Source organism: Stenotrophomonas bentonitica (genome assembly GCF_013185915.1).
GTDB lineage: Bacteria > Pseudomonadota > Gammaproteobacteria > Xanthomonadales > Xanthomonadaceae > Stenotrophomonas > Stenotrophomonas bentonitica.
Genome location: NZ_JAAZUH010000001.1, coordinates 1432582 through 1490133 on the forward strand (window position 1 = coordinate 1432582; position 57552 = coordinate 1490133).

General features: G+C 67.4%; 50 protein-coding genes and 1 tRNA gene (1 of these 51 only partly in view). 21 read left to right on the forward strand and 30 right to left on the reverse strand.

The genetic code is table 11. From position 1 onward, the window contains the following. Positions 1-24: 24 nt before the first annotated feature. The 6 genes from HGB51_RS06330 (at position 25) to HGB51_RS06355 (ending at position 6574) form a co-directional block, all read left to right on the forward strand. Complete coding sequence (locus tag HGB51_RS06330; RefSeq protein ID WP_070206970.1) at positions 25-582, forward strand: Dps family protein; 558 nt, start codon at positions 25-27, stop codon at positions 580-582. A 209-nt stretch (positions 583-791) separates the two neighbouring features. Next, positions 792-2594, forward strand: a complete 1803-nt coding sequence (gene recQ / locus HGB51_RS06335; protein ID WP_070206971.1) for a DNA helicase RecQ — start codon at positions 792-794, stop codon at positions 2592-2594. A gap of 92 nt (positions 2595-2686) precedes the next feature. After that, positions 2687-3073 carry a CopL family metal-binding regulatory protein gene (locus tag HGB51_RS06340; RefSeq protein ID WP_070206972.1) on the forward strand — a complete coding sequence of 129 codons (387 nt, stop codon included), beginning with the start codon at positions 2687-2689 and terminating at the stop codon, positions 3071-3073. Positions 3074-3170: 97 nt separating this feature from the next. Further along, positions 3171-4967 (forward strand): copper resistance system multicopper oxidase, encoded by a 1797-nt coding sequence (locus tag HGB51_RS06345; protein WP_070206973.1) that lies wholly within the window; start codon positions 3171-3173, stop codon positions 4965-4967. Continuing rightward, entirely contained in the window at positions 4964-5950 is a 987-nt protein-coding gene (locus tag HGB51_RS06350; protein WP_070206974.1) for a copper resistance protein B, read from the forward strand. The genes HGB51_RS06345 and HGB51_RS06350 overlap by 4 nt, the downstream gene beginning before the upstream one ends. Positions 5951-6061: 111 nt before the next feature. Further along, positions 6062-6574, forward strand: coding sequence for a GNAT family N-acetyltransferase (locus tag HGB51_RS06355; protein ID WP_070206975.1), 513 nt, complete (start codon positions 6062-6064; stop codon positions 6572-6574). 30 nt (positions 6575-6604) lie between these two features. Here the strand turns inward: HGB51_RS06355 and HGB51_RS06360 are convergent, their stop codons facing one another. After that, positions 6605-6904 (reverse strand): TFIIB-type zinc ribbon-containing protein, encoded by a 300-nt coding sequence (locus HGB51_RS06360; RefSeq protein WP_070206976.1) that lies wholly within the window; start codon positions 6902-6904, stop codon positions 6605-6607. Positions 6905-7066: 162 nt separating this feature from the next. On the opposite strand from HGB51_RS06360, the gene HGB51_RS06365 reads away from it, so the two are divergent. Together HGB51_RS06365 and HGB51_RS06370 are read left to right on the forward strand one after the other, a co-directional pair. Further along, positions 7067-7468 (forward strand): response regulator, encoded by a 402-nt coding sequence (locus tag HGB51_RS06365; protein ID WP_070206977.1) that lies wholly within the window; start codon positions 7067-7069, stop codon positions 7466-7468. 469 nt (positions 7469-7937) lie between these two features. Beyond that, positions 7938-8600 carry a DUF3011 domain-containing protein gene (locus tag HGB51_RS06370; protein WP_070206978.1) on the forward strand — a complete coding sequence of 221 codons (663 nt, stop codon included), beginning with the start codon at positions 7938-7940 and terminating at the stop codon, positions 8598-8600. 52 nt (positions 8601-8652) lie between these two features. Here HGB51_RS06370 and HGB51_RS06375 read toward each other — a convergent pair whose 3' ends face one another. From HGB51_RS06375 to aspS, 22 genes are all read right to left on the reverse strand, one after another. After that, the gene (locus HGB51_RS06375; protein WP_070206979.1) at positions 8653-9321 is read right to left on the reverse strand and encodes an MliC family protein; all 669 of its coding nucleotides are present in this window, start codon (positions 9319-9321) and stop codon (positions 8653-8655) included. A 119-nt stretch (positions 9322-9440) separates the two neighbouring features. After that, complete coding sequence (locus HGB51_RS06380; protein ID WP_070206980.1) at positions 9441-9632, reverse strand: hypothetical protein; 192 nt, start codon at positions 9630-9632, stop codon at positions 9441-9443. Positions 9633-9835: 203 nt separating this feature from the next. Further along, positions 9836-9911 (reverse strand) — tRNA-Lys (locus tag HGB51_RS06385). A gap of 78 nt (positions 9912-9989) precedes the next feature. Continuing rightward, complete coding sequence (queC, locus tag HGB51_RS06390; protein WP_070206981.1) at positions 9990-10655, reverse strand: 7-cyano-7-deazaguanine synthase QueC; 666 nt, start codon at positions 10653-10655, stop codon at positions 9990-9992. Positions 10656-10730: 75 nt separating this feature from the next. Next, positions 10731-11429: a 7-carboxy-7-deazaguanine synthase QueE gene (gene queE / locus HGB51_RS06395; RefSeq protein WP_070206982.1), complete on the reverse strand. Its 699-nt coding sequence runs from the start codon at positions 11427-11429 to the stop codon at positions 10731-10733. 121 nt (positions 11430-11550) lie between these two features. Then, on the reverse strand, positions 11551-12363 hold the full coding sequence (ybgF, locus tag HGB51_RS06400; RefSeq protein ID WP_425505372.1) for a tol-pal system protein YbgF: 813 nt from the start codon (positions 12361-12363) through the stop codon (positions 11551-11553). A 9-nt stretch (positions 12364-12372) separates the two neighbouring features. Further along, positions 12373-12888, reverse strand: coding sequence for a peptidoglycan-associated lipoprotein Pal (gene pal / locus HGB51_RS06405; RefSeq protein ID WP_070206984.1), 516 nt, complete (start codon positions 12886-12888; stop codon positions 12373-12375). 63 nt (positions 12889-12951) lie between these two features. Continuing rightward, positions 12952-14274 carry a Tol-Pal system beta propeller repeat protein TolB gene (tolB, locus tag HGB51_RS06410; RefSeq protein WP_070206985.1) on the reverse strand — a complete coding sequence of 441 codons (1323 nt, stop codon included), beginning with the start codon at positions 14272-14274 and terminating at the stop codon, positions 12952-12954. 121 nt (positions 14275-14395) lie between these two features. Then, entirely contained in the window at positions 14396-14890 is a 495-nt protein-coding gene (locus tag HGB51_RS06415) for a cell envelope integrity TolA family protein (RefSeq protein WP_070206986.1), read from the reverse strand. Between the two features lie 39 nt (positions 14891-14929). Beyond that, positions 14930-15988, reverse strand: a complete 1059-nt coding sequence (gene tolA / locus HGB51_RS06420; protein WP_070206987.1) for a cell envelope integrity protein TolA — start codon at positions 15986-15988, stop codon at positions 14930-14932. Further along, positions 15978-16406: a protein TolR gene (gene tolR, locus HGB51_RS06425; protein WP_070206988.1), complete on the reverse strand. Its 429-nt coding sequence runs from the start codon at positions 16404-16406 to the stop codon at positions 15978-15980. The genes tolA and tolR overlap by 11 nt, the downstream gene beginning before the upstream one ends. A gap of 23 nt (positions 16407-16429) precedes the next feature. After that, entirely contained in the window at positions 16430-17209 is a 780-nt protein-coding gene (gene tolQ, locus HGB51_RS06430) for a protein TolQ (RefSeq protein WP_070206989.1), read from the reverse strand. Positions 17210-17219: 10 nt separating this feature from the next. Then, the gene (gene ybgC / locus HGB51_RS06435; RefSeq protein ID WP_070206990.1) at positions 17220-17651 is read right to left on the reverse strand and encodes a tol-pal system-associated acyl-CoA thioesterase; all 432 of its coding nucleotides are present in this window, start codon (positions 17649-17651) and stop codon (positions 17220-17222) included. Then, positions 17641-18681, reverse strand: a complete 1041-nt coding sequence (gene ruvB / locus HGB51_RS06440) for a Holliday junction branch migration DNA helicase RuvB (RefSeq protein WP_070206991.1) — start codon at positions 18679-18681, stop codon at positions 17641-17643. Before ruvB ends, ybgC begins: the two co-directional genes overlap by 11 nt. Positions 18682-18744: 63 nt before the next feature. Continuing rightward, positions 18745-20664, reverse strand: a complete 1920-nt coding sequence (locus tag HGB51_RS06445) for a potassium transporter Kup (RefSeq protein WP_070206992.1) — start codon at positions 20662-20664, stop codon at positions 18745-18747. A 47-nt stretch (positions 20665-20711) separates the two neighbouring features. Next, on the reverse strand, positions 20712-21299 hold the full coding sequence (gene ruvA / locus HGB51_RS06450; protein ID WP_070206993.1) for a Holliday junction branch migration protein RuvA: 588 nt from the start codon (positions 21297-21299) through the stop codon (positions 20712-20714). Positions 21300-21309: 10 nt separating this feature from the next. Next, the gene (ruvC, locus tag HGB51_RS06455) at positions 21310-21831 is read right to left on the reverse strand and encodes a crossover junction endodeoxyribonuclease RuvC (protein WP_070206994.1); all 522 of its coding nucleotides are present in this window, start codon (positions 21829-21831) and stop codon (positions 21310-21312) included. Between the two features lie 14 nt (positions 21832-21845). After that, entirely contained in the window at positions 21846-22577 is a 732-nt protein-coding gene (locus HGB51_RS06460) for a YebC/PmpR family DNA-binding transcriptional regulator (protein ID WP_070206995.1), read from the reverse strand. Positions 22578-22631: 54 nt separating this feature from the next. Next, complete coding sequence (locus tag HGB51_RS06465) at positions 22632-23264, reverse strand: esterase/lipase family protein (RefSeq protein ID WP_070206996.1); 633 nt, start codon at positions 23262-23264, stop codon at positions 22632-22634. A gap of 97 nt (positions 23265-23361) precedes the next feature. Continuing rightward, positions 23362-23883, reverse strand: coding sequence for a GNAT family N-acetyltransferase (locus tag HGB51_RS06470; RefSeq protein ID WP_070206997.1), 522 nt, complete (start codon positions 23881-23883; stop codon positions 23362-23364). 20 nt (positions 23884-23903) lie between these two features. After that, positions 23904-24239 carry a DNA primase gene (locus HGB51_RS06475; protein ID WP_070206998.1) on the reverse strand — a complete coding sequence of 112 codons (336 nt, stop codon included), beginning with the start codon at positions 24237-24239 and terminating at the stop codon, positions 23904-23906. Between the two features lie 85 nt (positions 24240-24324). Then, complete coding sequence (gene aspS / locus HGB51_RS06480) at positions 24325-26073, reverse strand: aspartate--tRNA ligase (RefSeq protein ID WP_070206999.1); 1749 nt, start codon at positions 26071-26073, stop codon at positions 24325-24327. 157 nt (positions 26074-26230) lie between these two features. On the opposite strand from aspS, the gene HGB51_RS06485 reads away from it, so the two are divergent. After that, on the forward strand, positions 26231-26965 hold the full coding sequence (locus HGB51_RS06485; RefSeq protein ID WP_070207000.1) for a DUF3011 domain-containing protein: 735 nt from the start codon (positions 26231-26233) through the stop codon (positions 26963-26965). 86 nt (positions 26966-27051) lie between these two features. On the opposite strand, the gene HGB51_RS06490 is transcribed toward HGB51_RS06485, so the two are convergent. Next, positions 27052-27684 (reverse strand): hypothetical protein, encoded by a 633-nt coding sequence (locus HGB51_RS06490; protein WP_070207001.1) that lies wholly within the window; start codon positions 27682-27684, stop codon positions 27052-27054. A 128-nt stretch (positions 27685-27812) separates the two neighbouring features. Here HGB51_RS06490 and HGB51_RS06495 point away from each other — a divergent pair, with 128 nt between their 5' ends. Both HGB51_RS06495 and ggpS read left to right on the forward strand, forming a co-directional pair. After that, complete coding sequence (locus tag HGB51_RS06495; protein WP_070207002.1) at positions 27813-29075, forward strand: MFS transporter; 1263 nt, start codon at positions 27813-27815, stop codon at positions 29073-29075. Between the two features lie 62 nt (positions 29076-29137). Beyond that, complete coding sequence (ggpS, locus tag HGB51_RS06500; protein WP_070207010.1) at positions 29138-31375, forward strand: glucosylglycerol-phosphate synthase; 2238 nt, start codon at positions 29138-29140, stop codon at positions 31373-31375. A 1-nt stretch (position 31376) separates the two neighbouring features. Here the strand turns inward: ggpS and bla are convergent, their stop codons facing one another. After that, positions 31377-32276 (reverse strand): class A beta-lactamase, encoded by a 900-nt coding sequence (gene bla / locus HGB51_RS06505; protein ID WP_070207003.1) that lies wholly within the window; start codon positions 32274-32276, stop codon positions 31377-31379. 176 nt (positions 32277-32452) lie between these two features. Here bla and HGB51_RS06510 point away from each other — a divergent pair, with 176 nt between their 5' ends. Further along, entirely contained in the window at positions 32453-33319 is an 867-nt protein-coding gene (locus tag HGB51_RS06510) for a LysR family transcriptional regulator (protein ID WP_070207004.1), read from the forward strand. A 25-nt stretch (positions 33320-33344) separates the two neighbouring features. On the opposite strand, the gene HGB51_RS06515 is transcribed toward HGB51_RS06510, so the two are convergent. Further along, complete coding sequence (locus tag HGB51_RS06515) at positions 33345-35198, reverse strand: ABC-F family ATP-binding cassette domain-containing protein (protein ID WP_070207005.1); 1854 nt, start codon at positions 35196-35198, stop codon at positions 33345-33347. A 219-nt stretch (positions 35199-35417) separates the two neighbouring features. On the opposite strand from HGB51_RS06515, the gene HGB51_RS06520 reads away from it, so the two are divergent. The 4 genes from HGB51_RS06520 to HGB51_RS06535 all read left to right on the forward strand — a co-directional run bounded on the left by HGB51_RS06520 (position 35418) and on the right by HGB51_RS06535 (position 44192). After that, positions 35418-37823: a TonB-dependent receptor plug domain-containing protein gene (locus HGB51_RS06520; RefSeq protein ID WP_070207006.1), complete on the forward strand. Its 2406-nt coding sequence runs from the start codon at positions 35418-35420 to the stop codon at positions 37821-37823. A 128-nt stretch (positions 37824-37951) separates the two neighbouring features. Then, entirely contained in the window at positions 37952-39652 is a 1701-nt protein-coding gene (gene ybaL, locus HGB51_RS06525; protein ID WP_070207007.1) for a YbaL family putative K(+) efflux transporter, read from the forward strand. A 97-nt stretch (positions 39653-39749) separates the two neighbouring features. Continuing rightward, a complete protein-coding gene (locus HGB51_RS06530; RefSeq protein ID WP_171966761.1) occupies positions 39750-41633 on the forward strand; it encodes a M28 family metallopeptidase in 1884 nt (627 codons plus the stop codon). A gap of 90 nt (positions 41634-41723) precedes the next feature. Further along, positions 41724-44192: a M13 family metallopeptidase gene (locus tag HGB51_RS06535; RefSeq protein WP_070208756.1), complete on the forward strand. Its 2469-nt coding sequence runs from the start codon at positions 41724-41726 to the stop codon at positions 44190-44192. A 52-nt stretch (positions 44193-44244) separates the two neighbouring features. Here HGB51_RS06535 and clpB read toward each other — a convergent pair whose 3' ends face one another. Then, positions 44245-46830 (reverse strand): ATP-dependent chaperone ClpB, encoded by a 2586-nt coding sequence (gene clpB, locus HGB51_RS06540; RefSeq protein ID WP_070208755.1) that lies wholly within the window; start codon positions 46828-46830, stop codon positions 44245-44247. A 164-nt stretch (positions 46831-46994) separates the two neighbouring features. On the opposite strand from clpB, the gene HGB51_RS06545 reads away from it, so the two are divergent. Beyond that, positions 46995-47705, forward strand: coding sequence for a glutathione S-transferase (locus HGB51_RS06545; RefSeq protein ID WP_070208754.1), 711 nt, complete (start codon positions 46995-46997; stop codon positions 47703-47705). Between the two features lie 115 nt (positions 47706-47820). Here the strand turns inward: HGB51_RS06545 and HGB51_RS06550 are convergent, their stop codons facing one another. The 3 genes from HGB51_RS06550 to HGB51_RS06560 all read right to left on the reverse strand — a co-directional run bounded on the left by HGB51_RS06550 (position 47821) and on the right by HGB51_RS06560 (position 51890). Then, a complete protein-coding gene (locus tag HGB51_RS06550; RefSeq protein ID WP_070208753.1) occupies positions 47821-49422 on the reverse strand; it encodes a SulP family inorganic anion transporter in 1602 nt (533 codons plus the stop codon). Positions 49423-49573: 151 nt separating this feature from the next. Next, positions 49574-51295: a thiamine pyrophosphate-dependent enzyme gene (locus tag HGB51_RS06555; protein WP_070208752.1), complete on the reverse strand. Its 1722-nt coding sequence runs from the start codon at positions 51293-51295 to the stop codon at positions 49574-49576. A gap of 109 nt (positions 51296-51404) precedes the next feature. After that, complete coding sequence (locus tag HGB51_RS06560) at positions 51405-51890, reverse strand: DUF3574 domain-containing protein (protein WP_070208751.1); 486 nt, start codon at positions 51888-51890, stop codon at positions 51405-51407. Positions 51891-52059: 169 nt separating this feature from the next. Here HGB51_RS06560 and HGB51_RS06565 point away from each other — a divergent pair, with 169 nt between their 5' ends. From HGB51_RS06565 to otsA, 4 genes are all read left to right on the forward strand, one after another. Then, positions 52060-54507, forward strand: a complete 2448-nt coding sequence (locus HGB51_RS06565) for a TonB-dependent receptor plug domain-containing protein (RefSeq protein ID WP_070208750.1) — start codon at positions 52060-52062, stop codon at positions 54505-54507. A gap of 73 nt (positions 54508-54580) precedes the next feature. Next, positions 54581-55345, forward strand: coding sequence for a trehalose-phosphatase (otsB, locus tag HGB51_RS06570; protein WP_070208757.1), 765 nt, complete (start codon positions 54581-54583; stop codon positions 55343-55345). Between the two features lie 26 nt (positions 55346-55371). After that, positions 55372-57153: a glycoside hydrolase family 15 protein gene (locus HGB51_RS06575; RefSeq protein ID WP_070208749.1), complete on the forward strand. Its 1782-nt coding sequence runs from the start codon at positions 55372-55374 to the stop codon at positions 57151-57153. Further along, positions 57150-57552: the 5' end (the start) of an alpha,alpha-trehalose-phosphate synthase (UDP-forming) gene (gene otsA, locus HGB51_RS06580; RefSeq protein WP_070208748.1), read on the forward strand. 965 nt of this gene lie beyond the right edge of the window; the window shows 403 of its 1368 coding nt (coding positions 1-403); its start codon is at positions 57150-57152; its stop codon lies off the right edge, out of view. Before HGB51_RS06575 ends, otsA begins: the two co-directional genes overlap by 4 nt.

A 57552-nucleotide genomic window follows, 5' to 3' on the forward strand; every position in this document is an offset into this window, starting at 1 on the left:
CACTCCACGAAGAGGAACTCCCCCATGGCGAAGACCAAATCCCCGGCCAAGCCCAAGGCCACCAAGCAGAAGCTGGCTGCCTCGACCCCGTCCCTGCCGGCGGCGCCCTCGGCCCCGAACATCGATATCGGGATCAAGGTGGGCGATCGCAAGAAGATTGCCGACGGGCTGGCGGCCTTCCAGGCGGACGCGTTCACGCTCTACCTGAAGACCCACAATTTCCACTGGAACGTGACCGGCTCGATGTTCAACTCGCTGCATGTCATGTTCGAAACCCAGTACACCGAGCAGTGGGCGGCCCTGGACGACGTGGCCGAGCGCATCCGCGCCCTGGGCTTCAACGCCCCCGGCTCGTACCGCGAGTTCGCCGCCCTGACCTCGATCGCCGAGGAACCGGGCCTGACCAACAGCGCCGACTGGCGTGAAATGGTACGCCAGTTGGTGGTTGCCAACGAGGCCGTGTGCCGGACCGCCCGCAAAGTGCTCGACGTGGCCGACGACGCCCCGACCGAGGACCTGATGACCCAGCGCCTGCAGACGCATGAGAAGTACGCCTGGATGTTGCGCTCCCTGCTGCAGTAATCCCTCTGGGGCTTTGCCCCTGCGGGATTTCCAAGGTTCCGCTCCGCGAAACCTTGGACCCTGCACAAGTCGCCGGCCACAGCCCCCGCGCCTGTCGGCGCGCCCCCCTTGACTCAAGGGGGGCTCCTCGGCCGAATGGTCTCCCACCCACGTTCAGATCCGGCATTGGATGACCCGCGTCCAGTCGCGCTGGCCTGTAAACTAGCGCGATGTCTTCCCGCCCCGCGCACGAACTGCTGCACCGCATCTTTGGCTACGACGATTTCCGCGGTCCGCAGCAGGCGATCGTCGAGCATGTCGCGGCCGGTAACGACGCGCTTGTCCTGATGCCCACAGGCGGCGGCAAGTCGCTGTGCTACCAGGTCCCTTCCCTGCTCCGCGACGGCACCGGCATCGTCATTTCGCCGCTGATCGCGCTGATGCAGGACCAGGTCGAAGCCCTGCGCCAGCTCGGCGTGCGTGCCGAGTACCTGAATTCGACCCTGGACGCCGAAACCGCCGCCCGGGTCGAGCGCGAACTGGCCGCCGGCGAGCTGGAACTGCTGTACGTCGCGCCCGAGCGGCTGCTGACCGGCCGCTTCCTGTCGCTGCTGGCGCGCAGCCGGATCGCCCTGTTCGCCATCGACGAAGCCCATTGCGTTTCGCAGTGGGGTCACGATTTCCGCCCCGAGTACCGCCAGCTCACCGTGCTCCACGAGCGTTGGCCGGACGTGCCGCGCATCGCGCTGACCGCCACCGCCGACCCGCCGACCCAGCGCGAGATCGCCGAGCGGCTGGACCTGACCAACGCCCAGCACTTCGTCAGCTCGTTCGACCGCCCCAACATCCGCTACACCGTGGTCCAGAAGGACAACGCCAAGCGCCAGCTGCTGGACTTCCTGCGCGGGCACCGCGACGAGGCCGGCATCGTCTACTGCATGTCGCGCCGGAAGGTCGAGGAAACCGCCGAGTTCCTGTGCAAGGAGGGCATGAACGCCCTGCCCTACCACGCCGGCCTGCCGGCCGAAGTGCGCGCCGCCAACCAGCGCCGCTTCCTGCGCGAGGACGGCATCGTCATGTGCGCCACCATCGCCTTCGGCATGGGCATCGACAAACCCGACGTGCGCTTCGTCGCGCACACCGACCTGCCCAAGTCGATGGAAGGCTACTACCAGGAAACCGGCCGCGCAGGCCGCGACGGCGAGCCGGCCGAGGCCTGGCTCTGCTACGGGCTGGGCGACGTGGTGCTGCTCAAGCAGATGATCGAGCAGTCCGAAGCCGGCGAAGAGCGCAAGGCGCTGGAGCGCTCCAAGCTCGACCACCTGCTGGGCTACTGCGAATCCATGCAGTGCCGGCGGCAGGTGCTGCTGGCGGGGTTCGGTGAAACCTACCCGCAGCCCTGCGGCAACTGCGACAACTGCCTGCTGCCCCCGGACGCCTGGGATGCCAGCGTGGCCGCGCAGAAGGCACTGAGCTGCGTGTACCGCAGCGGCCAGCGCTTCGGCGTGGGCCACCTTATCGACATCCTGCGCGGCGGCGAGAACGACAAGATTCGCCAGTTCGGGCATACCGAGCTGAGCACCTACGGCATCGGCAAGGATCTCGATTCGCGCACCTGGCGCAGCGTGTTCCGCCAGCTGGTCGCCGCCGGCCTGCTGGAAGTGGACAGCGACGCCTACGGCGGCCTGCGCCTCACCGACGGCAGCCGCCAGGTGCTGAAGGGCCAGCGCAAGGTGATGATGCGCCGCGAAAGCCCCAAGACCCGCGAGCGCGAGCGCAGCGGCCAGCGCACCGGGCTGTCCGTGCTGCCGCAGGACCTGGCCCTGTTCAACGCATTGCGCGGACTGCGCGCCGAGCTGGCCCGCGAGCAGAACGTGCCGGCCTTCGTGATCTTCCACGACAGCACCCTGCGCAACATTGCCGAACAGCGCCCGACCAGCATCGACGCGCTGGGCCGGGTCGGTGGCATCGGCGGCACCAAGCTGTCCCGTTACGGCGAGCGGCTGGTCGAGATCGTCCGCGAAGAAGGCTGATGCCGCTGCGCCCTGCCAGACCCACGTCCAGACTTGAACCTGCCGTTCAGGCAGGGGTGCGCACACACCGCGTTGCCGGTAAGGTGGCGCCCATGTCTGCCGGTGGCCTGCTCCTGCGCGTGGTCTTGATGCTCAGCCTGTTGCTCAACGGGCTGAACGCGGCCATGGCCGGGCCCATGGTGCTGGAAATGGCGCAGGCGCCCGCCGTGCAGCAGGCCGCCGCGCCGCCCTGCCACGGCGAAGGCCACGCGGCCCTGCCCACCGCCCCCACCGGGACCGACGACACCCAGGCCCCTGATGACAGCGAGCACTGCAAGATCAAGGACTGCCTGCGCAACTGCGCCCAGCAGCCCAGCCTGACCGCGCAGATAGCCTGGCTTCCCCTCCCCCCGCCGCTGTTCCAGGCGCCGTTGCCGGTCGCGTCCTCCCGCCTGCCCAGCCTGCCGCTGGACCGGATCACCCGCCCTCCCATCGCCTGAGCGCGCGTTCACCACGAACGCCTGCGTAACGCGATGCCGTGCTCCTGCACGCGCGTCCTGTCGGCACCTGTGCGTGCCCTTTGGATCCGGAGTTGCAATGTCCCACCCCTCTTTCCCCGGCGCGGGCGCCCCGCCGCTGCCGTCACGGCGCCTGTTCGTGCAGGGCCTTGCCGCTGGCGGCGTGGTCGCCGGCCTGGCCGGTGCCACCCTGCCGTCGCGTGCGCTGGCCAATGCCGGCCCACGCGTGGCCACCGCCCCGCAGGTGCTCACCGGCGAGCAGTTCCAGCTCAGCATTGGCGAGTCGCTGGCCAATTTCACCGGGCGCACCCGTCCGGCGATCACCGTCAACGGCAGCCTGCCTGCGCCGATCCTGCGCTGGCGCGAAGGCGACACCGTCAACGTGCGCGTGGCCAACACGCTGCAGGGCCACCCGACCTCGATCCACTGGCACGGCATCCTGCTGCCGGCCAACATGGACGGCGTGCCGGGCCTGAGCTTCAACGGCATCGCCCCGGGCGAGGCCTACCAGTACCGCTTCACCCTGAAGCAGTCCGGCACCTACTGGTACCACAGCCATTCCATGTTCCAGGAACAGGCCGGGCTGTACGGCGCGCTGATCATCGACCCGCTGCAGCCGGCGCCGTACCGGTACGACCGCGAGCACGTGATCCTGCTCTCGGACTGGACCGACATGGACCCCGGCGCGCTGTTCCGGCGCATGAAGAAGCTGGCCGAGCACGACAACTACTACAAGCGCACCCTGCCCGACTTCCTGCGTGACGTGCGCCGCGACGGCTGGTCCGCCGCCACCGCCGACCGCGGCATGTGGGGCCGGATGCGGATGACGCCGACCGACATTTCGGACGTCAACGCGCACACCTACACCTACCTGCTCAACGGCACCACGCCGGCGGGCAACTGGGCCGGGCTGTTCCGCAGCGGCGAAAAGGTCCTGCTGCGCTTCATCAATGGCGGCTCGATGACCTACTTCGACGTGCGCATTCCCGGCCTGAAGATGACCGTGGTCGCCGCCGACGGCCAGTACATCCACCCGGTGAGCATCGACGAGTTCCGCATTGCGCCCGCCGAAACCTTTGACGTGATCGTCGAACCGACCGGCCAGGACGCCTTCACCATTTTCTGCCAGGACATGGGCCGCACCGGTTTCGCCGCCGGCACCCTGGCCGTGCGCCACGGCCTGCAGGCACCGATCCCCGCGCGCGACCCGCGCCCGTTGCTGACCATGAGCGATATGGGGCATGACATGTCGGGGCATGGTGACATGGGCCATGACATGAAAGGCATGGAAGGCGGCTGCGGCGCGAACATGGGCCACGCCGGTCACGGCAACGCGCAGGGCAGCAGCAAGGCACCGCGCCACGCGTCCAGCGAGGACGGAAACCCACTGGTCGACATGCAGAGCATGGCCACCGAGCCCAAGCTGGACGACCCCGGCATCGGCCTGCGCGACAACGGCCGCCAGGTGCTGACCTACGGCGCCATGCGCAGCCTGTTCGAGGATCCCGATGGTCGCGAACCATCCCGCGAAGTGGAACTGCACCTCACCGGGCACATGGAAAAGTTCAGCTGGTCGTTCGACGGCATTCCCTTCGCCAGCGCCGAACCGCTGCGCCTGAACTACGGCGAGCGCATGCGAATCGTGCTGGTCAACGACACCATGATGCAGCACCCCATCCACCTGCACGGCGTATGGAGCGACCTCGAGAATGCGCAGGGCGACTTCCACCTGCGCAAGCACACCATCGACATGCCGCCCGGCACCCGCCGCAGCTACCGCGTGCGCGCCGACGCACTCGGCCGCTGGGCCTACCACTGCCACCTGCTGTACCACATGGAAGCGGGCATGATGCGCGAAGTGAGGATTGAAGAATGAGCACGATTCGATCCCTCCTCCCGCAGGTACTGGGTGCTGCGCTGCTGGTTGCGCTGGCAGCGCCGGCATGGGCGCAGTCGCACAACCATGGCGAAGCTGCATCGCAGGATTCGCAGGCACCGGTCGATCATTCGAAGATGGACCACGGCAACATGGATCATTCAGCCATGGGGCATGACAAGCCTGCCGAGCCGAAGGTCGATCATTCGGCGATGGACCATTCAAAAATGGACCACGCCGCCATGGGTCACGCTGTTGCACCCTCCACGCCGCGCGAACCCATTCCGGCCGTCACCGACGCCGACCGCGCCGCCGCGTTCCCGCCCATTGATCACGGCGCGATGGAACACGCACCGGAGATCCACAGCCTGCTGTTGATCAACCGCCTGGAACAGTGGGACGGCCAGCACGGCACCGGCCAAGCATGGGAAGCCAGCGGCTGGGTCGGCGGCAACATCAACCGCCTGTGGCTGCGCAGCGAAGGCGAACGCAGCGGCGGGCGGACCGGATCGTCCGATCTGGAAGTGTTGTACGGGCGTAGCGTGTCGCCGTGGTGGGACGTACTGGTAGGCGTAAAGCAGGATTTCCGTCCGGCGGAGTCCCGGACCTGGGCCGCCCTCGGCATCCAGGGCCTGGCCCCGTACAAGTTCGAAACCTCCGCCACCGCCTACGCCGGCGACGGCGGCCAGCTGGCGGCCACGCTCGAGGTCGAGTACGAACTGCTGCTCACCAACCGCCTGATCCTGCAGCCACTGGTGGAAGCCACGCTCGCAGCGAAGGACGAACCGGAGCATGGCATGGGCTCGGGCCTGAACAAGGTGGAGGCCGGCCTGCGCCTGCGCTACGAGTTCAGCCGCCGCTTCGCGCCATACATCGGCATCAGCCACGAACGCTTGTTCGGCGACACAGCGGACTACCACCAGGCCGCAGGCGAACACACCCGCGACACCCGCTGGGTAGCCGGCGTCCGCCTCTGGTTCTGAGGGCCCCGGCCGTACGCTTCGGGTTCCGACGCCCCCGTGTAGGGACACGCCATGCGTGTCCTCGCGGTGCCGGATCAACCTAAACTCCCGCACCGCGCCTCGAAATCTCCCATGACCACCACCATCCGCCGCGCAACCCCAGCAGACGCCGATCTGTTGTCCGAACTCGCCATCACCACCTACACCGAAACCTTCGGCGACTCGTACCCGCCGGAGGACCTCGCCGCGTTCCTGCACGCGCACTACTCCCCCGAACCGCAACGCCGGGAACTCGAAGACCCACGCAGCGCCGCTTGGTTGCTGTTCGACGACGACCACCCCATCGGCTACCTCGCCGCAGGCCCGAACAGCCTCCCCCACGCAGACGCGCAGGAAGGCGACATCGAACTGAAGCGGCTCTACGTCCTGGCCAGCCACCAAAGCGGCGGCCACGGCGCCCGCCTGATGGACGCTTTCCTGGCATGGCTGGACCAGCCGCAGCGGCGCACCCTGTGGGTCGGCGTCTGGTCGGAGAATTACGGCGCGCAGCGCTTCTACGCACGCTATGGATGCCAGCAGGTAGGCACCTATGAATTCCCGGTGGGCGACAGCCGCGACCTGGAATTCATCCTGCGCCGGCCCTGATCAGGACCGGCGCGGACACCGCCGCAGCGGTCAGAAATCAAACAGGTCCGACAGGAAACTCTCTTTCTTCTTCTTGCGATACCCATGGCCATCGCCATGGTGCTGCTGGCCCAGGTGGCGGGTATCCCGGTGCTGCACGTATTCCTGCTGCTGCGGCGGCGCGGCCGCGCGGGCGGGCGCAGGTGCGGCGGCACCCACCGAGCGCTCGATGATCTTGTCCAGCTCACCTCGGTCCAGCCACACGCCACGGCATTGCGGGCAGTAATCGATTTCGATGCCCTGGCGCTCGGACATCACCAGCGCTTGGGTCGTGCAGACGGGGCATTGCATCGGTTTTGGCTCCATTCGGGGTCAGAAAGCGACTGTACCGTGGCCTACCTGACCGGTTGGCAACAGCGCAACGCGCCCGCAACACGCTTTGCACGGCCCGCTCACCTTCGCCTCCCCATACTTCCGCGCCACTCCACCCGTCCTGCCAGGGAAATCCGCGTCATGCTGTTGTCCAAGCGCCATGTAGAACCGCGCGTGCTGTTGATCGAAGACACCGAAGACACCCGCGAACTGAGCCGCATGGCGCTGGAAAGCCAAGCCTGCGAAGTGGCCGCGGTCAGCACCGCCGAAGCCGCGCTGGGCCTGCTGCAGGCCGGCGAGCGCTTCGACCTGGTATTCACCGACGTCTGCCTGGGCGGACTGAGCGGCATCGAGGCCGCGCACCGCATCCGCCAGCAGTTCCCCAGCCTGCCGGTGCTGGTGACCTCCGGCCTGCAGCCGGACCGGGTCACCCCGCACCTGGCCCCGGGCATCCACTTCCTGCCCAAGCCCTACTCGATGAGCGAACTGCTGGACGCCATCCGCGCCTGTTTCGGCGACCACGAGGTCGACCGCGCCGCCTGAGTCAGCGTTAGTCGCGAGGCTTATAGCTTTTGTTGCCCGCCGGGGTCAGACAGTAGCGACCTCCGCGTGGGCCTGTGCAAAGCCGACCGCTACTGCACGGGCAGCTCCCTGCTGTGGCAGGTGCCGCTCTGGCAGGCGCCAGTTGCGCCCCGATGCCACCCGCCGTGCAGATCTTCTTCGATGCGCTGATCGATCCATCATTGCAGACGAAAGAACCGCCTGCGCAGTGGGAGATACCGCCCTTGGCGCCTGAACAGGGTTTGTTGCCCGCAAAGGCTGGACTGGCAGCCAGCCCCAGGAACAGCAACAGCAGACACAATTGCCACGTGCGCATGGGGCCCCTACCTCCAGCACGCCCGATCGGCGCAGAAAAATCCTACCCTTTCATGCGGATTTCATCCAAGTCTGCGCATCGTTTCCGAACGGGGATGACGCTAGTGCCCCGCCGCCTCTGACCGGACTCCCGAACATGCAGACCCGATTGCTGCTGGGCACTCCCTTGTTGTTGCTGGCCACCCTTGCCGACGCGCGTGCCGACGACTTCGTCACCTGCGAAAGCCGCGACAACCGCTACCAGTCCTGTTCATTGCCGTATGCCGGCTATGTGACGCTTGATCGGAAGCTCTCCGGCGCCGACTGCCGCCAGGGCCGCAGCTGGGATTACGACCGGCGCAACGTCTGGGTGGATGACGGTTGCCGCGCCTCGTTCCGGGTCAGCAACAACGACCGGCACAACGACCACGACGACGGCAACCACGATGCCAAGGTGGCCGCTGGCGTGCTGATCGGCGCTGCCATCCTTGGCGCACTGGTGCACAACGCCAACAAGGACGACCAGCGCTACGACGACGACAACTACCAGGGTGCTCGCCACAACTCGTACGTACCGCAATGGATGGTGGGCGAGTTCGAAGGCTACAACCCGATGTACAACGCCGACATCCGCATGCGGATCGAATCCGATGGCCGCATGAGCGCGCAGGCCCGGGGCCAGAACCTGTCCGGCTGGGTCAACGGCGGCCAGCTCAACGTAGGCAACAGCGTGTTCGACATCAGCCAGAGCCGCGATGGCTTCGTCACGACCGAAGTGGGCGATCGCCAGAACGAAGTGCGTTACCACCGCGTACGCTGAGTGACGCGCTCCTGCCGTAGAGCCGGGCTCTGCCCGGCTCCACGGTGAGGGTTCAGCCCCCGACCTTGCAGCTCAACCGCGTACCGTAGAAGTCCAGCGTCGCCTCGCCCTGGTGTTCCCAGAACTCCACGCCCTCGCGCGTATAGCGAGCGCCACTTGCCGACGGCGCAGCAAACGTAATCGCCTGGTCGCGCGCCAACCGGACCACCGCAACCTGCGGGTCCAGTTCGTTGTGGAACACCACCGACAGCGGCTTGCTCGCGTCGTCACAGATGTATTGCACCGCCTTCGCGGCCGGCGCCGATGCCGAGGACAGGCGCAGCTCCACGATGCGGGTCTGGTAGGATTCGACCAGGCAACGGTTGGCATCGACCGCCTGCCAGCACGCATCACGCCCCTTGATCCAGCCGCGCTGCTCAGCAGCAATGTCCAGCTCGCCCGGACCGGTCTGCGCGGCTTTGTAAAGCGCGGCCAGTTCGCGATCCAGCGCCGACAGACGGGCGTCACCGCAGACCGCTTTCTCGGCATCGGACGCGGCCTTGGCGCAATCGAACGACGGGCCCTGCCCAGCGGCCGCAGCGCTAGGCGTTTCAGTAGTCGCCACCGGCTTCGGCGACTCATTGGTCGGCGCAGCGGGCGCCGGCGCCACCGGGTCGGTCGGCGCGGGCTTACAGGCCGCCAGCGCAAGCGCACCCAGGCCGATCAGGACGAAACGATTCATGGCAGCTCCACTGCGCGATCAGGACAGGCCCCAAGTGTGCACCCGTTGACCGGTACGCGGCGTATACGGCGCAAACGCAATTGCCAAACTCAACGAAGGATGTTTATGGGATGAACTGACTAGAAAATGATGAGCGGCAAGCGCTTTCGTGCCTCGTCAGCGATCGCCTCAGCCAGCGCTACGAACTGTGCATCGTCACCAGCCTCTGCATGACTTGCCTCCAAGAACCACCGGATATCGTCCTCGGTCTGTAAATGGGCCTTGGCATCCCACACGTGTAGAGCAACTTTGCCCGTTTCCTTCCGGCTCATCGTTCTAGGCTCTCTAACACGACGCCATCACTCCGCTTACTTTCCCGTTTGCCGTATTACAGCCGGAAGCGGAGCCCCACATCTACGTGCAATTCCGACATACGACCACGGCAGCGGGAGTGCGAACGCCAAGCGGTCCAACCCGTTGGCCTGCGCAGCGCACAAAAAAGGCGCCCATCGGGCGCCTAAGTCGTTGATGCAATTGGTGGGCCGTGATGGATTCGAACCATCGACCAAAAGATTAAAAGTCTTCTGCTCTACCGACTGAGCTAACGGCCCATTGCATGCCCCGACTTCGCGCCGGGGGTGCGCATTCTAACCCATCTTGCGCCGCAGGCGTACCCCGGCGCGTCGCGATCAGGCGTAGCGGGTCGGGTCCGGCACGCCGGCGTCGGCGAAGCCCTGGGCGCGCAGGCGGCAGGCGTCGCAGTGGCCGCAGGCCGCGCCGGTGGCGTCGGCGTTGTAGCAGGAGACGGTGAGGCCGAAGTCCACGCCCAGGCGCACGCCTTCACGCACGATGTCGGCCTTGCTCAGGAACTGCAGCGGGGCGTGCACCTGGATGCCCGCCCCTTCCACGCCGGCCTTGGTGGCCAGGTTGGCCAGGGTCTGGAAGGCGCTGATGAACTCGGGGCGGCAGTCCGGGTAACCGGAGTAGTCCACGGCGTTGACGCCGCAGAAGATGTCGTTGGCGCCCAGCACTTCGGCCCAGCCCAGCGCGACCGAAAGCATGATGGTGTTGCGTGCCGGCACGTAGGTGACCGGGATGCCCTCGCCGCCCGCTTCGGGCACGTCGATGTCGTCGGTCAGGGCTGAACCGCCGATGCTGCGCAGGTCGACGTTGACGGTCTTGTGCGCGGCCACGCCCAGCGCCTTGGCCACCGCGGCGGCGGCGTCCAGTTCGGAGGTGTGGCGCTGGCCGTAGCGGACGCTCAGGGCGTGCACGGCGAAGCCCTGCTCACGCGCCATGGCGACGACGGCGGCGGAATCCATGCCGCCGGACAGGAGGACAACTGCGTTCTTCATGAGGGTGTTTCCGGTGGGTTGCGGGAAAGCCAGCACGCTGTCCCGCGCCGGTACATCAGGGGCGTTCGAACGGGCTCAGCGGCCCGGCTCGTCGTCCCACAGAAGCTTGTGCAGTTGCATCTGGAAGCGCACCGGCAGCCGGTCTTCGACGATCCAGTCGGCCAGCTCGCGCGGCGTTACCTGGCCCTTGCTGGGCGAGAACAGCACCATGCAGCGCTCGTTCAAACGGTGCTCGCGCAGCATGGCGCGCGCCCATTCGTAGTCGTCGCGGCTGCACAGGACGAACTTGATCTGGTCGCGACGGGTCAGCAGCGGCAGGTTTTCCAGGCGGTTGCGCGCCATTTCGCCCGAACCGGGCGTCTTGAGGTCGACCACGCGCGAGACGCGCGGGTCCACGCCGCTCACATCCAGCGCGCCGGAGGTCTCCAGCGAGACGTCCATGCCGGCCTCACACAGCTTCTCCAGCAGCACCAGGCAGCGCTTCTGCGCCAGCGGCTCGCCACCCGTCACGCAGACGTGCTGCACGCCCTGGGCCAGCACCTCGGCCACGATCGCGTCGATGTCCCACCAGGTGCCGCCGTGGAAGGCGTAGGCGGTGTCGCAGTAGGTGCAGCGCAGCGGGCAGCCGGTCAGGCGCACGAACACGGTCGGCCAGCCGGCGGCGTCGGCTTCGCCCTGCAGCGAGGTGAAGATCTCGGTGATCTTCAGGCGCGGCAGCGGGGATTGCACGATCTCGCTGGGGGTGGCGATGGCGTCGGACGTGGCGGTGGTCATGGTGGAAATCAAAAAGTGCGGTTTCGGAAACGAGAGCAGCCACGCAGGGCGTGGCTCTACCGGGTGTGGCCGATTGCGTCGGGCCAACGGGGAATTATACCGGCCTGGGCCGGGGGGCGCCTCAGCGGATCTGCTGGCCGAGGCGGATGGCCTGCAGACGGTCCTGCGCGGTGCGCGCGGCGTCCGAGCCGGGATAGGTGTTGACGACCTGCTCCAGGGTGGCCTGGGCCTCGTCGATCTTGCCTTCGCCATACTGCGAAAGACCGACCTTCAGCAGGCCGCCAGAGGCCTTGTCGTGGGTCGGGTAGCGCGCCAGGAGGTCGCGGAACTGCGCCTCGGCGAGCGGGAAATTGCGGGTGGCGTAGTAGCTTTCACCCAGCCAGTACAGCGCATTGGGGGTGTAGACGCCGTTCGGGTACAGCTCCAGGAAGCTCAGGAACAGCTGCGCGGAGTCGTCGTACTTGCCGGCCTTGAGCGAATCGAAGGCGACATTGTAGGCAGTGCGCTCGTCGCCGCTGGCGGCCAGGCTGCCCGGGTCGCCGTGTACGGAAGGCGGCCGCTCGGTGGCGGCCGCTGCCGGTACGGCGGGCTTGGGTGCGGCAGCGGGTGCATTCGGGGCCGGTGCGGCCGGCAGAATCGGGGCGCTGCCCCCTTCAATACGGTTCAGACGCCCGTCCAGGTCCAGGTACTGGTCCTGCGAGGTCTGCTTCAACTGGGCGTTTTCGTGCTGGAGCTGCTCAACGGTGCTCTGCAGCTGCTGCATCTGCTGACGCAGCTGGGTGACCTGGTTCAACAGATCCTGGTTGGAACTGTTGTTGTAGGCCTGCTGTTCGAGCGCGCCAACGCGGTCGGCCAGGCTCTGCCGCTGGGCCTGCGCCGGTGCGGCAGCCACGAGGGCTGCCGCAACGACCAGCATCAAGGTTTTGATGCCAATGCGCATGGATTACTGCGCGGTGTAGACGATTTCGACGCGACGGTTCTGCGACCAGCAACCTTCGTTCGACTCGGTGCAGACCGGACGCTCTTCACCGTAGGAAACGACGGTGATCTGGCTGGCCGAACCACCGTTGGCCTGCAGGGCCGACGACACGGCATTGCCACGACGCTCGCCCAGGGCCTGGTTGTACGCGCGCGAACCGCGCTCGTCGGTGTGGCCCTGCAGGGTCATGCGGGCCGACGGACGGTCACGCAGGTACTTGGCGTGGCAGGCCATCTGGGCCTGGAACTCCGGCTTGATCGCTTCCTGGTCCAGGTCGAACAGCACAACGCGCTGGCGCAGGCAGGCGTCGGTGTCCAGGTCGCCCGGGCCGTACAGGCCGGAGGTCGACGGGCCGGTCGGCTGGGTGGTGCTGCCGGTGTCAACCGGAGCTTCCGGAGCTTCCTTGACCTTCTTGGAGCAACCGGCCAGGACGGCCACGGACAACAGGGAGACAAGCAAAACGCGGGAGGTCTTGTTCATGAAATACCTTTGAGGCTCCTAAAGCCGGATGTGGGATGAATACGTGCGGATCTTAACACTCTGTTAGCGCTTTGTACGGTATGGCGACCACGAAGGTTCGCGAACATCACCGTCAGCCAGCACCAGCCGTTGGCGCACGCGCCCATCAGCCGACACCGCATACAGCACGCCACGGCCGCCTTCGCGGGCCGCATACAGCACCATGCTTGCGTTGGGAGCGAAGGTCGGGGACTCGTCCAGCGAGCCCGGCGACAGCGTGCTCCAGCGCGGGGAGCCCAGGCTGCTGTCCATCATCGCGATCTTGTAGGTGTTGCCGCTGCCCTGCGCCACGACCAGCTTCCTGCCGTCGTAGGAGATGCTCGGGGTGGCGTTGTAGTTGCCCTGGAAGGTCACGCGCGAGGCGCTGCCACCGGTGGAGGGCACCTGGTAGATCTGCGGGCGGCCGCCACGGTCCGAGGTGAAGTACACGCTGGAACCGTCTGCGCTCCAGGTCGGCTCGGTGTCGATGGCGAAGTGGTTGGTGAGCTGGGTGAGCTGCTTGCTGCCCAGGTCCATCACGTAGATTTCCGGGTTGCCGCTGCGCGACAGCGACAGGGCCAGGCGACGACCGTCCGGGGAGAACGACGGGGCGCTGTTGATGCCACGGAAGCTGGTGACCAGTTCACGGGCGCCGGTGGAGATGTTCTGGATGTAGATCGCCGAATTGCCACGCTCGAAGCTGACATAGGCCAGGCGGTTGCCATCCGGGCTCCACGACGGCGACAGCAGCGGCTCGGCCGAGCGGACGATGGTCTGCGGGTTGTAGCCGTCCGAATCGGCCACCATCAGCGCATAGCGCATGGCATCGCCCTTGCCGCTGGCGGTGACGTAGGCGATGCGGGTCCAGAAGGCGCCGCGAACACCCGTGATCTTCTCGTAGATGGCATCGGCCATCTGGTGGGCGACATCGCGCATGGCGTTGCCACGGGCGGTCATGGCCAGGCCGAGCAGGCGCTCGCCCTTTGGCACGTCGTACAGCTCGTACTCGACCCGGTAGGCGCCGGCACCGGCGTCCATGACCCGGCCGACCACGATGTAGTTCTGCTTCAGCGCGCGCCAGGTGGCGAACTGGATCTCGCTGCCACGGGTCGGCTTTTCAACGATCTGGGCTTCGGGAAGGGTACGGAACTGGCCGGAACGCTCCAGGTCAGCGCGGACCACGGAGGCCACGTCGGTCTGCGGGGCGGCGGCCGAGCCCTGGTAGGGCATGGGCACCACGGTGATGGGCAGCGCGGAGGCGTTGCCGCCGATGATGTCGATATCCAGGCCCCTCTGCTGCGCAACGGCGGCAAAAGGCAGCAGCAACAAGACCGCGAACACGGCAAACCAGCGAGGCATCTTCTTCATGGGCGCTCTATTGGGGGGAAAACCAGAACGAGGGATATCAGCACGGCGGTGAACCGTTTCGCAATGATGAACCAACCGGGTGTGAAATCCGAGTGGTTGCCTGTTCGAACATCACGTGCCGTTAACGCTCTCGTGCCGTCACCTGACCTTTTGCACCCTCTTCCAAGTCCTCGGCGACGAAGGTGAAGGCAATCCTGTACTGGTACACGGACTCGTAACCTGAGTAGGGCAACGGGCTGGCGTTCCAGACGGCGCTCTTTACCGAGCCCTGCCCCGGCGCATCGTATGGACAGGCTGGATCGACGTCTACGGTAACGATGCGGCCGCCGGGAAGCTGGCGGATGTGCACCCTGCAGGGGCTCCCAAGCGGGACAGAGGCGGGGCGAATCCACTGATCGACGACCTTTTTCCTGATCGCGTTCGCGTACTCGGTGACGAGCGCCTGCATTTCCGCGGGAGACAACGCAGTACCGGCGGCAGGGATGGCTTGGGCAGCGGGAGCCACTGCCGTTGCAATGGGGCGCGGCTCTACCGCTTTCGCGGCTACGGCACCTGCCGCGAAAGCGGCTGCAATGACGACGAACGCGAAGGAGAGCCCACGATACGGCTGGTTCATGGTCCACGCAGGATCAGGGCGACGGCGAATCTTGCGTCATCAATCCTGGGCGGTAAAGGTAAAGTTGAGCTGGCGCGCGAACACGGTCTCGAAACCGCGGTACGGCAACGGCTGCGCATTGAGCACCGCCGCTTCGATGGAGCGGCGGCCGGCCTCGTCGAACGGGCAGTCCGGGCTGACCTTGGCCGAGCTCACGTTGCCGCCGGGCAGCTGCACGATTTCGATTTTGCAGCGCTGGCCGAACGGCACATTGTCCGGACGGGTCCAGGACGCCAGCACCTTCTGCTGGATCGCGGCCGCGTACTTGGCGCGCAGGTCGTCGCTGGTGCCGCCGCCACCGGCGGCCGGCTGCGCAGCGCCGGTCGCCCCGGCAGTGGACTGGCCAGTGGCCGCGCGCGCGGCGGCGAGCTGACGCAGCTTCTGCTCGGCCAGCTTGGCTTCCTTCTCGGCGGCCTCGCGGCGGCTGCGGATCTCGGCGATCTTCTTCTGGCGCTCGGCTTCAGCCTTGACGTCGTTGGCCTTCTGCTCCTGCTCGGCCAGCTTCTTCTTCTGTGCGGCCTCTTCCTGCTGCTTGGCCAGGCGAAGCTTCTGCTCGGCCTCTTCCACGCGCTTGCGCTCGGTCAGGTCGATCTGCTCCTGGCGGCGCTTGGCTTCCTGCTCCTGCTTGGCCTTCTCGGCCGAGATCGACATCGCGTTGACCGCGGCCTGGTCGACCGTGTCGGGCTGGGCGATGCGTTCCTGGGCGTTCTGCTGCTGCGGGGTCGGCGCATCCTGCGGGCGCGGTTCGGGCAGCGGCTGCGGCGGCGGCACGGTGTCTTCTTCCACCGGAATCGGCTCGGCCACCGGCTCGGGCAGATCCGGCAGCTTTTCCGAGGCGCGCAGCGCCTGGCGTGCAGCAGCAGCCTCCGAGGCGCTCAGCTGCAGGCTGGCTTCAATCGCCGGGTCGCCTGCTGCCGCTTCCGTGGAACGCTGCGGCGACCACAGCCACGCGGCGATGAACACCAGCGCCAGCAGCAGATGCACGAGGATCGCCAGCGCGATCGGCAGACCCCACTGTTCCTCGGGCTGGCGCTGCGGGGGCAGGACGTCAGTTTGCATCGGTCGCCAGACCCACCTTTTCCACGTTGGCGCGCTTGATCACGTCCATGGCGGCCACGACCTTTTCGTAGGCCACGGCCTTGTCGGCAGCGACGATCACGCGCAGGTTCTTGTCCTGCGCGGCGATCGCGCCGAGCTGCGCCTGCAGTTCGGCGGCTTCCAACGGCGCCGGTTCCTTGGCGTCGGGCAGCTTCAGGCTGAGCTGGCCGTCCAGGCGGACCGAGACGATCACCGGGTCCTGCTTGCTTTCCAGGGCCTTGGCCTGCGAGCTGGGCAGGTCCACTTCAAAGCTCAGGGTGAGCAGCGGCGCGGTGACCATGAAGATGATCAGCAGCACCAGCATGACGTCGATGTACGGCACGACGTTGATTTCGGATTTGAGCTTGCGGCGCTTGCGGCGGCCGATGGCAGCGGTCATGGCAGAGTCCTTGTGCTGGGCGCTTACTCGTCGCCTGCGGACTGGCGCTGCAGGATCGAGCTGAACTCTTCGGCGAAGGTTTCAAAGCGGACCGACAGGCGCTCGACGCGGGTGGTGAAGCGGTTGTAGGCCCACACCGCCGGGATCGCCACGAACAGGCCGATGGCGGTGGCGAACAGCGCTTCGGAAATACCCGGGGCGACCGAGGCGATACCGGCCTGCTCGCCACTGTTGATCATGTCGTGCATGGTCACCATGATGCCGAACACGGTGCCGACCAGGCCCACGTACGGCGCGGTGGAACCGATGTTGGCCAGCAGCTCCAGGCTGCGCTCCATCTGATCCACTTCGCGGGTGTAGGTGGTGCGCATGGCGCGCTGGGCACCTTCAAGCTGGGCGCGGCCGTCCAGGCGACGCTTGTCGCGCAGGCGGGTGAATTCGCGGAAGCCGGCTTCGAAGATCGCTTCCAGCCCGCCTACCTTGCGGTTGCGGTCGGTGGCGGCGCTGTACAGCTTGCCCAGGTCCGCACCGGACCAGAAGCGGCTTTCGAACTCGTCGGCCTCGCGGTTGGCGGCGTTGAACACGCGCGCCTTGCGGAAGATGATCACCCAGCTGATGAACGAACCGGCCAGCAGCAGCAGCACGATGATCTTCACCGGCAGGCTGGCCTTGATCATCAGGTCCAGGTAATTGATGCCACCGCCGTGCGCGGCCTGGGCGACGGTCTGCGACGCGGCGCTGGTGACTTCCTGCGGCAGCGCTTCGACCACCGTGGCCTGCAGGGCCAAAAGCATTGCGATCATCCGTTGTTCCTCAAAGTGCGGCTGTTTGAATGGCGTGGGTTTTCAGCGCGGCGTGGAGTGCATCGTCCATGCCGCGCGGTTTGAATGTGGAGGCGTCCAATGCCGCGATCTTCACCTGCGCGGTCAGCAGCGTTTCATCGCCGCGACACACCGCCTGTTCGAACACCATGCTGGCGCGCTTGCACTGCACCAGCGTGGCGGTCACCAACAGCGCGTCGTCCAGCCGCGCCGGCTTCAGGAACTCCAGGGTCATCGACCGGACCGCGAACACCAGGCCATGCTCGGTGCGGGTGCGTTCCTGGCCATACCCCAGCGCGCGCATCCATTCGGTGCGTGCCCGTTCCATGAAGGCCACGTAGCGGGCGTGGTAGACCACGCCGCCAGCGTCGGTATCTTCCCAATATATGCGTGTCGGCCAACTGAACCGCGCGTCAACCGGCATCGGGGACCTCCGCGAACAGGTCGGCCGGCGGGTTCTTCGGCTTCAGGCCCAGGTGGCGGTACGCCTTGTGGGTGGCCATGCGGCCGCGCGCGGTGCGCACCAGGAAGCCCTGCTGGATCAGGTAGGGTTCGACCACGTCTTCCAGCGTGCCGCGCTCCTCGGAGAGGGCCGCCGCCATCGATTCGACGCCGACCGGGCCGCCGTCGAAATAGTCGATCAGGGTGCGCAGCATGCGCCGGTCGAGGTCGTCGAAGCCTTCCGGGTCGACCTTCAGCATCTGCATGGCGGCCTGCGCCACGTCCTGGTCGATATGCCCGTTGGCCTTGACCTGGGCGTAGTCGCGCACGCGGCGCAGCAGCCGGTTGGCGATACGCGGGGTGCCCCGCGAACGGCGCGCGATTTCCGCCGCGCCCTCGGCGGTGCAGTCGATGCCGAGGATCGCCGCCGAGCGCCTGACGATCTTCGTCAGCTCCTCGGGGGTGTAGAACTCCAGCCGGTGCACGATGCCGAAGCGGTCGCGCAGCGGCGCGGTCAGCAGGCCGGCACGGGTGGTGGCGCCGATCAGGGTGAACGGCGGCAGGTCGATCTTGATCGAGCGCGCCGCAGGGCCCTCGCCGATCATGATGTCGATCTGGAAATCTTCCATCGCCGGGTACAGCACTTCTTCCACCACCGGCGACAGGCGGTGGATCTCGTCCACGAACAGCACGTCGTGCGGCTGCAGGTTGGTGAGCAGCGCGGCCAGGTCGCCGGCCTTTTCGATCACCGGCCCGGAGGTCACCCGCAGCGCCACGCCCAGCTCGTTGGCGATCACATGGCTCAGGGTGGTCTTGCCGAGGCCCGGAGGCCCGAAGATCAGCACATGGTCGAGCGCATCGCCGCGGGCCTTGGCCGCTTCGATGTAGATCGACAGCTGCTCGCGCACGGGCGCCTGGCCAAGGTAGTCGGCCATGCGCTTGGGGCGGATGCTGGCGTCGGTGGTGTCATCCTCGCGGGTGGCACCGGCGCCAATGATGCGGTCGTCGGTCATTTCCCGATTATGAGGCAAAAAGACGCGAATTCGGCGTAGTGCCGGCCGCCGGCCGGCTCCCCGTCAAATTTCGACCTGCGCGCCCAATTCCACGAGGCGGTTCCCCGGAATCCGGAAGAACCCGGTCGCCGGCGCGGCGTTCCGGTGCATCAGCGCGAACAGCTTGTCGCGCCAGATCGGCATGCCGCGGTTGGCGGTGGCCACGATGGTCTCGCGGCTGGCGAAGAAGGTGGTGTCCATCGGGTCGAAGTAGATCCCGCCCCGGTCGCACGAGCGCATCAGCGCCAGCGGCACGTCCGGGGTCTCCATGAAGCCGAAACGCACGAACACGCGGTAGAACTCATCGCCCACCGACTCGATCTTCAGCCGCTGGCCTTCCATCGCGTACGGAATGGGCAGGGTCTCCACGTGCAGGAACACGTTGCGCTCGTGCAGCACCTTGTTGTGCTTGAGGTTGTGCATCAGCGCATGCGGGGCCACCGAGGGGTCGGCGGTGAGGAACACCGCCGTGCCCGGCACGCGCACCGGCGGCGCCAGCATCAGCCCCGGCAGGAAGGTATCCAGGCGGATGCCGTCCTTGCGGATCTCATCGCGCAGCAGCTCGCGGCCACGCCGCCAGGTGCGCATCATGGTGAACAACACGATGCCCAGCACCACCGGGAACCAGGCGCCCTGCAGCAGCTTGGCGCCGTTGGCGATCACGAAGCCCAGGTCGATGATGAAGAACACCACGCACAGCGGAATGATCCAGTAGCGCGAGGTCGGCCACAGCGCGCGCGCGACCAGGGCCAGCAGCAGGGTGTCGATCAGCATGGTCGCCGACACCGAGATGCCGTAGGCCACCGCCAGGTTGGACGAGCTGCGGAAGGCCAGCACCAGGCCGATGACCATCACCGCGATACCCCAGTTGATGCCCGGGATGTAGATCTGGCCGATGGTGTCGTGCGAGGTATGGGTGATCCGCATGCGCGGGATGTAACCCAGCTGCATGGCCTGGCGCGAGACCGAGAACGCGCCGGTGATCACCGACTGCGAGGCGATCACCGCGGCCATGGTGGCCAGCACGATCATCGGGTACAGCGCCCACTCCGGCACCGCTTCGAAGAACGGGTTCTTCACCGCTTCGGGGTTGTTGAGCACCAGCGCGCCCTGCCCCAGGTAGTTCAGCACCAGGCAGGGCAGCACGAAGAAGTACCACGCGTGGCGGATCGGCTTGGCGCCGAAGTGGCCCATGTCGGCATACAGCGCCTCGCCACCGGTCACCGCCAGCACCACCGCACCCAGGATGAACACGCCGTGCCAGCCATGCTCCATGAAGAAGCGCACCGCCCAGATCGGGTTGAACGCCTTCAGCACTTCGGGCGAGTCCACGATGTTCCAGATGCCGATCGCGGCCAGCGAAATGAACCAGACCGAGGTGATCGGGCCGAACAGCTTGCCGATCCGCTCGGTGCCGAAGCGCTGCACCGCGAACACCGCCAGCAGCACCACCACGGTAATCGGCACGATGAACGCATGCAGCCCGGGCGCGGCCACTTCCAGGCCCTCCACCGCGCCGAGCACGGAGATGGCCGGGGTGATCACCCCATCGCCGAAGAACAGCGAGGCGCCGAAGATGCCCAGGATGCCGACCACATAGGCAGAGCGGGAGCCGTTGGCCATGGTGCGCTGGGTCAGCGCCATCAGCGCCATGATGCCGCCCTCGCCGTCGTTGTCGGCGCGCATGATGATGGTGACGTACTTCAGGGTCACCACCAGCATCAGCGCCCAGAACGCGAGCGAGAGCACGCCCAGCACCGTGTCATGGTTGCCGACCAGCCCGTAGTGCTCGGAGAAGGCTTCCTTCAGGGTGTACAGCGGGCTGGTGCCGATGTCGCCGAACACCACGCCGATCGCACCGACCATCAGGGCCAGGCCGCCGGCGGCCGGCGCATGGCCATGCCCGGCGTGGCCGTTATCGTGCTGGGTGGAAGAGCTGGACATGGGACTCCGGGCGGATGTCGGTCGTTGGGAAGGTCAGGCGCGCGCGCTCAGCGCAGCGCGGCCTGCAGGGCCTTGCGGATCACGGTGGCGACATCGTCGCCCTCGCTGTTGGCATCGCGCGCCATGCGCGCCGCTTCGGCCGGCTTGTAGCCCAGCTGCTGCAGCGCCACGGTAGCTTCGGAAACCGGGTCGGCGCCGATCGCACCGGCAATTGGTGCGCCGCCCCCGCTGAAGTTGGCCGCGCGGTCGCGCAGCTCCAGCACCATGCGCTCGGCGGTCTTCTTGCCGATACCGGGAATGCGGGTCAGCGCGGTGATGTCGCCGGCCTGCACCATGCGTGCGAACTCGTCCACGCTCACCCCCGACAGCACCGCCAGCGCGATCTTCGCGCCGATCCCGCTGACCTTCTGCACGTCGCGGAACAGGCGGCGCTCGCCCTCGCGCAGGAATCCGTACAGCGACACGCTGTCTTCCTTCTGCGCGTAGTGGGTGAACAGGATCACCTCGCGGCCCAGGTCCGGCAGGTCGTAGAAGGTGCTCATCGGCGCCTCCAGCTCGTAGCCGACCCCGTTGACGTCGATCAGCAGCCACGGCGGCGCCTTGTACGCCAGGATCCCACGCAGACGACCAATCATGCAGATGTCCTCATTTCCGGCTCCAGGCCTGGCGGGCATTGACCCCAAGACGCTGCGCCGTCGCCCGTACATGGGCATGGGTGATGGCCACGGCCAACGCGTCGGCGGCGTCGGCCTGCAGCTTGGCTTTCAGGTTGAGCATAAGCCCGACCATGTGTTGGACCTGTTGCTTTTCCGCCCCGCCGCGCCCGACCACCGCCAGCTTGATCTCGCTGGCCGCGTACTCGTGCACCGGCAGGTCGCGCATGACCACCGCCGAGATCGCCGCGCCGCGCGCCTGGCCCAGCTTCAGCGCCGAGTCCGGGTTGCGCGCCATGAACACCTTCTCGATGGCCACTTCGTGCGGGCGGTATTCCTCCACCAGCGCGTTGAGCCCCAGCACCAGCAGCTTCATCCGCTGCGGGAAGTCGTCCGCGCCCAGCAGCACCAGCGGCAGGTGGTGCACGTGCACCACTTTGCCGGACGGGTCGACGTCAATGATGCCGACCCCGGTCCGCTGCGAACCGGGGTCGATGCCGAGGATGCGGATCATGCCGGGCTACGCCGTCAGGCGTAGGCGTCCGCGCCGAGGTCGGCGTTGGAGAACACGTCCTGCACGTCGTCCAGGTCTTCCAGCATGTCCAGCATCTTCTTGACCTGCAGGGCGGTGTCGCCCTCGACCTTGATGTCGTTGTCCGCGCGGAAGGTGAGTTCGGCGTGGTCCGGCTTCAGGCCGGCCGCTTCCATGGCTTCCTTGACCGCGTGGTACATGTCGGCCGCGGTCAGCACGTCGATGGCGCCGTCCTCGGGGTAGACCACCACGTCATCGGCGCCGGCCTCGATGGCCGCCTCGGTCACCGCGTCTTCGTTGGCGCCGCCGGCAAAGTGCAGCACGCCCACGCGCTTGAACATGAACGACACCGAGCCTTCCGTGCCCATGTTGCCGCCGCACTTGCTGAACGCGTGGCGGACATCGGCCACGGTACGCACGCGGTTGTCGGTCAGGCAGTCGACGATCACGGCCACGCCACCGGGGGCATAGCCCTCGTAGCGGATCTCTTCGTACTCCACCCCTTCCAGCTCGCCGGTGGCCTTCTTGATGGCCCGTTCGATCACGTCCTTGGACATGTTCGAGGCCAGGCCCTTGTCCATGGCCACGCGCAGGCGCGGGTTGTTGTTGGGGTCGCCTCCACCGCCGCGCGCGGCAACGCCGATCTCGCGGATGATCTTGGTGAAAATCTTGCCGCGCTTCGCGTCAGACGCGTTTTTGCGGTTTTCGATGGAAGGGCCTCTACCCATGGGTGTTTCCGTGCTTGCGTGGGAACAGGGCGCGGATTCTACCTGATCGGCCGCTCAGGCGGCGTGGGCGGTTCGGTCCGGGCGGAAGCAGCCGTCGCGCAGGAAGGCGGCGGTCTGGCGGGCAGCGTCGGGCGAGAACACCAGGCCGCTGTGGCTGGCGGCGACCACGCAGTGGTCGGCCAGGCCCGGCAGGCGGGTTTCGTCCAGCGCCACGGTGCCGTCGGAGGCCTCGCCGATGGCGCCCAGCAGGCTGCCCAGGCCGTGCGGCACCGAGCCGGCGATCAGCCCGACCTGCGCCCTGCCCTGCCAGTCCGGCAGGCCGTCCAGCAGCAGGTCCGAACTGCGACCCAGCGCCGCCGACCAGCCATGTTCGGCCAGGGTACGGGCGGTGCCGCTGCCGCGCAGCGGCGAGCCCAGGCAGACCACCCGCGAGACCGGCAGGTCGGGCTGGCGGCGGAGTGCCTCCAGCGCGACCAGGCCGCCCAGGCTGTGCCCGACCAGGGCCACCGGACCGCTGTCCTTGAGTCGCTGCAGGAGCTGCGGCACGGCCACGTCGGGGCCACCGAACACGCTGGCATAGCCGAAGGTGTCCACGCTGAAGCCACGCGCGCGCAGGCGCCAGGCCAACGGGCCGACCCAGGCGCGGGCATTCCAGATGCCATGCAGCAGTAAAACGGGGGGATTCATGGGGGCAGCGTAGCCGGTGCGAACCGTTCCAGCAGTAGGAGACGGCCCAATTAGACAGATGGACTGACGAACGGCGGGTGAAGCCGCGGCGAGGCGTTCAGGAAGCCTGCGGATTGCGGCGCAGGATGAACTCGAGATCCCTCACCTGCCCGACCGGGAACTCGTAGGTACCCACTTTTTCGAAGCCGTAGCGGGCGTAGAAACGCTGCGCGCCGAAATTCTCGGACCACACGCCCAGCCACAGGGTGCGCGGGCCGTCGCGTTCCAGCCAGGCCAGCGCGGTTTCCAGCAGGCGGCTGCCCCAGCCGCTGCTCTGTTCGTCCTTGATCAGGTACAGGCGCTTGAGCTCGCCATCGCCGGCCTGCACCTGCTCATGCGGCAGGCCGCAGGGGCCGGCGGCGGCATGGCCCACGGCCACGCCGTCGCGTTCCAGCAGCCACACCGCGTAATCGGGGTGCGACAGGATCACCTGCTGGCGGTCGACCGCGTAGGCCTCGGCGAGGAAATCCTGCAGGTCCTGCGGCGGGTACAGGTGGCCGAAAGTTTCCACGAAGGTGCGGGTGGCCAGCACCGACAAGGTCGGTGCGTCTTCGGGGCCGGCGCGGCGGATGGTGTACATGGACGGGTGCGGGACAGGCCTCAGGCCTGCGTCCCCTTGGCGGCGTCTTCTTCTTCGCCGTCTTCGTCCTCTTCCTCGTACTCCTCGTCCTCTTCCTCGTCGTCCTCGCCTTCTTCGTACTCTTCGTCTTCCTCGTCGCCTTCTTCTTCGTCGTCTTCGTAATCCTCGACGCCGAAGTCCTCACCGTCCCAGCGGCCTTCGCCATCGGCGACGAAGGTCAGCGCCATCGCGGCGGGGTTGGTACCCACGCGCACCAGCCAGCCGCCGAACACGCGGGCGCGCTCGGTCACCAGGTTGGCATCGCTGCCCTCATTGCCCAGCTTTTCCCATTCCACTACGAACGCAACGTCGGACATTTCTGGATCTCCTGATGGATAAAGGCAGCCGGGCAGAGCCCGGCTCTACGCGTGGGAGCATGTTCCGCGAAGGCGGACCATGAGGTTATTTCTTCGGGCGGACCTGGATGTGCACTTCGGCCAGCTGCTCGTCCGGGATCGGCGAAGGGGCGCCGGTCATCAGGCACTGCGCGCCGGTGGTCTTCGGGAACGGAATGACGTCGCGGATAGATTCGGTACCGGCCATCAGCGCGGCGATACGGTCGATGCCGAAGGCGATGCCACCGTGCGGCGGTGCGCCGAAACGCAGCGCGTCGAGCAGGAAGCCGAACTTGGCTTCGGCCTCTTCGGCGCCGATGCCGAGCAGTTCGAACACCGCGCTCTGCATGTCCGAACGGTGGATACGGATCGAACCGCCGCCGATCTCGTTGCCGTTCAGCACCATGTCATAGCCGCGCGACACGGCCGTCTTCGCGTTGGCGCGCAGGTCGGCGATGTCGTCCACCGCAGGAGCGGTGAAGGGGTGATGCAGGGCGACGTAGCGCTGGGCTTCGTCGTCGTACTCGAACATCGGGAAGTCGGTCACCCACAGCGGCGCCCAACCGTCGGCGACCAGGCCGAAGTCCTTGCCGGCCTTCAGGCGCAGCGCGCCCATGAAGTCGGACACCTTGTTGTAGCCACCGGCGCCGAAGAACACGATGTCGCCGTTGCCGGCACCGACGTGCGCGACCAGCGCGGCGAAGGCGTCTTCGCTGAAGAACTTGGCGATCGGCGAGCTGACCTCGCCGTTCTCGGCGATCTTGATATAGGCCAGGCCCTTGGCGCCGTACTTGGCGGCGTGCGCGGCATATTCATCGATCTGCTTGCGCGAGAGGCTGGCACCGCCAGGAATGCGCAGCGCGGCCACGCGACCGTCCGGGTCGGCGGCGGCGCTGGCGAACACCGGGAACTCGCTGGCCTTGACCAGCTCGGCCACGTCCACCAGCTCCAACGCGATGCGCAGGTCCGGCTTGTCCGAGCCATAGCGACGCATCGCCTCGGCCCAGGTCATGCGCGGGAAGCTGGCGGCCAGCTCCACGTCCACCACTTCCTTGAAGATGGCGCGGATCATGCCTTCCACGAAGTCCTGCACGTCGCGCTCGCGCACGAAGGCGAATTCCATGTCCAGCTGGGTGAATTCCAGCTGGCGGTCGGCGCGCAGGGCTTCGTCGCGGAAGCAGCGCGCGATCTGGTAGTAGCGGTCGAAGCCGGCCACCATCAGGATCTGCTTGAACAGCTGCGGGCTCTGCGGCAGTGCGTAGAACTCGCCCGGGTGCATGCGCGCCGGCACCAGGAAGTCGCGCGCGCCTTCCGGGGTGGCCTTGGTCAGGATCGGGGTTTCGATGTCCTGGAAGCCGGTGGCGTCCAGGTGGCGGCGCAGCGCCTGCACCAGCTTGATGCGGGTGCGCTGCATGCGCTGCATTTCCGGGCGGCGCAGGTCCAGGTAACGGTACTTCAGGCGGGTTTCCTCGCCCGGGTTCTCGTGCGCGTGGAACGGCAGCGGCTCGGCCTTGTTCAGCACGGTGATGCGGGTGGCCACGATCTCGACCTGGCCGGTCTTGATCTTGTCGTTTACCGCATGACGCTTGCGCACCACGCCTTCCACCTGCAGAACGTCCTCGTAGCCCAGGCTGGCGGCCACGGCGAACACTTCACCGTTCTCCGGCTCCACGGTCACCTGCACGATGCCTTCATGATCGCGCAGATCGATGAAGCACACGCCGCCCAGGTTGCGGGCAACGTCGGTCCAGCCGGCGAGGGTGACAGTCTGGCCAATCAGGGTCTCGTCGACCAGGCCGCAGAAGTGGGTACGCATGGGGGTAAAGCTCCGCAGGAGATTGCCGGCGCCAGGCGGCACCGGTCAGCCCGTTATTCTGCGGCCGGCGACCCGTTGGGGCAAATCCGGATGGTCACATGGGCTTGATCTGGCCGGGCAGATAGTGCCCGGACCACCATGCGCAAGGGGATTTGCCATGAACCGTCTCGCTATTGCCTGCCTCACGGCCGTGCTGGCGTGCAGCGCCCCGACCCTGCACGCCCAGGTCAACGCCCGGGCCTACGCCCCGGAAAACCTCCGCACCCTGTCCATCAACGACCAGCAGCGGGTCATTTCCCAGGAATATGCGGAGCAGTCGGGGGGACGCCGCATCCCGGACGACCAGATGCGCTTCTACCTGGACCAGGTAAATCGGTCGTCCTGGGGCTTTTCACGCATCAAACAGGACATTGCCACCTCGCTCAGCGGGTCCGGTGGGGGCTGGAACCCGGGGGGCGGTGGCTGGAACCCCGGCGGCGGCAACAACGGGGTGGTCCGCTGCGAGAGCAACGACAACCGCCAGCGGGTGTGCGCCACCAGCTGGCGCAGCGCGCGCCTGTCCCGGCAGATCTCCAGCACCCAGTGCGTGCAGAACCGGAACTGGGGCTCGCGCAACGGCCAGGTCTGGGTCAGCGGGGGCTGCCGGGCCGATTTCGTCGACGGCCGTGGGGGCGGCTGGAATCCGGGCGGTCCGGGCAGCAGCTACACCGTGACCTGCAGCAGCACCGGCAACCGCACCCAGACCTGCGCCTGGGACATGAGCCGGGGCCGACCGGTGCTGATCCAGCAGCTGTCGGGCAGCCCGTGCCGGGAAAACAACACCTGGGGCTTCCGCGGCAACCAGATCTGGGTCAGCAACGGGTGCCGGGCACGGTTTGGCGCGAGGCGGTGAATCTGGTCGGCGGTTCAGCCACGCAGGGCGTAGCTCTACCGGCGCCACGGAAGCGGTAGAGCCACGCCCTGCGTGGCTGCACCGTGTCAGGGTTTTACGTCCGCGCCCCAGGGCGCGGGCGGCAGCGCGACCGGGTGGGCCAGGTCGAACACCACCTGGAACTTCCGGCCGCCCGGACGGGTGAGCTCGTAGACGAAGCGCTCGTCCGGTTCGACTTCCATCGCCCAGGTATTGGTCACCGAGGCCTCCATGCCCGCCTTGCGGAACATCGCCACCGACTCGGCATCGACCGGGAACGACTGGCGCTGCGCGGTGCCCGGCGGCGCACTGTCGCCACCGTACATCGTCACCGCGTCGGGGCTGCCATCGGCATGCCGGTGGTCGTGCTTCAGGCGCAGGCCGGTGTCGGTGCGGCTGAGCACCCAGGTGCGCGAATGATCGTCGCCGACATGGAAGGGAATGCGCAGCTCGTGCGCGGCGTCATCGCAGCCGCGCACGTGCATCACCAGGCGTTTGCCGTCGAACGGATCGGGCGTGGCGCTGCGCGGCTCGTTCACCACCACGCGGCCTTCGTAGGCTTTCCCGCAGTGCGCGGCAACGGCCGCAAGAAACGCGTCGGCGGGCGCCATCGCAACGTCATGGGCGACCTGGTCGCGCTGGCTGTTGCAGCCGGCAAGCAACACTGCGGCGGCAAGAGGAAGATATCGATGCACAGTCATGCAGCCACCCTAGCCCGCACTCGCGCGCAGCGCAAATTCAGCGGCACTTTTCTGCAACAAAGGGTTGATTACGACTGTGTTAGGGTAATAAACGTGACCTGTTCGCCTTCCCCACGAAGGTTGCGCGCATGTTGCGGCTGACCGCCCTGCTCGCAGGCGTCGCGCTGCTGTTGACCGGCAGCGGGCTGCTTGGCACCTTGCTGGCGGTAAGCGGTGGTGAGGCCGGCTTCGGTGCCGGTACGTTGGGCCTGGTGATGTCCGGTTATTTCGCGGGCTTCTTCATGGGCACCTTCTTCGCGCCGTCGCTGATCCGCCGTATCGGCCATATCCGTGCGTTCGCCTTCTTCGCTGCCCTCGCCGCCATTGCGGTGCTGCTGCATCCGCTGTGGCTCAACGCCTGGCTGTGGGGGCTGCTGCGCATCATCACCGGCATCGCGCTGGTCGGCCTCTACACCGTGATTGAAAGCTGGCTCAACGCCGAGCCGGACCCGCGCCAACGCAGCCGCGCGTTCTCGCTGTACATGGTGGTCAACCTCTCGGCACTGGCGCTTGGCCAGATCCTGCTGATGGTCAGCAACGCCCCGGCGATCGCGATGTTCATGCTGATCGCCATGCTGATCTGCGCGGCCGTGCTGCCGATCACCGCCACCCGCCTGATCCCGCCGGAAGTGCCGTCGGTGCCGCGCCTGAAACTGTCCACGCTGTATGGCATGGCGCCGGTCGCCACCGTGGCCGCCGGCCTGTCCGGGCTGGCGATGGGCGCGTTCTGGGGCCTGTTGCCGGTGTATGCCGGCGAGGTCGGGCTGGACAGCGATGGCGTGGCGCGATTCATGCTCACCGCCATTGCCGGCGGTGCGCTGCTGCAGTGGCCGCTGGGCCATATCAGCGACGGCCACGACCGCCGCACCGGGCTGGTCGCGCTGTGCCTGGCTGCCGGCGGCATCGCGGTGGTCGCGGCGATGCCGATGGTGCAGGTACAGACCTGGCTGTTGTTCGGCCTGTTCTTCTTCTACGGCGGCCTGGCGTTTTCGCTGTATCCGTTCGCGGTGGCGCACATGCTCGATTACCTGCCGCGCGAGCACCTGCTGTCCGGCTGTTCCAGCCTGCTGCTGGTGCATGGCGTGGGCGCGGCGATCGGCCCGGCGCTGGCCGGCGCGGCCATGCAGCAGTTCGGCCCGGCCGCCCTGCCCCTGTACTTCGCCGTGGTGCTCGGTGCGCTGGCCCTGTTCACCACCGCGCGCCTGCTCAGCTTCAGCCGCCTGCGCACGCATCCGGTGCTGTTCCGGCTGATGCTGCGCACCACCCCGGCGGCGCTGGAGCTGATGCCCGAAACCGACGTCGCGCCGCCGCCGGACACCCCTCCCAACCCTCCCGATAAGGAAGTGCATTGACTGTATCGACACCCGCCACGCCCACCTCACCCCGCAACACGTCGGCCCTGCCGGCACCGCAACTGATCCTCGCCACCGACTTGGATGGCACCTTTCTCGCCGGCGACCCCGCCGCGCGCCACCGCCTGTACCGGCTGGTCGACCAGCACCCCGGCATCCGCCTGATCTTCATCACCGGCCGCGGCCTGGAAGCGGTGATGCCCCTGCTCTCCGATCCCGCCATTCCGCGCCCCGACTACGTGGTCTGCGATGTGGGCGCCACCGTGGTCGACGGCCACACCCTGCAGCCGCTGCAGCCCCTGCAATCGATGATCGACGCGCACTGGCCCGGTGAACACGTGGTCGCTGCGGCAATGCGCCCGTTCACCGCGCTGCAGCGCCAGGACGTGCCGCAGGAGCGCCGCTGCTCGTATTTCTGCGATCCGCAGACGCTGGCGCCGCTGCGCGCGCAGATCCAGGCCGCCGCCGAGGCGCTGGGCTGCGACGTGCTGTACTCGGCCGACCGCTACCTGGACATCCTGCCGCCGGACACCGACAAGGGCCGCACCCTGGCCGCGCTGGCGCGCCTGCTGGAACTGCCGCGTGACCGCATCCTGGTCGCCGGCGACACCCTCAACGATCTGTCGATGTACCGCGCCGGTTTCCGTGGCGTGTGCGTGGGCGAGTCCGAGCCCGCACTGACCGAGGCCACCGCCACGCTGGAACACACCTTCCATGCGCAGGCGCCCGGTTGCGGCGGCATTCTCGAAGCGATCGAACACTTCGGCCTGCTCGCTGCCGATGACGCCTGGCTGCAGCCGCCGGCGCAGGCGCGCGCCGAGGGCGCCGAGCTGGTGATGGTGTACCACCGCCTGCCGTTCGACGAAGTCATGGAAGACGGCGTGCTGGTGCAACGCCCGCCGCGTTCGCCGAACGGCATCATTCCTTCGCTGCTGAGCTTCTTCGAAGGCGGCCAGAAGGGCTCCTGGGTGGCGTGGGGGATCGACGATCCCAAGCGCGGGCCGTTCCAGACGCATCTGCCGGTGGACGCCGGGCGCTACCCGACCCTGACCGCCGCGCGCGTGCCGCTGAGCAAGCAGGAAGTGGACATCTTCTACAAACGCTTCTCCAAGGAAGCGTTCTGGCCGATGCTGCACGCGTTCTGGGAACGCGCGCGGTTCCGCGAGGACGACTGGCAGGTGTACCTGCAGGTGAACCGCAAGTTCGCCGAAGCGGTCGCCGCCGAAGCCGCGCATGGCGCCACGGTGTGGATCCACGACTACAACCTGTGGATGGTGCCGGGCACGCTGCGCGAACTGCGCCCGGACCTGAAGATCGCCTTCTTCCACCACACCTACTTCCCGTCGGCCGACGTATTCAACGTGGTGCCGTGGCGGCGCGAGATCATCGGCAGCCTGCTCAGCTGCGACTACATCGGGTTCCATATTCCGCGCCAGGTGGAAAACTTCGTTGACGTGGTGCGGGGTGCGATGCCGGCCGAACGGCTGGCCTGGGAAAGCTGCGCGCCGCGCTTCCTGACCTACGGCTGCGCGGTTGGGCTGGACACCATGACCACGCGACTGCGCGTGGGCGACCGCGACGTGGCGCTGGGTGCGCACCCGGTCGGCACCGACCTGCGCCGCATCCATGCGGTGCTGGCGCGCGGCGATGTGCGCAACGACATCTTCAAGCTGCGCCGCGAGATCGGCGCGCGCAAGCTGGTGCTGTCGGTGGAACGGCTGGACTACACCAAGGGCACGCTGGCCAAGCTGGAGGCGTTCGAGCGCCTGCTCGAGCAGCATCCGGAGCGGCAAGGCAAGGTTACCCTGCTGATGGTGTGCGTACCGGCGGCGCGCGAAATGACCGTGTACCGCACGCTGCAGAACCAGATCGAACAGGCGGTGGGCCGGATCAACGGGCGCTTCTCGCGGCTGGACTGGACCCCGGTGCGCTTCTTCGCGCAGGCGCTGCCGTTCGAAGAGGTGGTGGCGCATTACGCGGCGGCGCAGGTGATGTGGATCACGCCGCTGCGCGATGGGTTGAACCTGGTGGCCAAGGAGTTCGTGGCCACGCAGGGGATCGAGGGCAGCAACGGGGTGCTGGTGTTGAGCGAATTCGCCGGGGCCGCGGCCGAGTTGAAGGGCGCGGTGTTGACCAATCCGCATGACCCGGCCGATCTCACCGCCGGGTTGCTGCAGGCCTTGACGATGCCCGATGAGGAGGCCGCGGGGCGCATGCGGCAGCTGTTTGGCAGCGTGGAGTATTACGACGTGGACCGGTGGGGACGGGAGTTTCTGCAGGCCGTGGGGGAGGCGGGCTGAATCAACCGCGCATCAACCGCTCCGCAATCACCGCCACCTGCCGCAACACGTCATTGCGCCCGGCATCATCGACGCTGGCACCCTGCAGGTAACTGGTCAGCACCCACGGTGCACCACCCGCCAGCGGCCACAGGATCGCGATGTCGTTGGTGGTGTCCTCGCCGTTGCTGCCGGTCTTGTCGCCCACCCGCCAGGCGGGCGACAGGCCGGCACGCAGGCGCGCGTCGCCGGTTTCGTTGTCAATGAGCCAGTCGGCCAGCTGCAGCCGGGCCGGCTTGCTGAGCGTGTCGCCCAGCACGAAACGCTGCAGGCTGGCCGCCATCGCGGCCGGGCTGGTGGTGTCGCGCGGGTCGCCCGGCGCGAAATCGTTCATTTCCGGCTCCAGCCGGTCGTTGCGGGTCACCGTATCGCCGTGGGCGCGCAGGAACGCAGTCACCCCCGCCGGGCCGCCAACCACGCCGAGCAGCAGGTTCGCGGCCGGGTTGTCGCTGGTGACCATGGTGGCGCGGCACAGGTCGCGCACGGTGAGGTCCTTGCCGACATGGCGTTTGGTCACCGGCGCGTGCGAGAGCATTTCCTGCTGGCGCGCCGGCAGGCGTCGGTCGAGCGACAGCGTGCCCTTGTCGGCCAGGTGCAGCACGGTGGCCGAGAGCACGAACTTGAAGGTGCTGCACATCGGGAAGCGCTCGTCCTGGCGGTGGCCGACCCGGGCGCCAGTGGCGGTGTTTAGCAGGGTCACGCCGAGGCGCCCGCCGCTGGCCTTTTCCAGCGCCGCGAAGTCGCTGGCCTGGGGCTTGGCACCGGCCAGTACGGTGGAGGGGGCCTTGGCCAGCACAGTGGCGGCGAAGGCGGACGCGGCGGCGGCACCGGTCATCTGCAGGAAGTGGCGACGGGCAAGCATGGGCGGTTCCTTGGTGGGCAGGGCTGCAGTATCGGCATGCGGGCGGGCGCGGCACCAGCGCGGAATTTGAAGGAGAGGCATAACCAAGGCTAATACCTCGGCCACCCCAACCATTTACCGACGTCATCGGATCGGCTCGGCTACCATCAGCCATCAACATTCCTCACGGCTCGCTGATGCTTCGCCCCCAGCTCCCGCTCAATGCCCTGCGCGCCTTCGAGGCGGCGGCCCGCCACCAGAACTTCACCCGCGCGGCGCTGGAGCTGTGCGTGAGCCAGGCGGCGTTGAGCCATCAGATCCGGGGGCTGGAGGAACGGCTGGGCGCGGTGCTGTTCCATCGCCTGCCGCGCGGAGTGGCGCTGACCGACGAGGGCGCGCGGCTGTACCCGGTGCTGAACGAGGCGTTCGACCGCATTGCGGTGAGCCTGGACCGCTTCGTCGGCGGGCATTTCCGCGAGGTGCTCGGGGTCGGCGTGGTGGGCACCTTCGCCACCGGCTGGCTGCTGCCACGGCTGAAGGATTTCAATGCGCGCCATCCGGATATCGAACTGCGCATCCAGACCCACAACAACCGCATCGACCTGGCCGGCGAAGGCCTGGACCTGGCGATCCGCTTCGGCGATGGCGACTGGCAGGGCCAGGTGAGTACACCCGTGCTCGAGGCGCCGTTCGCGCCGGTGTGTGCGCCGGCATTGGCACGCGGGCTGCGCCATCCGCGCGATCTTGCCGGTGTTCCGCTGCTGCGCTCGTACCGCAGCGATGAGTGGCCGCAGTGGTTGCAGGCGGCCGGCGTAGCGGAGCTGGAAGCACGTGGCCCGGTGTTCGATTCCTCGCTGACCTTGGCCAGCGCAGCAGCAGCAGGCGCCGGCGTGGCGCTGCTGCCGCTGAAGATGTTCGAACAGGACCTGGCGGAAGGGCGGCTGGTGCAGCCTTTCACGGCGACGCTCGAGCTGGGCAGCTACTGGCTGACCCGCCTGCGCTCACGCCCGGAAAGCGACGCAGCGCGCCGGTTCCGCGAATGGATGGAAACGCAGGACCGGTAGTGCCACGCCCTGCGTGGCAGCCGCGTTACGCCATCAACTCCATCCATGCCGCTTCGGCTTTTTCCAGCTGCTGCGCGGTGGCTTCGCGGTCGCGGCCGATCACCGCCATGCGCGTTGCATCCGCATAGACGGCCGGGTCGGCCAGCTGCCGATCAAGATCGGCCAGCTTGCTCTCCAACTCATTCACCTTCGCTTCGGCGCTGGCCAGCTTCACCGGGTTGACCGCTTTCTTCGCCGGCAACGGCGGGGTCGGCGGCACCGGGTCCGGCGCGGCGGCAGCCATCTTCTGCTTGGTGCCCTGCGCAGCCGGGCGCGAACGCAGCCACGCCGCGTACTCGTCCAGGTCGCCGTCGAACGGCTCGACCACGCCGTCGGCCACGCGCCAGAAGGTGTCGCAGACCAGGCCGATCAGGTGGCGGTCATGCGAGACCATCACGATCGCGCCTTCGAACGTGGCCAGTGCTTCGGCCAGCGCCTCACGCATTTCCAGGTCAAGGTGGTTGGTCGGTTCGTCGAGCAGCAGCACGTTCGGCTGCTGCCAGGCGATCATCGCCAGCGCCAGGCGCGCGCGCTCACCACCAGAGAAACCGTCCACCGGCTCGAACGCGCGGTCGCCGGCGAAGTTCCACTTGCCGAGGAAATCGCGGAACGCCTGGTTGTTGCCGTCCGGCGAGATGTCGCGGAAATGGTCCATCGGCGACTGGCCTTCGTGCAGCGACTCCACCGTGTGCTGGGCGAAGTAGCCGATGCGCAGGTCCGGGTGCGCCGAACGCTCGCCGGACACCGGGTCCAGCTCGCCCACCAGGGTGCGCACCAGCGTGGTCTTACCGGCGCCGTTCGGACCCAACAGGCCGATGCGCTGGCCCGCTTCCAGGCCGAAGCCCACGTTGTGCAGGATCACCGCGTCCGGGCTGTAACCTGCTTCCACGTCATTGAGGCGGATCAGCGAGAACGGCAGCTTGGTCGGCGGCGCGAACTCGATGCGGAACTCGCGCTCGGCGCGCACCGCTTCGGTACCGGTCAGCTTGGCCAGGCGCTTCATGCGGCTCTGCGCCTGGGTGGCCTTGCTGGCCAGCGCCTTGAAGCGGTCAATGAAGCTCTGCAGGTGGGCGCGCTCGGCCTGTTCCTTTTCATGCGCGATCTGCTGCTGGCGCAGCTGCTCGGCGCGCTGGCGCTCGAAGTCGGTGTAGCCGCCCGGGTACAGCTTGGCGCCACCACCGTGCAGGTGCAGGGTGTGGGTGGCCACGTTGTCCAGGAACTCGCGGTCATGCGAAATCAGCAGCAGCGTGCCCGGGTACTTCAGCAGCCACTGTTCCAGCCAGAACACCGCGTCCAGATCGAGGTGGTTGGTCGGTTCGTCGAGCAGCAGCAGGTCGCTGGGCATCATCAGCGCGCGCGCCAGGTTCAACCGCGCCCGCCAGCCGCCGGAGAAGGTGGAAACCGGCCGCGAATGGGTGTCGGACGGGAAGCCCAGGCCATGCAGCAGCTTGCCGGCGCGCGATTCCGCGTCGTACGCGCCGATCTCGGCCATTTTCTGGTGGGCATTGGCCACCGCTTCCCAGTCCTCGCGCGCGGTCGCCTCGGCTTCCTCGCGCAGCACGGCGGCCACTTCGGTGTCGCCTTCCAGCACGAACAGCAGCGCCGGGTCGGGGATCGCCGGGGTTTCCTGGGCCACGCTGGCGATGCGGATCTTGCCGGGCAGGTCGACGTCGCCCTTGTCCGCTTCCAGCTCGCCCTGCACGGCCGCGAACAGGCTGGACTTGCCGGCCCCGTTGCGGCCGACCACGCCCACGCGGTAGCCCGCGTGCAGGGTCAGGTCGACGTTGGACAACAGCAGCCGCTCGCCGCGGCGCAAGGCGAAGTTACGAAGGGAGATCATCTGGGGGGTCCATATAACGGAATGGAATGTGCTGGTAAGCACCTTTCCTGCGACGCAATTCTAACGTTAACGAATACTTGACGGGCCCCGGGATGCGCGGCAGGCCTCGTCTCTCTCCCACGACCCTGCCCGCGCCCTCCCCGGGACCCTCCCCACCCGCGCCGCCAGATCGACGTAACTCGTTGCTTTTGCGACAGTTTCAACCGGAGTTTCATCCTGATGAACCGCAAGACCAGTACGCTTTCCGCCGCCGTCGCTGTCGTCCTCGCCGCCTCCAGCTTCGCTGCCGCCGCCCAGGACAGCGCCGCCGCCGCGCCCGCCCGCAGCGGTGCGCAGACCCTGGACACCGTGATCGTCACCGGCACCCGCGTGGCCGACCGCACCGTGGCCGAGTCGCAGTCGCCGATCGACATCATCACCCCCGAGGCGCTGCAGTCCACCGGCACCACCGAACTGGCCACCGCGCTGGCCCGCGCCCTGCCCTCGCTGAACTTCCCGCGCCCGGCACTGACCGACGGCACCAGCGGCATCCGCCCGGCGCAGCTGCGCGGCCTGTCCCCGGACCAGGTGCTGGTGCTGGTCAACGGCAAGCGCCGCCACACCTCGGCACAGATCAACGTCAACGGCAGCATCGGCCGCGGTTCGTCGGCGGTGGACATCAACGCCATTCCGATCGCCTCCATCGAACGCGTGGAAGTGCTGCGTGACGGCGCCTCGGCCCAGTACGGCTCGGACGCCATCGCCGGCGTGATCAACATCGTGCTGAAGGGCTCCAGCTCGGGCGGCAGCCTGGCCTGGGACGCCGGCCAGTACTCGGCCGGCGACGGCAACAAGTACCAGCTTTCCGGCGACACCGGCATCGGCTTCGCCGACGGCCGCGGCAGCGTGCACGTGGCTGGCCAGATCAGCCAGCAGGACGAAAGCAACCGCGCCGGCCCCTACCGGGGCACCACGCCGAATACCGGCAACTTCCCCAGCATCGGCCAGACCACCTTCGTGGTCGGCGACCCGCAGGTGGACGCCACCGCCGCCTCGGCCAACGCCAGCTTCCAGTTCAGCGACCACGTCTCGGCCTACGCCACCGCGCTGGCCAGCAACCGCGACATCACCTCGTTCGCGTTCTACCGCTCGCGCAACAACAGCGGCCAGGGCGCGCTGCTGGCCCAGACCTACCCGGACGGCTTCGTGCCGGAGATCAACCAGTACTCCAAGGACCGCTCGCTGGTCGCCGGGGTCAAGGGCGATACCGACAGCGGCTGGACCTGGGACGTGAGCTACAACCACGGCAGCAACAAGATCGACTTCCACACCCGCAACAGCATCAACTACGCGCTGGGCGTGACCAGCCCGCGCTCGTTCTACGCCGGCGCGCTGGAGTACACCCAGGACATCGGCAACGTGGACATCACCAAGCAGCTGGACTGGGGCCTGGCCTACCCGGTCACGCTCTCCTTCGGTGGCGAGTACCGCCGCGAGAAGTGGGAGCAGAGCGCCGGTGAGCCGAACTCCTACTTCGGCACCGGTGCGCAGGGCTTCGGCGGCTTCACCCCGCTCAATGCGGTGGACGCCGACCGCGACAACTACGCGGTGTATGCCGGGCTGGAAGCGGACCTGACCGACAAGTTCTCGGCCGGCGTCACCGGCCGTTACGAAGACTATTCGGACTTCGGCGACAAGTTCTCCGGCAAGCTGTCGGCGCGCTATGCCTTCACCGACAAGATCGCGCTGCGTGCCACCGCCTCTTCCGGCTTCCGCGCGCCGTCGCTGGCGCAGCAGAGCTACCAGGCGGTGACCAGCACGATCGTCAACGGCGTGTTCGTCGAACGCGGCACCTTCCCCACCACCAGCCCGGCCGCGCAGGCACTGGGTGCCAGCCCGCTGAAGGCGGAAAGCTCCACCTCCTACAGCGTCGGCCTGGTGCTGCAGCCGGTGGACAGGCTGTACCTGACCGTGGATGCGTACCAGATCGACATCGACGACCGCATCATCCTGTCCACCAACATCACCACCAACGCGGCCACCAACGCGCTGCTGGGCGGCCTGGGGCTGCCGCAGGTCACCGCGTTCTCGTACTTCACCAACGGCGTGGACACCCGCACCCGCGGCGTGGACGCGGTCTCCAGCTACACCATCCCGTTCAGCGCCAGCTCGCTGGAACTGACCGCGGCGTACAGCTACAACGACACCGACGTGAAGAAGTTCATCGCCTCGCCGGCCGCGTTCAGCACGCTGGGCCTGACCCAGTCGCTGATCGGCCGCGATGAAGTGGGCCGCATCGAAGACAGCTACCCGCGCGACAAGACCATCCTCAGCGGCACCTGGCGCACCGACCGCTGGGACCTGAGCCTGGCCGCGACCCGCTACGGTTCGTTCACGGTGCGCAATTCAGCCACGCCGACCCGTGACCAGACCTATGACGCGTCGTGGGTGCTGGACGCCTCGGTGGCCTACAAGCCGAGCGAGAACTGGACCCTGACCCTGGGTGCGGACAACATCCTGGACCAGTACCCGGATCGCACGGTGGACCTGCAGAACTCGACCTGGGGGATGCTGCCGTACAGTAATTACTCCCCTTACGGGTTCAACGGTGCTTATGTGTATGGGCGGGTGACTTACCGCTGGTGACCGGGCATCGCGTGGAGCCGGGCAGGGCCCGGCTCTACCGGTTGGGATGCACCGTTTGTGTCCGGGCGGTTTGCCGGATCGGGCCGCATCGGTGAAAATCGGTGCATCCCCCAGTTTTGCGAGCGCCGATGCACCATGACACCGACCTGATCAACATCGTGGCCGTTGGCCTTGGGCTCGCCTTCATCCTGGGTGCGCTGGCCAACAAGCTGCGTTTGTCTCCGCTGGTCGGTTACCTGGTTGCTGGCATCTGTGTAGGCCCGTTCACCCCCGGCTTCGTCGCCGACCAGGCGCTGGCCAACCAGCTGGCCGAAATCGGCGTGATGCTGCTGATGTTCGGGGTCGGCCTGCACTTCTCGCTGAAAGACCTGATGGCGGTCAAGGCGATCGCCATTCCCGGCGCCATCGGCCAGATCCTGGTCGCCACCCTGCTCGGCTGGGGCCTGGCCTGGCTGATGGGCTGGCCGGTGATCCACGGCGTGGTGTTCGGTTTCTCGCTGGCCACCGCCAGTACCGTGGTGCTGCTGCGCGCGATGGAAGAACGCCGCCTGCTGGAAACCCAGCGCGGCAAGATCGCGGTCGGCTGGCTGATCGTGGAAGACCTGGCCTGCGTACTGGCCCTGGTGATGATGCCGGTGCTGGCCGGCGTGTTCGGCCCGGACGCGGCCAACGAAACCCATACCGTCGGCAGCGTGCTGGCCAGCATCGGCTGGACCTTCGTGCAGCTGGGCCTGTTCGTGGCGGTAATGCTGGTGGTCGGGCGCCGGGTGATTCCGTGGATCCTCGAGCGCATTGCCGGCACCGGCTCGCGCGAGCTGTTCACGCTCTCGGTGCTGGCCATCGCGCTGGGCGTGGCATTTGGCTCGGCCATGCTGTTCGGCGTGTCGTTCGCGCTCGGCGCATTCTTCGCCGGCATGCTGCTCAACGAATCCGAACTCAGCCACAAGGCCGCCAACGACTCGCTGCCGCTGCGCGACGCGTTCGCGGTGCTGTTCTTCGTCTCGGTCGGCATGCTGTTCAACCCGGCGATCCTGATCGAACACCCGTGGCAGGTGCTGGCCACCGCCGCGATCATCATGTTCGGCAAGTCCGCAGCGGCGTTCTTCATCGTGCGCGCGTTCGGCCACCCCACCGGTACCGCCCTGACCATTTCGGCCAGCCTGGCGCAGATCGGCGAATTCGCCTTCATCATCGCCGGGCTCGGCGTCAGCCTGAAAATCCTGCCGCCGACCGGCCAGGCGCTGGTACTGGCCGGCGCGCTGATCTCGATCATGCTCAATCCGCTGGTGTTCGGGCTGCTCGACCGCTGGCTGCTGAAACACCAGGAAACCACCCCGGCCGCCGTGGAAACCGACCTGCCGCCCGGTCCTTCGCTGGACCTGCACGACCACGCCCTGGTGATCGGCTACGGCCGGGTCGGCAGCGCGCTGGCCCAGGTGCTGCGCGACCGCGGCGTGCCGGTGCTGGTGATCGACGACAACAAGGAACACGTGGCCGAAGCGCATGCCGCCGGCCTGCCTGCGATCCGCGGCAGCGCCGCCTCCGACCGGGTGCTGGCCGAAGCGCATCCCGAACGCGCCAAGATCGCGGTGCTGGCCATTCCGCAGCCGCTGGAAGCCGGTGAAACGCTGGCCAAGCTGCGCGCGCTCAACCCCGGGCTGACGCTGCTGGCGCGCGCGCACAGCGACGCCGAGGTCAAGCACCTGCTCGAACACGGCGCCGACGGCACGGTCATGGCCGAGCGCGAACTGGCGTATTCGCTGGCGGAAATGGTGATGTCCACCCCGCCGTACCGCACGCTCGGCAAGAACACCATCCCGGTGGTGTAGGCAATCCACAACCAGTCCGATGGGAAACGGCGCAGCGGCCATGCATGCTGCGCCGGACCTGCGCTGAAACAGGCGCGCTGCCATCGACGAGGTTGCCATGCCGCTCGACATTCCCCTCAGCCGGCACGTCCAGGGGCGATTCACCAGCGACATCGCCCGCCAGCTGCATCCGCGCGGCATTCCGCCGGCGCCCACCGTTCCCAATCGCCCTGCGCCATTGACCGTGCGCAATGGGCGCGACTGGCTGGTGTCGGCGCTGGCGCTGTCGTCCACGCTCGCCGTTACCGGGTTGCCGACCCGCGCGCCCAGCGCGGCGTTGCTGCCGGGGAGCCAAGCGCAGACACAGTGCGATTACCAGCCGGTGCCGATGTCCAGCCAGCCCTTGGCGGCGGCCACGTTGCCACTGGAACACATCGCCAACGTTGCATCGGCCACCTGCATCGCCAAGCCGCAGGCGTGCCGGTCGGCGCTGCTGGCCGGTACCGTGGCCGCCATGGCCGTGATCAGCAGCGCGGCGACCGGCCTGCTGGTCGGGCGGGCCACTGCACCAGGTTGCGACCGGGCAGATTCCACTTCCACGCCACCGAACGGCCTTGCGCAGTCGCTGTATGACCTGCTGCCCGCCGAGTACCAGCACCGCTTGCTGGAGATAGTCGCCGACTGCGGCACCGAAGCGGCAGCCTGTACCGGGCCGGCCATCCACGCCATGCTCGAAGAACTGCCGGCGGCCGACCGCTATCGGATCATGGCCACGCTGGGTGTGGCGCAGCGGCCCGGTACGCAGGGCGTGGGCGGTTGGCCAAGCGGCGCCGAGGCCGCACCGTTCACCGCCGCGCTGGACTGGATGGACTGGGCCGCCGACCTGCTGGCCGCTGCGGTGAGCCCGGCGCAGGCGCGCTTCCAGCTGGACCTCGAGCAGATCACGCGGGCCACGCTGGACGCGCATGCCGGGTTGAACGGCACAGACCGCGAAACGGCTGCCAATAACGCGCGCTTCGACACGCTCGGCGCGCTGTTCGAAGACGACGGCCACACCCTGCTGCAGCTGCCGTTCAATGGCACCGCGCGCGACATCTTTGGTTTCGAGCGCCCCTACATCGGCTGCAACCTGATGGTGGAATTCAGCGGCCCCGGCACGCCGTCGCGGACGCTGATGCTGCTCGCCCACGGCGACATGATCGGCGCCCATGATGGTTCAAGTGGGGCGAACGACAACGGCAGCAGCCTGGCGGCGCTGCTGGCCCTGGCCCGCACGCTGCGCGACACCCCCCTGCCCCCCGGCATGCGCGTGCAATTGATGGTCTCCGACATGGAGGAGCGCGGCCTCTACGGCAGCAAGGCGTTCGTGCAGCAATGCCTCGCACGCGGTACCTGCCCGGATGTTGCGCTCAACCTGGACATGATCGGGCGTGGCGAAGGCATCACCGTGACCGGCTCGGACCGCCACCACCTGTACATGGATGGCGACTCGCGCAGCGTGCTGCCGCCTGCGGCCGAGGTAAGCGCCGCCGAAGCGCAGCTGCGCCAGCAACTGGAACACGCAGCGGCCAACGTCGGGCTGCAGGTGTTCGACAGCAGCGGCTGGGCCATGCAGTCGGACCACATCGCCTTCCAGCGCGAGGGCATACCCGCATTGGGCATGAACCTGGCCGACGAACGCGACATCGCACTCGAACGCGACGTACAGCAGGCGCGCGCGCGACTGTGGGTGGCCAACACGGCGGTGGACTGGAGCCAGTTCGAAGACTACCTGCAGGGCACACTCGATCCCGATGCCACGCGAGAGATGGATGCGCGGCTGGACGTGATGGACCGGGCCATGCAGGAATACAAGGCACTACCGGAATCGCCGAGCATGGCGCGCATCCATAACGGCCGGGACCAGCTGTTCCAGATCGACACCGCGCGCGCGATGGAAGCGCTGGAGGTGCTCGAACGCACCGTCGACGCCTGGCTGCATTCTCCGGCGCCCATTTCGTAAAACTCCTATGGGCGCCGCGCATGTGCGCCGCCACCATCGCACGACGCCTGCACACCGCAGGCACCGTTCGATTGCCATTGGAGGCACTGCATGCCCGTTGATTCCATCCACCACCGCCGCAGCCAGGCCGATTTCGCGGCAAAACTGAAGGGCTGGCAGCCGGCGCAGCAGCACGCAAAAGCGCAGCGATTCGGCAGGGCGACGCCGCTGCTGCGCCTGGACAACGTGCCGCGCGCGTTTACCGGCATGATGCTGCTCGGCTCGCTGCGGCCTGCCCTGGCGCAGGAGCTGCCGCAGACGACGCCTGCGCTGCTGCCCGGCGTGAGTGCGGTTCGCACCGAAGCATACAGCGCCGTGCCGCAGGCGATGACACTGGAGGAGGTCGGCACCAAAGCCGCCGTCGGCTGCCTCTTACGCCCGACTCATTGCGGCAAGATCCTGGGCGGCGCAGCGCTGGTCGCGGTGACCAGTGGCGCGCTCGGCGGCTTGTTGGGGTGGGAAGCAAGGCGTCAGTGGGGTGGAGAGGAAGCGCGCAGCTCCTGCGACGATGCCACCCCCCATCAACCGCAGGCACAGATGCAGGTTCAGCAGACTGAGACCGACGACGGCCTGCCTGCACCGATACGTTTCACTCCTGCCGACCTCGACCCCGGCCAGTCGCCGTGCACCTCGCTGTACGACCACGTCAACGGTTTATGGCACCAGCGCGCCGTACTGCCGGCAGACCAGTCGCGCTGGGACATGATCGCCATGCTGAAGGACCGTTCGCTGGCGATACAGCGCCGGGTAGCGGAACAGGCGGCCGGTCTGGCCACGCCCACGCATGTGGAGAAGATCATTGCCGACCTGTGGACCACCGGCATGAACCAGCACCGCATCAATGCCGAAGGCATTGCGCCGCTGCGCGAGGAACTCGCCGCGATCGACGCGCTGCAGACACCGGTAGCGATTGAAGCGCACCTGCATGCACTCACCGCCGCTGGACTCAATCCGGTGTACAGCATCCTGGTGGACTCGGACATGGACGCGCGCGACACCCAGATCGCCTATGCGATCCAGCGCGGCCTCGGCCTGCCCGACCGCAGCTACTATCTTGCCGACCAACACGCTGCAGTCGCGCAGGCGTATCGCGCGCACGTAGCCCACGTCCTCCGCCTGGCGGGCGACACGCCCGTGGACGCCCAGCGCAAGGCCAATGCCATCCTCGAACTGGAGCATCGCTTCGCCAACGCGTCGGTGCCGTGGCAGGAACTCAATGCCGACCTGGTCCAGTACTACAACCCCCTGAACGTCACAGACGCCGATGCGCTCACCCCGGGCTACCGCTGGAGTGGCCTGTTCGAGGCGCTGGGCGTGACCAACCCGCCGCATTTTTCACTGGCCACGCCCGGGTTCCACCAGGCAGTTGGCGAAGCCTTGACCGACGTGGACCCGGCGACGTGGCGAGCCTACCTGCGCTTCCATACCCTTGATGCGGCAAGCCCGTACCTGGGCGACGACTTTGCGCGCGCCCACCACGCGATGCACGTTACCGCGCTCACCGGTGAGACCGCGATGCCGCCCCGCTGGAAGCAGGTGCTGGCTGCGATCCAGCGGGTGGCTGGCGAAGCGCTCGGCGAGCTATACGTAGGCGTCGCGTTCCCACCGGAGACCCGCACGCAGGTCAGCGCCTTGGTCGACGAGCTTGTTGCTGCGTTGAAACGCCGCCTGCCGCATGTGCCCTGGATGGATCCGGAAACCCGAGCTGCCGCGTTGCGCAGGGCCGACACGCTCCAGGTGCGAATTGGCCACGCCGACCAATGGCCCGACTGGACCGGCCTGCGCACCGAAACCTGCGACTTCCTGACCAACCTGCGCCGTGCTGACGCGTTCACGCAAAGAAAGGCCCTTGAGATGATCGGTGGACCCACCGACACCGAACAGTTGCGAATGACCCCACAGGAGGTGGATGGGTACCACGACCGCATGAGCCACTTCCTCATGCTCTCGGCCGGGCTGCTGCAGCCGCCGTTCTTCCGGCCGGGGGCGGGCGCGCTCAACTACGGTGGCATCGGCACGGTGATCGGCCACGAGCTGGGCCATATATTCACGGGACAGGCGAGCCGCTTTGGACTCGACGGCGACCTGCAGGACTGGTGGAGCGCAGCCGACCATCAGCGCTACAGCGCCCTGTCCGAGCGCCTGGCCGCACAATTCGATCAACAGTGGCTGGGTGGCTTGCGAGCAAATGGCACACTGACCGAAGAAGAAAACGTCGGCGACCTGATTGGCCTGGAGCTCGCGCTGGATGCGATGCGGCACTCAACCCAGAACCAGACCGACCCGATGATCGATGGGTTCAGCCGCGACCAGCGCTACTTCTTTGCGTGGGCCCTGCAGCACCGCAGCCTGCTCACGGCCCAGCGCCTCCAGCGGGACATCGAAACCGACCCACACGCCCCGGGCCAAGCCCGCGCCAATGTCGGCCCGTCCAACATGCCGGCGTTCGCCAACGCCTTCCAATGCCCGCCGGGCAGCGCCATGACCCGCAGCGACAGCGAACGGGTGGTTTACCTGTAAACAACAAAGGGCGCGCGCCGGATCTGCAGCGCGCGCCCTTCACAAGCCTCACTCAGCCCTTGCTGAAAACCAGCTTGCCGTCGGCCGCATCCACTTGGATCGCATCGCCGCCGACGAACTCGCCGGACAGGATCTTCTGTGCCAGCGGATTCTCCAGCTGCGACTGCACCGCGCGCTTGAGCGGGCGGGCACCGTAGATCGGGTCGAAGCCCACGTTGCCCAGCAGCTCGAACGCCGCATCGCTCACGTCAATGCGCAGCCCACGCTCGGCCAGCCGCTTCACCAGGCCCTGCATCTGGATGCGCGCGATCTGCTTAATCTGCACCTTGTCCAGCGGGTGGAAAACCACGATGTCGTCCAGCCGGTTGATGAACTCCGGGCGGAAGTGCGCCTGCACCACGCCCATCACCGCCGCCTTCATCTGCGTATAGGCTTCCGGGCTGTCGTCGCCGGACATGTCCTGGATCTGGTGCGAGCCCAGGTTCGAGGTCATCACGATGACGGTGTTGCGGAAGTCCACGGTGCGGCCCTGGCCGTCGGTCAGGCGACCGTCGTCCAGCACCTGGAGCAGGATGTTGAACACATCGGTGTGCGCCTTCTCGACTTCATCGAGCAGGATGAGCGAATACGGACGGCGACGCACCGCCTCTGTGAGGTAGCCGCCTTCTTCATAGCCCACATAGCCGGGGGGCGCACCGATCAGCCGCGCCACGCTGTGCTTCTCCATGAACTCGCTCATGTCGATGCGGATCATCGCGTCGCTGCTGTCGAACAGGAACTCGGCCAGCGCCTTGCACAGCTCGGTCTTGCCCACGCCGGTCGGACCGAGGAACAGGAACGAGCCACTCGGCCGGTTCGGGTCGGACAGGCCGGCACGCGAACGCCGCACCGCATCGGAGACGACCTTGATCGCCTCTTCCTGGCCGACCACGCGTTCGTGCAGCATCGCCTCCATGCGCAGCAGCTTGTCGCGCTCGCCTTCCAGCATGCGGTTGACCGGAATACCGGTCCAGCGCGAGACCACCTCGGCAATTTCTTCGGCGGTGACCCGGTCCTGGACCAGCTTGAACTCGGTGTTCTCCGCTTCCTGCGCAGCATGCAGCTGCTTTTCCAGCTGCGGCAGCTGGCCGTACTGCAGCTCGCTCATGCGGCCGAAATCCTGGCGCCGCTGCGCGGCCTCCAGTTCCAGCCTGGCCTGCTCGATCTGCTCCTTGATCTTGGTGGTGCCCTGCAGCGCGGCCTTCTCCGACTTCCAGATCTCGTCCAGATCCGAGAACTCGCGCTCCAGCGCGTCGATGTCGGTTTCCAGGTCGGCCAGGCGCTGCCGCGAGGCGTCGTCCTTTTCCTTCTTCAGCATTTCGCGCTGGATCTTGAGCTGGATCAGGCGCCGTTCCATGCGGTCCAGTTCTTCCGGCTTGGAGTCGATCTCCATGCGGATGCGCGAGGCGGCCTCGTCCATCAGGTCGATGGCCTTGTCCGGCAGCTGGCGGTCGGCAATGTAGCGATGCGACAAGGTGGCCGCAGCGACGATCGCCGGGTCGGTGATTTCCACCCCGTGGTGCACCGCATACTTTTCCTTCAGCCCGCGCAGGATCGCGATGGTGTCCTCCACGCTGGGCTCGCCGACGAACACCTTCTGGAAGCGCCGCTCCAGCGCGGCGTCCTTCTCGATGTACTTGCGGTACTCGTCCAGCGTGGTGGCGCCCACGCAATGCAGTTCGCCGCGCGCCAGCGCCGGCTTGAGCATGTTGCCGGCATCCATCGCGCCGTCGGCCTTGCCCGCGCCCACCATGGTGTGCAGCTCATCGATGAACAGGATGATCTGCCCTTCGCTCTTGGCCAGGTCGTTGAGCACGCCCTTCAGGCGTTCCTCGAACTCACCGCGGAACTTGGCACCGGCGATCAGCGCGCCCATGTCCAGCGACAGCACGCGCTTGCCGCGCAGGCCTTCGGGCACTTCGTCGTTGATGATGCGCTGGGCCAGGCCTTCCACGATCGCGGTCTTGCCCACGCCCGGTTCGCCGATCAGCACCGGGTTGTTCTTGGTCCGGCGCTGCAGGACCTGGATGGTGCGGCGGATCTCTTCGTCGCGCCCGATCACCGGGTCGAGCTTGCCGCTCTCGGCACGCGCGGTCAGGTCGATGGTGTACTTCTCCAGCGCCTGGCGCTGTTCTTCGGCATTTTCAGACTGCACGCTTTCACCGCCCCGGATCTTGTCGATGGCGGTCTCGACCTTGGCCTTGTCGGCACCGGCAGCGCGCAGCGCCATGCCCAGCGTGCCGGAATCTTCGAGCGCGGCCAGCACGAACCACTCGCTGGCGATGAAGGCATCGCCATGCTGCTGGGCCAGCTTGTCGGTGACGTTGAGCAGCCGGTTGAGGTCATTGCCGATGGACAGGTTGCCGGCCTGGCCGGACACCTTCGGCAGCGCATCGAGCGCTTCGGTCAGCCGCTCGCGCAGCACCGGCACGTTGACGCCGGCCTGGGCCAGCAGTGGGCGCGTGCTGCCGCCCTGCTGGTCGAGCAGCGCGGTAAGTAGATGTACTGGTTCAATGATGTTGTGGTCGCGGCCCACGGCCAGCGACTGTGCGTCTGCCAGCGCCTGCTGGAAACGCGAGGTGAGCTTGTCCATCCGCATGGGGAGTTCCTCGATCAAGTGTTCGCTGGCCGGGCCAGCACTATCTGACAGATGCGGTTACGCAGGTGTGTTTCAAGGGGGATTGAGAACGTATTCAGCCGCCCATCACGCCTGCTTGGCACGGCCATGGCGACGCTGTGGGTTCAATTCAAGGAGCGGCGCGCATGCACTACGAGCTGTACTACTGGACCGGCATCCAGGGCCGGGGCGAGTTCATCCGGCTGGCACTGGAAGACGCGGGCGCGGCCTACACCGACATGGCGCGCGTGCACGGCGACGAGGTCATGCAGACCTTCCTGGACGGCAAGGGCGAGGGGCTGCGCCCGTTCGCGCCGCCGTTCCTGGTCAGCGGCCGGCAGGTGATCGCGCAGGTGGGGGCGATCCTGGACCACCTCGGCCCGGAGCTGGGGCTGGTGCCCGAAGCGGCCTCACGCCGTGTGCAGGCACTGCAGTTGCAGCTCACCATCGCCGACCTGGTCGCGGAAGTGCACGACACCCATCATCCGATTTCCGCCGCGAAGTGTTTCGAGGACCAGAAGGCCGAGGCGAAGGCGCGGGCCGCGTCGATGCGGGAAGAACGCCTGCCGAAGTTCCTGGGCTGGTTCGAAAGCGTGCTGGAGGCCAACGGCGGCCTGCACCCGCTGCGCGAGCATTCGTATGTGGACCTGTCGCTGTTCCAGCTGGTCAGCGGGCTGGGCTACATGTTCCCGCGCCGGATGCAGGCACTGCGCCCCACCCTGCCTCTGCTGCACGCCCTGCATGACCGCGTGCAGCGGCGGCCGAACGTGGCCGCCTACCTGGCGTCGGAGAGACGCTTGCCGTTCAACACCAACGGCATCTTCCGGCATTACCCGGAGCTGGATGGCGACGCATGACCCGAATCGTGCTGCAACGCGTAGTGCCGGCCGCCGGCCGGCTACACGTGGACCTCGGGCACCGCCTGGAGCCGGCCGGCGGCCGGCACTACGGTCCAGGTCGCGGTGCGGGTTTTTATGCGGCGCCGGCGTTTCGGTTTTCTTTCTGCAGCGACAGCAGGGCCAACAACCCTGCCAACGCCACGTACGCGCCCGCGAACTGCCACATGATCTGCTTCGGCAGCCCCACCAGCTGCCACGCCAGGTAGATGCCACCGCGCGGGTCCACCGAATGGATCAGGCCGAACAAGGTCAGCGCCGCCGCGACCAGCAGGATGCCCGAGGCGCGCAGCAACCGCCCGTCGATCATCGCCACCACCGCTGCGATCCACAGCATCGAGGTGATGATGAAACCATTGCCCAGGGTGAAGATCACCGCCAGCTCCGGCAGCCCATGGCCATCCAGCGTGGTGGTCATCGCCGCCAGCTGCTCCGGCGCGATCCAGCCCGGCGCCTTGATCGCCAGCAGGTACGCCACCGAGGGCAGGAAGCCCAGCACCATCGCGCCGGCATGCTCGCGCGGGGTGGCCTGGAACGCCTGCGTGGTGATGTCGATCGCCACGTACACGATGATCGGCGCCAGCACCGCCAGCGGCAGCCACTGCACCAGCCCGGAGATCACCCCGAGCATGCCGCCGATGCCCACGAACAGGCCGGTCAGCAGCGTGTAGCCGCTGCGCGCGCCCATATGCTTGTACGCCGGCTGGCCGATGTACGGCGTGGTCTGGGCCACGCCGCCGCACAGCCCGGCCACCAGCGTGGCCACCGCTTCCACCAGCAGGATGTCGCGGGTGCGGTAGTCGTCGCCGGCCGCGCGTGCGCTTTCGGAGACGTTGATCCCGCCCACCACCATCAGCAGGCCGAACGGCAGCAGCAGCGGCAGGTAGGTCAACGCGGTCGGCAGGCCGTCGATGAAGCCCAGCGTCGGCCACGGCAGCACCACCTGCGGCGGGGTCCATTCCGGCACCTTGAAGCCCGGCGCGCCCAGCCCAGCCAGGCCGAGCCCGTAGTACAGGACCGTGCCGAACACGAATGCCACCAGCACGCCGGGTGCGCGGATCGGCAGCTTGCGCTTGGCCACCAGCACGTACAGCAGCAGGCCCAGGGTGACGAAGCCGGCCACCGGCGAGCGCAGCGTTTCCAGCAGCGGCAGGAAGCCCATCAGCACGATCGCGATGCCGGCGATGGAGCCCAGCAGCGAGGCACGCGGCAGCGCGCGGGTGACCGCTTCGCCGAAGAACGAGAGGATGACCTTGAGCACGCCCATGATCACCAGCGAGGCCATGCCCAGCTGCCAGGTGGCGATGGCCGCGTCGTGCGGCGCCAGTCCCTGCGCCTTGAAGGCGATGAAGGCCGGGCCCAGCACCAGCAGCGCCATGCCGATGCTGGTCGGCGCGTCCAGCCCGAGCGGCATGGCCGTTACATCATCGCGCCCGGTGCGTGCGGCCAGCCGCCGCGCCATCCAGGTGTAGAGCACGTTGCCGACCAGCACGCCGAAGGCGGTACCCGGGAACATGCGGCCGAACACCACGTCGGCCGGGAACTGGAAGATGCCCACCAGCGCCATCGCGATGAAGCCCAGGATCGACAGGTTGTCGACCACCAGGCCGAAGAAGCCGTTGAGATCGCCGGCAACGAACCAGCGGGGGCGTGCGGAAACGCCGGGGGAAGAAGGCATGCGGTGGGGGCACGGGTATGGGGGGTACCCGATGGTAGGGCCAGAGGGGCCCAGATGACAGATCACCGGTAGAACGCCGTAGTGCCGGCCGCCGGCCGGCTCTGCATGAACCCATCACCGCCTGGAGCCGGCCGGCGGCCGGCACTACGCATCAGGGCTTGTTCAAAAAATTGTTCGCCAACAAGTCCCTGACCTCCCCCACCCGCCCGTGCAGCAGCGCCTTGGCCGCATACAGGGCCGTTCCCGCCACCTGCTTGGCCTCCACCTGCGGTGGCATCACCAGCTCGGTTGGGCTGGTGTGCACGTCCAGCAGCGCCGGGCCGGGGTGGGCCAGCACGTCCTGCACGGCCTGCTCCAGGTCTTCGCTGCGGGTCACGGTTCGGCCGTAGAACCCGACCACCTCGGCCAGGCGGCCGAAGTCGGGGTTCTTCAGGTCGGTGTAGTTGTCCAGCAGGCCCTGCACCTTCTGCTCCAGCTCCACGAAGTTCAGCGAGCTGTTGTTGTAGACCACCACCTTCACCGGCAGGTTCTCCTGCACCGCCGTCAACAGCTCACCCAGCAGCATCGCAAGCCCGCCGTCGCCGGACATCGAGATCACCTGCCGCCCCGGGTAGGCCTTCTGCAGGCCCAGCGCCTGCGGCAGCGAATTGGCCATCGTGCCGTGCAGCAGGCTGGTCAGCGTGCGGCGGCGCCCGTTGCTGCGGATGTGGCGCAGCACCCACACCATCGGCGAGCCGCAGTCGGCGGTGAACAGCGCGTCCTCGTCGGCATGCCGGTCCAGCAGCGCGGTCAGGTGCTGTGGGTGGATCAACGTCCCTTCGCCGGGTTCCTCCTCCTTGGCACGGGTTTCCAGCGCCGTGTCGCGATGGCCGATGCACTCGTCCAGGAACGTGCGGTCATGGCGCTCGGGCAACAGCGGCAGCAGCGCCTCCAGCGTGGGCCCGATATCGCCCACCACGCCCAGCTGCACCGGATGACGGCGACCGAGGTGGCTGCCGTCGCGGTCGACCTGGATCAGCGTGGCCTTGTCCGGGTAGTACTGGCCCCAGGCGAAATCGGCGCCGAGCAGCAGCAGCGTGTCGCAGGCCATCAGCGTGTGGTAGCCCGACTCGATGCCGAAGATGCCGGTCATGCCCATGTTGTACGGGTTGTCGTGCTCTACGAAATCCTTGGCGCGCGAGGTGTGCGCGATCGGCGCCTTCAACCGCGCACCGAGCGCCACCAGCGCGTCATGCGCGTGTTCGCAGCCTGCCCCGGCGTAGATGCCGATGCGCTTGCCCTCGCCGATCAGCGCCACGATCTTCTGCAGCTCGTCATCGTTTGGGCGCAGCACCGGCTGCGCGTAATGCACGGCGAACGGACGGTCGTCCTTGACCTCGGCTTCGCTGATGTCGGCCGGCAGGATCACCACCGCCACCCCGCGCCGGCTGATCGCCGCCTGGCAGGCCAGCGCCACCACGCGGCGCGCCTGTTCCGGGCTGTAGACCTGCTCGCAGAACACGCTGCAGCTGGCGTACACCGCCTTGAAATCCACTTCCTGCGGGAACTCCATGCCCAGCTCGGCGGTGACCACTTGGCTGGCGATCAGCACCATCGGCGCGCGGTTGCGGTTGGCGTCGAACACGCCGTTGATGAAGTGCAGGCCGCCCGGGCCACAGGAGCCAGCGCAGGCGGTGAGCTGGCCGCTGATCAGCGAATCGGCGCCGGCCGCGAACGCTGCTGCCTCTTCATGGCGCACGTGCACCCAGTCGATGTCACTGCGATGGATCGCATCGGTGACATGGTTGAGGGTGTCCCCGACGATGCCGTAGCAATGCCGCACACCGGCAGCCTGGAGGGTATCGACGACGATGTCGGCAACGCGCTTGCTCATGACGGCACTTCCACGTTCAGGGGGAAGTGCCAGCCTAGTCTTGCCCGGGTGACACCCGCGTGGGAATCAGCGCCTTTCCGGGCCATACATTGGTGTTAACCGGCGCCGGTCAGAACGAGACCTCCACCGCCTGCTGCGCCCACAGCACCGACTGGTGGCCGGTGGCCTGCTTCCACGCCAGGCGGATCGCCTCGATGTCGGCGCGGCGCTGCGGGGTGTTTTCGTGCAGCACCACCAGCACCTTCGTGCGCAGCCGGTTGGGCTCCTTGGCGCCGCGGAACAGCCACTGGCCGTAGGCGTCGAACACGGTGAGGCCGTCGGGGAAGCGCGGCGTTACCTGCTTGTCGAGGAACTCGCGCCACTGGGTTTCGGTGATGGCGTCGGTCTGCTTGCGCTCGGAGGCGCCGCTTTCCTCGCCCACGCCGAAGTACAGCTCGCTGCGCACCCAGTTGGCGGCGGCGTCGGGGCGGGCCGCGTCGCCTTGGAGGCTGGCGGTGGTGGAGGTAGCGGTACCGACCGGCGGCGCAGTCGGGGTGGTGGTGGCGCAGCCGCTGATGGCCAGGAAGGCGGCTAGCAGCAGGGGGTACGGCTTCATGTTGCGGGGGTCTCCGGGATTACCAACGGTTATCAGCTGATGCCGCACGCATTGGGACTTGCATCACATACGGCTCTCACGCCAAGATAATATATCTCTTCATCCGGATGGAACAATAGTTTCATCCGGAACCGCCCCTCCCCTCCCCCCCGTTTTTGCTGGAGCCTGCATGTCCCGTCCGTCCGCGTCGCGCCTTGGCCTTGCCATCGCGCTGGTCCTCTCCTCTCCGCTGCTGGCCCAGGAGCTTCATGCGCAGGACGCGCCCGCCAATGCCACCACGCTGGACACGGTGATCGTCACCGGTACCCGCGCCGTGGACCGCACCGTGCTGGAGTCGACCTCGCCGGTGGACGTGCTCACCGCCGAAGACATCCGCCGCGCCGGCGTGGTCAACGGTGAGCTCGGCAGCGCGCTGCAGGCCCTGTTGCCGTCGTTCAACTTCCCGCGCCAGTCCAACTCCGGCGGCGCCGACCACGTGCGCGCCGCGCAGCTGCGCGGGCTCTCGCCCGACCAGGTGCTGGTGCTGGTCAACGGCAAGCGCCGCCACACCAGCGCGCTGGTGAACACCGACAGCAAGATCGGCAAGGGCACCACGCCGGTGGACTTCAATTCCATTCCGGTCAGCGCGATCAAGCGCATCGAAGTCCTGCGCGACGGCGCCGGCGCGCTGTACGGCTCCGACGCCGTGGCCGGTGTCATCAACGTGATCCTGGACGACGCCCCGGAAGGCGGCGCCATCGAAGCCAGCTTCGGGGCGCACCACACCGACCTCAAGCCGATCGACCGCACCCTCACCGACGGCCAGACCAGCTTTGCCAGTGCCAAGGTCGGCACCCGCCTCGGCGACGACGGAGGCTTCCTGCGCGTGGGCCTGGAACTGAAGAACCGCGAAGGCACCAACCGCGCCGGCTTCGACCAGATTCCGCCGTGGGACCAGAGCGACATCAACCTCGCCCTGCAGGGCCAGCGCAACTACGTGCTCGGCGACGGCAAGACCAAGGACCTCAACGCCTGGATCAACACCGAGCTCCCCTTCGGTGAAACCTCGAAGTTCTACTTCTTCAGCACCTTCAACCAGCGCGACAGCGAAGGCGCCAACTACTTCCGCTACCCCGACAGCGACGCCAACTGGCCGGAGATCTACCCCAACGGCTACCGCCCGATCTCCGAAGGCGAGAACCGCGACGTGCAGGCCGTGGCCGGCGCGCGCGGCCAGTGGGGCGAGTGGAACTACGACGCCAGCCTGGACTACGGCTTCAACGACTTCACCTACCGCCTGCGCAACTCGCTCAACGCCTCGCTCGGCCCGGGCAGCCCTACCCGCTTCAAGACCGGCGACTATCGCAATGAACTCACCGTGGGCAACTTCGACCTGAGCCGGGTGTTCAACCAGGGCAACAACAGCCACACCCTCGGCCTGGGCCTGGAAGCGCGCCGCGACCACTTCCAGACCCGCCCCGGCGACCCGGCCAGCTATGCGGCCGGCCCCTACACCGACCGCCCGACCGGTTCGCAGGCCGGTGGTGGCCTGACCCCGCAGGACGCCACCTCGCTCACCCGCGACGTGACCAGTGCCTATGCCAGCCTGTCCAGCCAGTTCGGCGAGAAGTTCTCCAGCGACCTGGCCGCACGCTACGAGCACAGCGACGACTACGGCGGCGAACTCACCGGCAAGCTCGGCCTGCGTTACGAATTCACGCCGGCGTTCGCGCTGCGCGGTGCGGTGTCCAACAACTTCCGCGCACCGTCGCTGGCGCAGATCGGGTACGAGTCCACCTCCACCGGCTACAACGCGGCGGGCCAGCTGGTGCAGGGCCGGACACTGTCGGTGAACAACCCGATCGCGCGCAGCCTGGGTGCCACCGACCTCAAGCCGGAGAAGTCGCTCAACACCAGCCTGGGCTTCACCAGCCGCATCGGCGAGCACTTCGACCTGTCGCTGGACTTCTACCAGATCGACATCGACGACCGCATCGCGCTTTCGGAAAGCATCACCGGCGACGCGCTCACCGATTTCGTGGACCAGCAGTTCGGCGTCAGCGGCCTGCAGAGCGCCAACTTCTTCGTCAACGCGGCCGACACCCGTACGCGCGGCGCCGAACTGGTCGCCAACTGGCGCCAGGGACTGGGCGATGGCCAGCTGCTGCTGACCGGCACCTACGCCTACAACAAGACCACGCTGAAGAACGTGGTGGCGACCCCGCCGGAGCTGAGCGCACTGGACCCGGCCTACGTGCTGTTCGGGCTGGAAGAGATCAACACGTTGACCGACGCCACCCCGCGCACCCGCGCGCAGCTGGCCGCCACCTGGGCCAATGACCGCTGGACCCTGAGCAGCCGGCTCAGTCGTTACGGCAGCGTGACCCGCGTGTTCGATTTCGGCGACGGGTATGTGCCGCGCCAGACCTATGGCGCGGAATGGCAGCTGGATGCGGAGGTGGAGTACCGGATCACGCCGCAGTGGAGCGTGGCGGTGGGTGGGCAGAACCTGACCGACAACTATTCGGATCTGTCTAACGAGGACATCTATTACTTTGGCAACCTGCCCTATGACGTGTTGTCGCCTATTGGCAGCAATGGCGCGTATTTCTATGGGCGGGTCCGGTATACGTTTTAAGAGCTGAATGAAAGCCGGGGCGGGCGCCTTGTCCGCACCGGCTTTTCACACCCCCGGTGGCATGTTGGCGCGCATGGCCAACGACTTCCCCCAACGTCCGCCGCCGCCCCCGCTGGACGATGCGTGCGCGCTGTTCCTGGACGTGGACGGCACCCTCATTGAATTTGCCGACGACCCCGAGGCGGTGATCCTGCTGCCCGAGGTACGCGAGGCGATCGCCCGCATCAGCGACCGCCTCGACGGCGCCGTTGCACTCATCAGCGGGCGCCCGCTGGCGCAGCTCGACCGCCTGTTTGCCCCGCTCCATCTGCCTGCCGCCGGCCTGCATGGCCATCAGGTGCGAAGCGTGGGCACACCCGCCCGCCGCGCTACCGACACCGACACCGACGCAGATACCAGCGAATGGCTGCACGGCGTGCACCAGCAGGCCATGAAGTTCGCACACGGCCATCCCGGCGTGCTGGTCGAAGACAAGGGCCGCAGCCTGGCGCTCCACTGGCGCGGTGCGCCGCATGCCGCACAGGACGTACGCGCGTTCGCCGAACAGCATGCCGATGCGAGCAGTGGCTATCGCCTTCAGGCCGGCGACCATGTGGTCGAATTCGTGCCCGAAGGCAGCGACAAGGGCCGTGCCCTCCATCAATTGATGCAGCAGCTGCCGTTCCGCGGCCGCGTGCCGGTGTTCCTGGGCGACGACCTCACCGACGAATTCGGCTTCGACGCCGCCAACACCCTGCACGGCTGGAGTGTGCTGGTGGGCGAGCGCGAGCCCAGCGCCGCCGTGTTCGCCCTTCCCACTGTGCGTGACGTGCATGCCTGGCTGCTGCAGAACGCTTGACCATGACGCCAGAGAACCTTTCCCCCATGAGTAAACCCAACCTGGACCTCGGCGTGGTCGGCAACGGCAGCTTCGGCGCCTTGATCGACCGCGACGCCCGCGTGGTATGGAGCTGCCTGCCCACCTTCGACGGCGACCCCACCTTCTGCGCGCTGCTGCAGCCCAACCAGCAGGTCGGCGGCGACTTCGCCATCGAACTGGAGGACATGGTCAGCAGCGAACAGGCCTACCTGACCAACACCGCGATCCTCCGCACCGTGCTGCACGACAAGCATGGCGGCTCGCTGGAGATCATCGACTTCGCCCCGCGCTGGCGCCAGAACGACCGCTTCTACCGGCCGGTCAGCCTGATCCGCCAGGTGCGCCCGCTTGCCGGCAATCCGCGCATCGTGGTCCGCGCGCGGCCGCTGGCCGACTGGGGCGCACGCGTGCCCGACTCCACCTGGGGCAGCAACCACATCCGCTGGGTGCTGCCCGACCACGTGCTGCGCCTGACCACCGACGTGCCGATCCGCATGGTGCGCGATGAGCTGCCGTTCGTGCTCAGCCATCCGGTGCACCTGGTGCTGGGCGTGGACGAATCGCTGAACCGCTCGCTCAGCGGCTACGTGCAGGAGTCTTTGCAGCGTACCCAGAGCTACTGGCGCGAATGGGTGCGTTACCTCTCCATCCCGCTGGAATGGCAGGACGCGGTGATCCGCAGCGCCATCACCCTCAAGCTGTGCCAGTACGAAGACAGCGGCGCGATCATCGCCGCGATGACCACCTCCATTCCCGAGGCGCCGGGCAGCATCCGCAACTGGGATTACCGCTACTGCTGGCTGCGCGACGCCGCCTTCGTGGTGCGTGCGCTCAACCGGCTGGGCGCCACCCGCACCATGGAGCAGTTCCTCGGCTACATCTTCAACCTCGCCACCACCGACGGCAGCCTGCAGCCGCTGTACGGCATCGGCTTCGAAGCCAAGCTGGAAGAAAGCGAAGTGGCTTCGCTGGACGGCTACCGTGGCATGGGTCCGGTGCGGCGTGGCAACCTGGCCTGGGTGCAGCGCCAGCACGACGTGTACGGCAGCGTGGTGCTCGCCTCCACCCAGCTGTTCTTCGACCGCCGCCTGCAGGACCCGGGCGACGCGCACACCTTCGCGCGGCTGGAACCGCTGGGCGAACAGGCCTTTGCCCTGCACGACGTACCAGACGCCGGCCTGTGGGAGTTCCGCGGCCGCACCGAAGTGCATACCTACACCAGCGCGATGTGCTGGGCCGCCTGCGACCGCCTGTGCAAGATCGCGGTGCGCCTGAAGCTGGACCACCGCGCCGAGTACTGGCGCGACCGCGCCAACACCATCCACGCGCGGATCATGGACGAAGCCTGGAGCGACGAGCTCGGCCACTTCACCGACACCTTCGGTGGCCACCGCCTGGATGCCTCGCTGCTGCTGTTGGCCGACATCGGCTTCATCAGCGCCGACGACGCCCGCTTCGTCGCCACCGTCGAAGCCATCGGCCGCGACCTCAAGCACGGCAATGCGCTGTACCGCTACGTGGCGCCGGACGACTTCGGCGAGCCGGAAACCAGCTTCACCATCTGCACCTTCTGGTACATCGACGCGCTGGCCGCGATCGGCCGGCTGGACGAAGCGCGCGAGATGTTCGAGATGCTGCTCGAACGCCGCAACCACCTCGGCCTGTTGTCCGAAGACCTGGCCTTCGACAACGGCGAAGCCTGGGGCAACTTCCCGCAGACCTATTCGCACGTGGGCCTGGTCACGGCTGCGATGCGCCTCTCGCGCAGCTGGCAGGAGGCCTCATGAGCCGTCTTGTCGTTGTTTCAAACCGCGTCGCTGCGCCCGGCGTGGCCGCCCCCGGTGGCCTCGCGGTGGGCCTGCTGGCCGCGCTGAAGGAGCGCGGCGGCATGTGGTTCGGGTGGAGCGGCAAGTCGGTGAAGGAGCCCAGCGGCGCCGTGCACGAGCAGACCGAGGGTGACATCCGTTACGTCACCCTGGACCTCAACAAGCGCGACGTGGACGGCTACTACAACGGCTTCGCCAACCGCACGCTGTGGCCGCTGCTGCACTTCCGCCTGGACCTGGTCGACTACGACCGCGGCACCCGCGAGACCTACCGCCAGGTCAACGCGCTGTTCGCCGAGAAGCTGGCGCCGCTGCTGCGCGAAGACGACATCGTCTGGATCCACGACTACCACCTGATTC

Coding starts and splice junctions, on each gene's coding strand:
- HGB51_RS06330 (WP_070206970.1), top strand. CDS start 25: ATGGCGAAGACCAAATCCCCGGCCAAGCCCAAGGCCACCAAGCAGAAG.
- recQ (WP_070206971.1), top strand. CDS start 792: ATGTCTTCCCGCCCCGCGCACGAACTGCTGCACCGCATCTTTGGCTAC.
- HGB51_RS06340 (WP_070206972.1), top strand. CDS start 2,687: ATGTCTGCCGGTGGCCTGCTCCTGCGCGTGGTCTTGATGCTCAGCCTG.
- HGB51_RS06345 (WP_070206973.1), top strand. CDS start 3,171: ATGTCCCACCCCTCTTTCCCCGGCGCGGGCGCCCCGCCGCTGCCGTCA.
- HGB51_RS06350 (WP_070206974.1), top strand. CDS start 4,964: ATGAGCACGATTCGATCCCTCCTCCCGCAGGTACTGGGTGCTGCGCTG.
- HGB51_RS06355 (WP_070206975.1), top strand. CDS start 6,062: ATGACCACCACCATCCGCCGCGCAACCCCAGCAGACGCCGATCTGTTG.
- HGB51_RS06360 (WP_070206976.1), bottom strand. CDS start 6,904: ATGCAATGCCCCGTCTGCACGACCCAAGCGCTGGTGATGTCCGAGCGC.
- HGB51_RS06365 (WP_070206977.1), top strand. CDS start 7,067: ATGCTGTTGTCCAAGCGCCATGTAGAACCGCGCGTGCTGTTGATCGAA.
- HGB51_RS06370 (WP_070206978.1), top strand. CDS start 7,938: ATGCAGACCCGATTGCTGCTGGGCACTCCCTTGTTGTTGCTGGCCACC.
- HGB51_RS06375 (WP_070206979.1), bottom strand. CDS start 9,321: ATGAATCGTTTCGTCCTGATCGGCCTGGGTGCGCTTGCGCTGGCGGCC.
- HGB51_RS06380 (WP_070206980.1), bottom strand. CDS start 9,632: ATGAGCCGGAAGGAAACGGGCAAAGTTGCTCTACACGTGTGGGATGCC.
- queC (WP_070206981.1), bottom strand. CDS start 10,655: ATGAAGAACGCAGTTGTCCTCCTGTCCGGCGGCATGGATTCCGCCGCC.
- queE (WP_070206982.1), bottom strand. CDS start 11,429: ATGACCACCGCCACGTCCGACGCCATCGCCACCCCCAGCGAGATCGTG.
- pal (WP_070206984.1), bottom strand. CDS start 12,888: ATGAACAAGACCTCCCGCGTTTTGCTTGTCTCCCTGTTGTCCGTGGCC.
- tolB (WP_070206985.1), bottom strand. CDS start 14,274: ATGAAGAAGATGCCTCGCTGGTTTGCCGTGTTCGCGGTCTTGTTGCTG.
- HGB51_RS06415 (WP_070206986.1), bottom strand. CDS start 14,890: ATGAACCAGCCGTATCGTGGGCTCTCCTTCGCGTTCGTCGTCATTGCA.
- tolA (WP_070206987.1), bottom strand. CDS start 15,988: ATGCAAACTGACGTCCTGCCCCCGCAGCGCCAGCCCGAGGAACAGTGG.
- tolR (WP_070206988.1), bottom strand. CDS start 16,406: ATGACCGCTGCCATCGGCCGCCGCAAGCGCCGCAAGCTCAAATCCGAA.
- tolQ (WP_070206989.1), bottom strand. CDS start 17,209: ATGATCGCAATGCTTTTGGCCCTGCAGGCCACGGTGGTCGAAGCGCTG.
- ybgC (WP_070206990.1), bottom strand. CDS start 17,651: ATGCCGGTTGACGCGCGGTTCAGTTGGCCGACACGCATATATTGGGAA.
- ruvB (WP_070206991.1), bottom strand. CDS start 18,681: ATGACCGACGACCGCATCATTGGCGCCGGTGCCACCCGCGAGGATGAC.
- HGB51_RS06445 (WP_070206992.1), bottom strand. CDS start 20,664: ATGTCCAGCTCTTCCACCCAGCACGATAACGGCCACGCCGGGCATGGC.
- ruvA (WP_070206993.1), bottom strand. CDS start 21,299: ATGATTGGTCGTCTGCGTGGGATCCTGGCGTACAAGGCGCCGCCGTGG.
- ruvC (WP_070206994.1), bottom strand. CDS start 21,831: ATGATCCGCATCCTCGGCATCGACCCCGGTTCGCAGCGGACCGGGGTC.
- HGB51_RS06460 (WP_070206995.1), bottom strand. CDS start 22,577: ATGGGTAGAGGCCCTTCCATCGAAAACCGCAAAAACGCGTCTGACGCG.
- HGB51_RS06465 (WP_070206996.1), bottom strand. CDS start 23,264: ATGAATCCCCCCGTTTTACTGCTGCATGGCATCTGGAATGCCCGCGCC.
- HGB51_RS06470 (WP_070206997.1), bottom strand. CDS start 23,883: ATGTACACCATCCGCCGCGCCGGCCCCGAAGACGCACCGACCTTGTCG.
- HGB51_RS06475 (WP_070206998.1), bottom strand. CDS start 24,239: ATGTCCGACGTTGCGTTCGTAGTGGAATGGGAAAAGCTGGGCAATGAG.
- aspS (WP_070206999.1), bottom strand. CDS start 26,073: ATGCGTACCCACTTCTGCGGCCTGGTCGACGAGACCCTGATTGGCCAG.
- HGB51_RS06485 (WP_070207000.1), top strand. CDS start 26,231: ATGAACCGTCTCGCTATTGCCTGCCTCACGGCCGTGCTGGCGTGCAGC.
- HGB51_RS06490 (WP_070207001.1), bottom strand. CDS start 27,684: ATGACTGTGCATCGATATCTTCCTCTTGCCGCCGCAGTGTTGCTTGCC.
- HGB51_RS06495 (WP_070207002.1), top strand. CDS start 27,813: ATGTTGCGGCTGACCGCCCTGCTCGCAGGCGTCGCGCTGCTGTTGACC.
- bla (WP_070207003.1), bottom strand. CDS start 32,276: ATGCTTGCCCGTCGCCACTTCCTGCAGATGACCGGTGCCGCCGCCGCG.
- HGB51_RS06510 (WP_070207004.1), top strand. CDS start 32,453: ATGCTTCGCCCCCAGCTCCCGCTCAATGCCCTGCGCGCCTTCGAGGCG.
- HGB51_RS06515 (WP_070207005.1), bottom strand. CDS start 35,198: ATGATCTCCCTTCGTAACTTCGCCTTGCGCCGCGGCGAGCGGCTGCTG.
- HGB51_RS06520 (WP_070207006.1), top strand. CDS start 35,418: ATGAACCGCAAGACCAGTACGCTTTCCGCCGCCGTCGCTGTCGTCCTC.
- ybaL (WP_070207007.1), top strand. CDS start 37,952: ATGCACCATGACACCGACCTGATCAACATCGTGGCCGTTGGCCTTGGG.
- HGB51_RS06530 (WP_171966761.1), top strand. CDS start 39,750: ATGCCGCTCGACATTCCCCTCAGCCGGCACGTCCAGGGGCGATTCACC.
- HGB51_RS06535 (WP_070208756.1), top strand. CDS start 41,724: ATGCCCGTTGATTCCATCCACCACCGCCGCAGCCAGGCCGATTTCGCG.
- clpB (WP_070208755.1), bottom strand. CDS start 46,830: ATGCGGATGGACAAGCTCACCTCGCGTTTCCAGCAGGCGCTGGCAGAC.
- HGB51_RS06545 (WP_070208754.1), top strand. CDS start 46,995: ATGCACTACGAGCTGTACTACTGGACCGGCATCCAGGGCCGGGGCGAG.
- HGB51_RS06550 (WP_070208753.1), bottom strand. CDS start 49,422: ATGCCTTCTTCCCCCGGCGTTTCCGCACGCCCCCGCTGGTTCGTTGCC.
- HGB51_RS06555 (WP_070208752.1), bottom strand. CDS start 51,295: ATGAGCAAGCGCGTTGCCGACATCGTCGTCGATACCCTCCAGGCTGCC.
- HGB51_RS06560 (WP_070208751.1), bottom strand. CDS start 51,890: ATGAAGCCGTACCCCCTGCTGCTAGCCGCCTTCCTGGCCATCAGCGGC.
- HGB51_RS06565 (WP_070208750.1), top strand. CDS start 52,060: ATGTCCCGTCCGTCCGCGTCGCGCCTTGGCCTTGCCATCGCGCTGGTC.
- otsB (WP_070208757.1), top strand. CDS start 54,581: ATGGCCAACGACTTCCCCCAACGTCCGCCGCCGCCCCCGCTGGACGAT.
- HGB51_RS06575 (WP_070208749.1), top strand. CDS start 55,372: ATGAGTAAACCCAACCTGGACCTCGGCGTGGTCGGCAACGGCAGCTTC.